The organism is Halorhodospira sp. 9622, assembly GCF_022228025.1.
GTDB lineage: Bacteria > Pseudomonadota > Gammaproteobacteria > Nitrococcales > Halorhodospiraceae > Halorhodospira > Halorhodospira halophila_A.
In genome coordinates, this window is record NZ_JAJNRE010000004.1 from 113600 (window position 1) to 170603 (window position 57004).

General features: G+C 66.8%; 49 protein-coding genes and 1 pseudogene (2 of these 50 cut by a window edge). 20 read left to right on the plus strand and 30 right to left on the minus strand.

The annotated features are described in order from the left end of the window. A protein-coding gene (locus LRG07_RS03670) for an EAL domain-containing protein (RefSeq protein ID WP_201167330.1) crosses the window boundary here: on the plus strand, positions 1-1230 show its final stretch. 1239 nt of this gene lie to the left of the window's left edge; only the last 1230 of its 2469 coding nucleotides appear in the window; the start codon falls outside the window, past its left edge; the stop codon is at positions 1228-1230. Here the strand turns inward: LRG07_RS03670 and LRG07_RS03675 are convergent. Continuing rightward, complete coding sequence (locus tag LRG07_RS03675) at positions 1225-2298, minus strand: EAL domain-containing protein (protein WP_201167333.1); 1074 nt, start codon at positions 2296-2298, stop codon at positions 1225-1227. The two genes, LRG07_RS03670 and LRG07_RS03675, sit on opposite strands and share 6 nt — an antisense overlap. A 162-nt stretch (positions 2299-2460) precedes the next feature. Between LRG07_RS03675 and LRG07_RS03680 the strand changes: the two genes are divergently transcribed. Continuing rightward, positions 2461-5061, plus strand: a complete 2601-nt coding sequence (locus LRG07_RS03680; RefSeq protein ID WP_238641818.1) for a PEP/pyruvate-binding domain-containing protein — start codon at positions 2461-2463, stop codon at positions 5059-5061. Here LRG07_RS03680 and gdhA read toward each other — a convergent pair. The 10 genes from gdhA to LRG07_RS03730 all read right to left on the minus strand — a co-directional run bounded on the left by gdhA (position 5058) and on the right by LRG07_RS03730 (position 17355). Further along, positions 5058-6407, minus strand: a complete 1350-nt coding sequence (gene gdhA, locus LRG07_RS03685; RefSeq protein WP_201167339.1) for an NADP-specific glutamate dehydrogenase — start codon at positions 6405-6407, stop codon at positions 5058-5060. The genes LRG07_RS03680 and gdhA overlap by 4 nt on opposite strands. Before the next feature lie 203 nt (positions 6408-6610). Then, the gene (locus LRG07_RS03690) at positions 6611-6754 is read right to left on the minus strand and encodes a hypothetical protein (protein ID WP_201242549.1); all 144 of its coding nucleotides are present in this window, start codon (positions 6752-6754) and stop codon (positions 6611-6613) included. A 111-nt stretch (positions 6755-6865) separates the two neighbouring features. Then, a complete protein-coding gene (locus LRG07_RS03695) occupies positions 6866-7072 on the minus strand; it encodes a hypothetical protein (protein WP_201167345.1) in 207 nt (68 codons plus the stop codon). Positions 7073-7077: 5 nt separating this feature from the next. After that, on the minus strand, positions 7078-7659 hold the full coding sequence (locus LRG07_RS03700; RefSeq protein WP_201167363.1) for an electron transport complex protein RnfA: 582 nt from the start codon (positions 7657-7659) through the stop codon (positions 7078-7080). Further along, positions 7649-8308 (minus strand): electron transport complex subunit RsxE, encoded by a 660-nt coding sequence (rsxE, locus tag LRG07_RS03705; RefSeq protein ID WP_201242552.1) that lies wholly within the window; start codon positions 8306-8308, stop codon positions 7649-7651. Before rsxE ends, LRG07_RS03700 begins: the two co-directional genes overlap by 11 nt. Beyond that, complete coding sequence (locus LRG07_RS03710) at positions 8308-8997, minus strand: FMN-binding protein (RefSeq protein WP_201167369.1); 690 nt, start codon at positions 8995-8997, stop codon at positions 8308-8310. Before LRG07_RS03710 ends, rsxE begins: the two co-directional genes overlap by 1 nt. Then, positions 8997-10013 (minus strand): RnfABCDGE type electron transport complex subunit D, encoded by a 1017-nt coding sequence (locus LRG07_RS03715; RefSeq protein ID WP_201242554.1) that lies wholly within the window; start codon positions 10011-10013, stop codon positions 8997-8999. Before LRG07_RS03715 ends, LRG07_RS03710 begins: the two co-directional genes overlap by 1 nt. Further along, entirely contained in the window at positions 10013-11359 is a 1347-nt protein-coding gene (gene rsxC / locus LRG07_RS03720) for an electron transport complex subunit RsxC (RefSeq protein WP_201167375.1), read from the minus strand. The genes LRG07_RS03715 and rsxC overlap by 1 nt, the downstream gene beginning before the upstream one ends. A 2-nt stretch (positions 11360-11361) precedes the next feature. Continuing rightward, on the minus strand, positions 11362-16332 hold the full coding sequence (locus tag LRG07_RS03725) for a 2-oxoacid:acceptor oxidoreductase family protein (RefSeq protein WP_201167377.1): 4971 nt from the start codon (positions 16330-16332) through the stop codon (positions 11362-11364). Positions 16333-16473: 141 nt separating this feature from the next. Continuing rightward, positions 16474-17355 (minus strand): RnfABCDGE type electron transport complex subunit B, encoded by an 882-nt coding sequence (locus tag LRG07_RS03730; protein WP_201167379.1) that lies wholly within the window; start codon positions 17353-17355, stop codon positions 16474-16476. A 242-nt stretch (positions 17356-17597) separates the two neighbouring features. Between LRG07_RS03730 and LRG07_RS03735 the strand changes: the two genes are divergently transcribed. From LRG07_RS03735 to LRG07_RS03750, 4 genes are read left to right on the plus strand one after another with little or no spacing between them, the layout of a single operon-like run. Further along, complete coding sequence (locus LRG07_RS03735; RefSeq protein WP_201167381.1) at positions 17598-19193, plus strand: thiamine pyrophosphate-dependent enzyme; 1596 nt, start codon at positions 17598-17600, stop codon at positions 19191-19193. Further along, the gene (locus tag LRG07_RS03740) at positions 19190-19735 is read left to right on the plus strand and encodes an indolepyruvate oxidoreductase subunit beta (protein ID WP_238641819.1); all 546 of its coding nucleotides are present in this window, start codon (positions 19190-19192) and stop codon (positions 19733-19735) included. The genes LRG07_RS03735 and LRG07_RS03740 overlap by 4 nt, the downstream gene beginning before the upstream one ends. A gap of 11 nt (positions 19736-19746) precedes the next feature. Then, positions 19747-21084, plus strand: coding sequence for a phenylacetate--CoA ligase family protein (locus LRG07_RS03745; protein ID WP_238641820.1), 1338 nt, complete (start codon positions 19747-19749; stop codon positions 21082-21084). Positions 21085-21086: 2 nt separating this feature from the next. Beyond that, positions 21087-21524 (plus strand): amino acid-binding protein, encoded by a 438-nt coding sequence (locus LRG07_RS03750; RefSeq protein WP_201167384.1) that lies wholly within the window; start codon positions 21087-21089, stop codon positions 21522-21524. Positions 21525-21544: 20 nt separating this feature from the next. Here LRG07_RS03750 and moaA read toward each other — a convergent pair whose 3' ends face one another. Together moaA and LRG07_RS03760 are read right to left on the minus strand one after the other, a co-directional pair. After that, the gene (gene moaA / locus LRG07_RS03755; RefSeq protein ID WP_201167385.1) at positions 21545-22564 is read right to left on the minus strand and encodes a GTP 3',8-cyclase MoaA; all 1020 of its coding nucleotides are present in this window, start codon (positions 22562-22564) and stop codon (positions 21545-21547) included. A 30-nt stretch (positions 22565-22594) separates the two neighbouring features. Further along, entirely contained in the window at positions 22595-23089 is a 495-nt protein-coding gene (locus tag LRG07_RS03760) for a disulfide bond formation protein B (RefSeq protein WP_238632557.1), read from the minus strand. Positions 23090-23313: 224 nt separating this feature from the next. On the opposite strand from LRG07_RS03760, the gene LRG07_RS03765 reads away from it, so the two are divergent. Both LRG07_RS03765 and LRG07_RS03770 read left to right on the plus strand, forming a co-directional pair. Further along, complete coding sequence (locus LRG07_RS03765) at positions 23314-23661, plus strand: carboxymuconolactone decarboxylase family protein (protein ID WP_201167428.1); 348 nt, start codon at positions 23314-23316, stop codon at positions 23659-23661. 117 nt (positions 23662-23778) lie between these two features. Continuing rightward, positions 23779-24435, plus strand: coding sequence for a metalloregulator ArsR/SmtB family transcription factor (locus tag LRG07_RS03770; RefSeq protein ID WP_201167441.1), 657 nt, complete (start codon positions 23779-23781; stop codon positions 24433-24435). A 6-nt stretch (positions 24436-24441) separates the two neighbouring features. Here the strand turns inward: LRG07_RS03770 and LRG07_RS03775 are convergent, their stop codons facing one another. From LRG07_RS03775 to glpK, 3 genes are read right to left on the minus strand one after another with little or no spacing between them, the layout of a single operon-like run. Next, positions 24442-24882: a hypothetical protein gene (locus LRG07_RS03775; RefSeq protein ID WP_201167444.1), complete on the minus strand. Its 441-nt coding sequence runs from the start codon at positions 24880-24882 to the stop codon at positions 24442-24444. Continuing rightward, positions 24879-26486, minus strand: a complete 1608-nt coding sequence (locus LRG07_RS03780) for a BCCT family transporter (protein WP_207189755.1) — start codon at positions 26484-26486, stop codon at positions 24879-24881. Before LRG07_RS03780 ends, LRG07_RS03775 begins: the two co-directional genes overlap by 4 nt. A 59-nt stretch (positions 26487-26545) precedes the next feature. Next, positions 26546-28042: a glycerol kinase GlpK gene (glpK, locus tag LRG07_RS03785; RefSeq protein WP_201167464.1), complete on the minus strand. Its 1497-nt coding sequence runs from the start codon at positions 28040-28042 to the stop codon at positions 26546-26548. Positions 28043-28222: 180 nt separating this feature from the next. Between glpK and LRG07_RS03790 the strand changes: the two genes are divergently transcribed. Then, the gene (locus LRG07_RS03790) at positions 28223-29860 is read left to right on the plus strand and encodes a glycerol-3-phosphate dehydrogenase/oxidase (protein WP_238641821.1); all 1638 of its coding nucleotides are present in this window, start codon (positions 28223-28225) and stop codon (positions 29858-29860) included. Here LRG07_RS03790 and LRG07_RS03795 read toward each other — a convergent pair. The 4 genes from LRG07_RS03795 to LRG07_RS03810 form a co-directional block, all read right to left on the minus strand. After that, a complete protein-coding gene (locus tag LRG07_RS03795; protein ID WP_201167469.1) occupies positions 29857-30171 on the minus strand; it encodes a hypothetical protein in 315 nt (104 codons plus the stop codon). The two genes, LRG07_RS03790 and LRG07_RS03795, sit on opposite strands and share 4 nt — an antisense overlap. A 99-nt stretch (positions 30172-30270) precedes the next feature. Beyond that, positions 30271-30951, minus strand: a complete 681-nt coding sequence (locus LRG07_RS03800; protein ID WP_201167471.1) for a PhoU domain-containing protein — start codon at positions 30949-30951, stop codon at positions 30271-30273. Positions 30952-30972: 21 nt separating this feature from the next. Beyond that, positions 30973-32175 carry a Na/Pi symporter gene (locus LRG07_RS03805; RefSeq protein ID WP_238636427.1) on the minus strand — a complete coding sequence of 401 codons (1203 nt, stop codon included), beginning with the start codon at positions 32173-32175 and terminating at the stop codon, positions 30973-30975. Positions 32176-32320: 145 nt separating this feature from the next. Next, positions 32321-32758 (minus strand): NfeD family protein, encoded by a 438-nt coding sequence (locus LRG07_RS03810; protein ID WP_201167477.1) that lies wholly within the window; start codon positions 32756-32758, stop codon positions 32321-32323. Positions 32759-32968: 210 nt separating this feature from the next. On the opposite strand from LRG07_RS03810, the gene LRG07_RS03815 reads away from it, so the two are divergent. Together LRG07_RS03815 and LRG07_RS03820 are read left to right on the plus strand one after the other, a co-directional pair. Beyond that, positions 32969-34591, plus strand: coding sequence for an alpha/beta-hydrolase family protein (locus LRG07_RS03815; RefSeq protein ID WP_238636428.1), 1623 nt, complete (start codon positions 32969-32971; stop codon positions 34589-34591). Positions 34592-34694: 103 nt separating this feature from the next. Beyond that, positions 34695-35207 (plus strand): DsbE family thiol:disulfide interchange protein, encoded by a 513-nt coding sequence (locus tag LRG07_RS03820; protein WP_238641822.1) that lies wholly within the window; start codon positions 34695-34697, stop codon positions 35205-35207. A 77-nt stretch (positions 35208-35284) separates the two neighbouring features. Here the strand turns inward: LRG07_RS03820 and trpD are convergent, their stop codons facing one another. The 4 genes from trpD to LRG07_RS03840 form a co-directional block, all read right to left on the minus strand. Then, positions 35285-36367 (minus strand): anthranilate phosphoribosyltransferase, encoded by a 1083-nt coding sequence (trpD, locus tag LRG07_RS03825; RefSeq protein ID WP_238632817.1) that lies wholly within the window; start codon positions 36365-36367, stop codon positions 35285-35287. Between the two features lie 26 nt (positions 36368-36393). Continuing rightward, the gene (locus tag LRG07_RS03830; RefSeq protein ID WP_238641823.1) at positions 36394-37386 is read right to left on the minus strand and encodes a zinc-binding dehydrogenase; all 993 of its coding nucleotides are present in this window, start codon (positions 37384-37386) and stop codon (positions 36394-36396) included. A gap of 36 nt (positions 37387-37422) precedes the next feature. Next, positions 37423-38481, minus strand: coding sequence for a UDP-3-O-(3-hydroxymyristoyl)glucosamine N-acyltransferase (gene lpxD / locus LRG07_RS03835; RefSeq protein WP_201167491.1), 1059 nt, complete (start codon positions 38479-38481; stop codon positions 37423-37425). 134 nt (positions 38482-38615) lie between these two features. After that, a complete protein-coding gene (locus LRG07_RS03840) occupies positions 38616-39908 on the minus strand; it encodes an acetyl-CoA carboxylase biotin carboxylase subunit family protein (RefSeq protein WP_238641824.1) in 1293 nt (430 codons plus the stop codon). Between the two features lie 192 nt (positions 39909-40100). Between LRG07_RS03840 and LRG07_RS03845 the strand changes: the two genes are divergently transcribed. From LRG07_RS03845 to LRG07_RS03885, 9 genes are all read left to right on the plus strand, one after another. Further along, a complete protein-coding gene (locus LRG07_RS03845; RefSeq protein ID WP_201167496.1) occupies positions 40101-40319 on the plus strand; it encodes a helix-turn-helix domain-containing protein in 219 nt (72 codons plus the stop codon). A 220-nt stretch (positions 40320-40539) separates the two neighbouring features. Next, the gene (locus LRG07_RS03850; RefSeq protein ID WP_238641825.1) at positions 40540-41688 is read left to right on the plus strand and encodes an ABC transporter substrate-binding protein; all 1149 of its coding nucleotides are present in this window, start codon (positions 40540-40542) and stop codon (positions 41686-41688) included. 4 nt (positions 41689-41692) lie between these two features. Further along, on the plus strand, positions 41693-43492 hold the full coding sequence (locus LRG07_RS03855) for an ABC transporter permease subunit (RefSeq protein WP_238641826.1): 1800 nt from the start codon (positions 41693-41695) through the stop codon (positions 43490-43492). Then, positions 43489-44661 carry an ABC transporter ATP-binding protein gene (locus LRG07_RS03860; RefSeq protein WP_238641827.1) on the plus strand — a complete coding sequence of 391 codons (1173 nt, stop codon included), beginning with the start codon at positions 43489-43491 and terminating at the stop codon, positions 44659-44661. The genes LRG07_RS03855 and LRG07_RS03860 overlap by 4 nt, the downstream gene beginning before the upstream one ends. A gap of 77 nt (positions 44662-44738) precedes the next feature. Further along, entirely contained in the window at positions 44739-45944 is a 1206-nt protein-coding gene (locus tag LRG07_RS03865) for a glycosyltransferase family 1 protein (RefSeq protein ID WP_255773113.1), read from the plus strand. Beyond that, on the plus strand, positions 45929-46459 hold the full coding sequence (locus LRG07_RS03870) for a phosphatase PAP2 family protein (RefSeq protein ID WP_201167505.1): 531 nt from the start codon (positions 45929-45931) through the stop codon (positions 46457-46459). Before LRG07_RS03865 ends, LRG07_RS03870 begins: the two co-directional genes overlap by 16 nt. Positions 46460-46498: 39 nt before the next feature. Beyond that, positions 46499-46930, plus strand: coding sequence for an arsenate reductase (thioredoxin) (gene arsC, locus LRG07_RS03875; RefSeq protein WP_238641829.1), 432 nt, complete (start codon positions 46499-46501; stop codon positions 46928-46930). 151 nt (positions 46931-47081) lie between these two features. Then, positions 47082-47591, plus strand: coding sequence for a CBS domain-containing protein (locus LRG07_RS03880; RefSeq protein ID WP_201167511.1), 510 nt, complete (start codon positions 47082-47084; stop codon positions 47589-47591). 44 nt (positions 47592-47635) lie between these two features. Beyond that, complete coding sequence (locus tag LRG07_RS03885; protein WP_201167514.1) at positions 47636-48931, plus strand: arsenic transporter; 1296 nt, start codon at positions 47636-47638, stop codon at positions 48929-48931. Between the two features lie 149 nt (positions 48932-49080). On the opposite strand, the gene phoU is transcribed toward LRG07_RS03885, so the two are convergent. The 6 genes and pseudogenes from phoU to phoR all read right to left on the minus strand — a co-directional run. Continuing rightward, positions 49081-49821, minus strand: coding sequence for a phosphate signaling complex protein PhoU (gene phoU, locus LRG07_RS03890; RefSeq protein ID WP_238635206.1), 741 nt, complete (start codon positions 49819-49821; stop codon positions 49081-49083). An 11-nt stretch (positions 49822-49832) separates the two neighbouring features. Then, positions 49833-50585 (minus strand): annotated as a pseudogene (pstB, locus tag LRG07_RS03895) (phosphate ABC transporter ATP-binding protein PstB); the annotation flags it as partial. A 116-nt stretch (positions 50586-50701) separates the two neighbouring features. Beyond that, positions 50702-52378, minus strand: a complete 1677-nt coding sequence (gene pstA, locus LRG07_RS03900) for a phosphate ABC transporter permease PstA (protein WP_238641830.1) — start codon at positions 52376-52378, stop codon at positions 50702-50704. Positions 52379-52397: 19 nt separating this feature from the next. After that, positions 52398-54731, minus strand: a complete 2334-nt coding sequence (locus LRG07_RS03905) for an ABC transporter permease subunit (protein ID WP_238635207.1) — start codon at positions 54729-54731, stop codon at positions 52398-52400. A 185-nt stretch (positions 54732-54916) separates the two neighbouring features. Beyond that, positions 54917-55882 (minus strand): phosphate ABC transporter substrate-binding protein PstS family protein, encoded by a 966-nt coding sequence (locus LRG07_RS03910; RefSeq protein WP_201167534.1) that lies wholly within the window; start codon positions 55880-55882, stop codon positions 54917-54919. A gap of 68 nt (positions 55883-55950) precedes the next feature. After that, on the minus strand, positions 55951-57004 hold the 3' portion of the coding sequence (gene phoR, locus LRG07_RS03915; RefSeq protein WP_238641831.1) for a phosphate regulon sensor histidine kinase PhoR. The gene runs 287 nt beyond the window's last position; only the last 1054 of its 1341 coding nucleotides appear in the window; the start codon falls outside the window, past its right edge; it ends in the stop codon at positions 55951-55953.

Consider the following 57004-nt stretch of genomic DNA (forward strand, 5'->3'; position numbering starts at 1 on the left):
GCCCTGGTGACCACGCAGCATCACACCGGCTGTTTCGCCGTTCTCTCCCTGGATCTCAACGATCTCAAGGCGATCAACTACAGCCTCGGCCACGCGGTGGGCGATGCCATCTTGCAGCAGCTCGCCGAGCGGCTGCGCGCCACCCTGCGCGAGGAGGACACCGTAGCCAGGCTGGGCGGCGACGAGTTCGGTGTACTGCTCCTCGGCGTCCGGGACGCTAGCGAGGTGGCAACAATCACCGAGGGATTGAGCCGGGCGTTGGATGCCCCCTTCCAGATCGCCGACCGGAGCATTCCCATCGCCGCGAGCATCGGCATCGCTGTCTATCCCGAACAGGAAGCCGGTGCGGCCGACCTCTTCCAGCAGGCGAATGCTGCCATGCATCAGGCCAAGCGCGAGGGCATCAACTACCGCTTCTTCAGCGAGGAACTCACCGAGCAGGCCCGCGAACGGGTTCAGCTGGGCAGCGAGCTGCGCCAGGCCCTCGACGAGGGCGGGTTGGAACTCCACTACCAACCCCAGATCGAGCTGAGTAGCGGTGCCTGGGTGGGGCTGGAGGCCCTGGTCCGCTGGCACCATCCGGTACAGGGCTGGATCAGCCCGGAGCGGTTCATCCCGGTGGCCGAACGCATCGGCCTGGTGACCGCGCTGGGCGCCTGGGTCCTCGAGCAGGCCTGCCGGCAGGGACGCGCCTGGCTCGACGCGGGCTTTAACTTCGGCCGCCTGGGGGTCAACTTCGCCGCCCCGGAACTCACTGCGCCCGATCTCGGCCAGCGCGTACTGGCCACGCTCGAGCGCACGCGGCTACCGGCCCGCCACTTGGAGATCGAGGTCACCGAGCGCCTGCTGGTGGATCCCGATCCGGTGGTGATCGAGCAACTGCAACAACTGCGCGATCACGGCGTCACGGTGGCGCTCGACGATTTTGGAACCGGCTACTCGGCGCTTAGCTACCTGCGGGACCTGCCGGTGGACCGGCTCAAGATTGACCGCAGCTTCGTCGACGGTCTGCCGGAAGACGAGCGCACACTGGCCATCGCCCAGGCGATCGCCGGCCTCGGCCGTAATCTCGGTTTTACCATCATCGCCGAGGGGGTCGAGACACCGGCGCAGCGTGAGGCGCTCATCGGCATCGGCTGCCCCTGGGCCCAGGGGTTCCTGTTCGCCCGGCCCGCGCCGGTCGCCGGGATCGAGGCCATGGCCCCGCACTTCCCACGGGGCGCCCTATAGCGAAGGAGGCGGAGAAGCCGGCCGCGCAAAATAGAAGCCCTGCAATAGGTCGACACCGACTTCGCGCAGCCACTCGGCCTCATCCCGCTCCTCGACCCCTTCGGCAACGGTCGTGGTGCCCAAATTGCGGGCCATGCCGACCATTGCCTCGACGATGGTCGCCTGCCCCGGGTTGCGATGCACGTGCCGGATCAACTCGCGGTCGATTTTCACGAAGTCCGGCTCAAGATCCTTGAGCAGATTCAGGGAGCCGTAGCCGGCCCCAAGGTCGTCCAGGGCGATGCGGAACCCACCCTGCCGATACTGATCCACGATGTGGCGCAGGTGACGGTGGTCGGAGATCGCTTCGGTCTCGACAACCTCGAAGACAATGCGCCGCGGGTCCAGGCCAAGTTTCTCCACGGCGCCCACGGTGGTGCGCAGGCAAAAGGCCGGGTCGTAGATGGCCGTTGGCCGGAAGTTGATGAACAGGTTGGCCTGAATCCCCTGGAGGTGGCTATCACGGATCGCCGCCACGCGCGCCAGTCGATCCAGGTGAAACTCCAGATCAGCCAACTCCGCCGCCCGGAACATCGCCCCGGGTGCGATCACCCCCCCGTCGCCGCCGACCCCGCGCATCAGGCACTCGTAGGCGAACACCCGCTGCGGATCCCGTGCATCAACGAGGGGCTGATAGTGGATCTGGATCCGCTCGCTGCGGATAACCTCCAGCAGCCACTCGTGCTCGGCGCGAGCCACCCAGGTGGAAAGCGGACGGGACTGGAACAGCGACCGGGCGTCGAACACCTCACCGTGCTCCATGAAGACAGCGGAACCGGCGGCCATCTCTGGTTCGCTCATCAGCGGCTCCAAGGCGGCGAGCAGCACCGGCAGCGCCTGCCCCGGTACCTCGACTCCCATGACCCCGGCCGCCGGGAACCGCACCCGCCACCCGGCGTCACGCAGTCGGACGTAGACCCGATCCCGCGTGTGCTGCAGCGGCGGGGCCAGGTAGAACGTCCCCGGGGCCGGACTCAGATCGGGCAGCTCCGGGCTGCCGGGGCAGATGGTGGGAACTTCAATGGTCATCGGTACGCTGCTCTCCTTGGGTGACGACTCCGTACGGTGGCGGACAGCCCCGCGCTGCTGCGGTTTTTTCACGCCTAGCCTAATGCATGGCCCCGGAGAACTCCCATAGTGGTGCCGGCGAATCTGGCACAATGCGGCTGTCTCACCACAACGGGGGTTCCCATGGAAGATCCGCGCGCTGTCTCCACGGGCATTGCCGGCCTCGACGAGATCCTCGATGGCCTGCGCCTGGGGGACAACGTCGTCTGGCGTGTCGAAGATCTCGACGACTACCGGGCATTCCTCAGGCCTTTTGTGGAGACCGCCCGCGAACAGGGGCGTGCCATCATCTACCTGCGCTACGGGCAGCACGCCCCCCTGCTCAACCCCGGCTCCGGCGTCCGGGTGGTGGAGATCGATGCCCGCGGCGGCTTCGAGGCCTTCACCAGCCGCGTCTATCAGTTGATCACGGACTACGGCCGCGGCGCCTTCTACGTCTGCGACTGCCTGACCGATCTCCTCCAGGCCTGGACCACCGATTACATGGTGGGCAACTTCTTCCGTGTCGTCTGTCCATACCTTTTCGAGCTCGACACGGTCGCCTACTTCGCCTTGTGCCCGCACAGTCACTCCCACGGCACCCTGGCGCGGATCCGCGAGACCACCCAGGTACTGATCGACGTGCGCCGGGCCGGCGATGAGGTGCATATCCAGCCCGTCAAGGTCTGGCGGCGGCACTCACCGACCATGTTCCTGCCCCATCGCCAGCGCGGCGAGCGGTTCTTGCCGGTGACCGACAGCAGCGACGCCACGCGGTTGCAGGACCGGCTGGAGCGCCAGCACCAGGAGGATCGTCAGCGCCGCCTGCTCGACTACTGGGATCGCTTGTTCCTCAGTGCCGGGGAATGCCTGGATCAACTCGCCGACGACCCCCAGAGGTGCGCGATCCTCGAGGAGCTGCTCGGGGCGTTGGTCGGGCACGACCCGCGCCTGCTGGGGCTCGCGCGGCAGTACCTCGGTCTCGACGATCTGCTGGCCGTGCGCGCGCGGATGATCGGCAGCGGGCTGATCGGCGGCAAAGCGGTGGGCATGCTGCTGGCGCGCAACATCCTGCTGGCCGAGGACGCACAACGCTGGCAGGCGGCGCTCGAACCCCACGACTCCTTCTACCTGGGTTCCGACGCTTACTACGCCTACATCGTGCACAACGGATGGTGGCCGCGGTTAATGCGCCAGCGCACCGAGGCGGGTTACTTCGAGGAGGGGCGCGAACTGCACCGGGCCATGCTCGAGGGTGAGATGCCGCCAGAGATCCGCCCGGAGCTCGAGCGCATGCTCGATCACTTCGGGCAGTACCCGATCCTCGTGCGCTCCAGCAGCCTTCTGGAAGACGGCTTCGGCAACGCGTTCGCCGGCAAGTACGAGAGCATCTTCTGCGTTAACCAGGGCAGCCCGGAGCAGCGACTCGCCGAGCTTGAGGAGGCCATCCGTCGGGTTTACGCCTCCACGCTGGCCGAGGATGCCCTGGTCTACCGTCGGCAACGGGGGCTCGATCGCCTGGAAGAGCCGATGGCTCTGCTCATGCAGCGGGTCAACGGGCGCTACCACCGCCATCTCTACCTCCCCGATGCCGCCGGGGTCGGCGTCTCACGCAACCCCTTCGTTTGGGACGCGGGGCTCGACCCAAAGGCGGGCATGCTGCGCCTGGTGATGGGCCTCGGCACACGGGCGGTGGATCGCATCGGCACGGACCACGCCTGTGTCGTCGCCCTCGATCAGCCCCACCGCCGCCCCTTCCGCGACCGGGACGACCTCTACCGGTTCTCGCAGCACGAGGTCGACTGCCTCGATGTCAACGCCAACAGCCTCGCCTCCCTACCCCTGCGGGAGCTGGTTGCCCAGGCCGAGGACCTCCCGCTGGAGCGGCTCGGTGAGCTAGACCGTGCGGCCACGCAACGGGCCCGCGAACTCGGCGACAGCAACCCGGTCTGGCGGTTGACCTTCACCCCGCTGCTGCGCAGCGAGGATTTCGTCACCCGGGCCGCAGCCATGCTGCGGACGCTGGAGTCTGCCTACTGCCACCCCGTGGACGTGGAGTTCACCGTGCATCTGGATGAGGCCGGCACCGCCTCCTTCAATCTGGTCCAGTGCCGCCCTCTGCCCACGCGTGGCGAGGGCTCGTTGGCGCCACTGCCCGAGTCGGTCCCCGAAGAGCGACTGTTCATGCAGAGTGAGGGCCACTTCATGGGCGGCAATCTGGATCTGCACCCGGGGCACATCCTCCGGGTCCACAGCAGCCGCTACGCTGCCCTGAGTCGTGAGGCGAAGCATCAGGTGGCCACACTCATCGGCGTGCTCACCCGCCGCTTGGCCGAGGAGGAACCCGGCGCACCCATCGTGCTCATCGGACCGGGCCGTTGGGGGACCAGCAGCCCAGAGCTGGGTGTGCCAGTCGGCTTCGCGGACATCAGCCGCGTGGCGGTCCTCGCCGAGGTCGCGGAGATGGGATCGGAGGTGGTGCCCGATCTCTCCTTCGGGTCCCACTTCTTCCAGGATCTGATCGAATCGGGGATCGCGTACGTGGCGCTGTTCCCGGGAAGGCCCGGCAACACCTACCGGCCGCAATGGCTCGACGGCGGCCCGGCACAGCCTGCCGAGACGCCCCGCGGCCAGGGCGCCCCCGACGACGTATCGGCGGCGGTCGAGCACTTCCGCGTTCCGCCCGGAAGACTGCGCCTCGCCGCCGACCTCGTCGAGCAGCGCCTCCTGGCCTACCAGCCCTAGATCAGCCCCATCGCTACCATGGCATTGCTGACCTTGATGAAGCCGGTGATGTTGGCACCGGTGACGTAGTCCCCGGGGACACCGAACTCATCGGCGGTTTCGTAGCAGTTGCGGTGGATGTCGACCATGATCTCGTGCAACCGCTCCTCGGTGTGCTCGAAGGTCCAGGAGTCGCGGCTGGCGTTCTGCTGCATCTCCAGGGCGCTGGTGGCCACGCCGCCGGCGTTGGCCGCCTTGCCGGGACCGTAGGCGATCCGGGCCTCCTGGAACATGCGGACCGCCTCGGGCGTACAGGGCATGTTGGCCCCCTCGGCCAGCGCGGTGCAGCCTTTGTTCAGAAGCTCCCGCGCGTCCTTGCCGCTGATCTCGTTCTGCGTTGCGCAGGGCAGCGCCACGTCACAGGGGACGGTCCAGATGTTGCCATCCTCGACGTACCGGGCCTTCGGCCGCTCGTCGGCATAGACGGAAATGCGCCGCCGCTCCACTTCCTTGATACGCTTGATGCGCTCGAGGTCGATGCCGTCTTCGTCGACGACGATACCACTCGAATCGGAGCAGGCGATGACCTTGCCGCCCAGCTTGCGGATCTTGTCCATGGCGTAGATAGCCACGTTGCCCGAGCCGGAGACCACGCAGGTCTTGCCCTCAAGATCCTCTCCACGGGCCTTGAGCATCTCCTGCAGGAAGTAAACGGTGCCGTAACCCGTCGCCTCCTTGCGGGCGCGGCTACCGCCCCAGGTCAACCCCTTGCCGGTGAAGACACCGGATTCGTAGCGGTTGGTGATCCGCTTGTACTGGCCGAAGAGGTACCCCACCTCGCGCTGACCGACGCCGATGTCACCGGCGGGCACATCGGTGTACTCGCCGAGGTAGCGGTAGAGTTCGGTCATCAAGCTCTGGCAGAACCGCATGATCTCGTCGTCCGAGCGGCCCTTCGGATCGAAGTCGCTACCCCCCTTGCCGCCGCCGATGGGCATGCCAGTAATGGCGTTCTTGAACACCTGCTCGAAGCCAAGGAACTTGATGATGCCCAGGTACACCGAGGGGTGGAAGCGCATGCCGCCCTTGTAGGGGCCCATGGCGCTGTTGAACTCCACCCGGAAGGCGCGGTTGATGTGGATCTCCCCGTTGTCGTCTTGCCAGGGAACCCGGAAGATGATCTGACGCTCCGGCTCGCAGATCCGCTGGATGATCTTGTGGTCCGCGAACTCCGGGTACTTGCTCATGACCGGGCCGAGGGTCTCGAGCACCTCGTGCACCGCCTGGTGAAACTCGCTCTCGCCGGGGTTGCGGCGAACAACATCCTGATAGATCGGTTCCAGCTTCTCGTCGAGCCGTGCGGTCATCTTCTTCTCCGTTTTTCAGTGCCCCGGAGACCCATGCGGCCCCCGACAGGACGATATCTCTTCTCCGGCGGGCGCCCGGACGGATCCGGCACCCACCGACAGGATCTCAGGCGCGGGAAGTCTGCACTAAAAACGGACCCGTGTGCACCATCCCGGTGCCACGGCGATCATCTCTGTGCGGCATACGGTCGCCGGTGAACGGCTCAGACGCCGCGGATCGCCCCTGCCATCCGCTCGATGCCAGCGAGGGTAAAGACCAGGATGATCAGGATGATCAGCACTGCCACCGACCAGGTCAGCACACGCCCCCAGAACGTGCCCTCAAGGATCTCTCGCAAGCGGCCCATAACGATACCCCAATCTCTCGCGACCACGGTCTCGGCCTCATCGAGAGTTTGATGCAGCGTGCTCCTGCTCGTTCCACGCTGCGACATCAAGCCGTGGGCAGCTTTGCCACGTCAGTTGTTGCCGCCCGACGGCCCCTTGCCGCACATGTCCGCGATCGCGCAGACCCCGCACCCCCCGTGACCGGCCCCTTCCCCCTCCGGCGTGGTAGGCCCGAGTTCCGGGTGCCGGCGCGCGAAACGGCGCGCCGCACCCTGGACACCGACCCAGCCGACAACCAGCGCAAAGATGACGAGGAACGCCGCAACGTAGGTGCCCATATCGGCTACCCCCCGAGTCCAGCGAAGCCCATGAACGCCAGCGACAGGACCCCGGCCAGCATCAGGCTCATCGCCGCGCCGCGCGCCACGGAGGGTACGTCGGCCAGATCGACCTGCTCGCGCAGGCCCGCCATCAGTACGATCGCCAGGATGAACCCGGCGCCGGCGCCCAGGCTGTAGGTCACCGACTGCAGGAAATCGTACTCGTAGCTGGTCTGGAACAGCGCCACGCCCAGGATCGCGCAGTTCGTGGTAATCAGCGGTAGGAAGATGCCCAGTGCCCGGTAGAGGGGCGGGCTGAACTTCTTCACCACCATCTCCACCAGCTGCACCGCCGAGGCGATGACGGCGATGTAGGCGATCAGGCTCAGGAACTCGAGCTCGAAGTAGCCCAGCACGATGTTGATGCCGTAGGCGGCCAGCGACGCGATGAGCATGACGAAGGCACTCGCCACGCCCATGGGAAAGGCCGTGCCCAGCTTGCCCGACACCCCGAGGATGGGGCAGATGCCGAGGAACAGGGCGAGCACGAAGTTATTGATGATCGCCGCATTGAGGAAGATGTAGCTCAGGGAATCAGCGTCCATCGGCGGTCGCCTCCTTACCGGCAGCGGCGCGCTTGTTCTGCCGCTCCTTGATCCAGGCAAAGAGCAGCAGCCAGCCGGCGAGCACGAAGAACCCGCCCGGCGGCAGCAGCATGATCACCCAGGGCTCGAAACTGTCGGCGAAGACCTGAATACCCAGGATCTCCCCCGCCCCGAGGAGCTCACGCACGGTCCCGAGGCAGAGCAGTGCCAGCGTGAAACCGGCCCCGACGCCGAGGGCGTCAATCAGCGTCTTACCCAGCGGCTTGCGCGACGCGAACGCCTCGGCCCGGCCGAGGATCATGCAGTTGGCCACGATTAGCTGAATGAACGCCCCGAGGGCGTTGTAGATATCCAGGCTGATCGCCTGAATCGCGTAGTCGACCACCGTGACGAAGCTCGCGATGATCACGATATAGGAGGCGATGCGCACCTCCTTGGGGATGAAATCGCGCAGAATGGAGACCAGCCCGGTGGAGCAGACCAACACGAAGGTCGTAGCCAGCCCCATCGCCAGCGCGTTCTCGGTGGTGTTGGTCACGGCCAGCACCGGGCACATCCCTAGGAGCATCACGAAAACGGGGTTCTCCCGCCAGATGCCGCTGAGGAAGGTATCCATGGTGATCGGTTCTTGCTCACGCTTGGCAGCCATCACTCATTCCTTTCCAGCTCGGACCAGTGCCCCTGGAGCTGCGGCAGTCGCTCGTCCGCGCTCCGGTGCAGCATGTCTCCGATGGCTTCGGCGGAGACGGTGGCCCCAGTGATCCCGTCAATATCGCCGGGATCCTCGCGCTCTCCCGGGTCTACGGTGCGGATGCCGTGCTTCAGTCCGGTACCGTCCTCATTCAGTGAGGCGTCCAACCCTTCGATACTGCCCAGGAAGTCCGGATCGGTCTCGATCCGGTCCCCCAGACCCGGCGTCTCCTGGCTCTCCAGGACGGACATGCCGACAATGCACGCGCAGGACGGGTCGTAGCCGTAGAGGATGCGGATCACATCCGCATACCCTCGCCCCGAGGCCTCCAGCGCCACTCCGGCCAGGGCGCCGTCCTCGGTATAGCCGGCGTGGATGATCGGGCCTCGCTCCTGGGCGTCCTCCTTCGGCACCGGGCCCTCGTCGGTCAGCACGAAATCCCGGCGTTGCGTAGCCCCGGGGATGACGTCGAAGACCGCCTGCTGCAGCGCCCGTTCGTGGTTCTCGGCGATGATCGGCCGGGTCCACTCGACCACGCTGACCACCAGCAGCCCGGCGAACAGCGCGATCACCCCCAGCGTCCCGATCAAACGCAGGCTGGAGGTCGGCGTCGGCGCCACCTGCTGGGACTGGGCTGCTTCGCTCATTACCCCCTCCTCTTGCGCAGGCCATACATCCGCGGCTGGGCAATGCGCTCGATCAGCGGCACCGCCGCATTACCGAGCAGGATCGCGTACATCACACCCTCGGGAAGACCACCGAAAAAGCGGATAATGACCGTCAGGAAGCCGATCAGGATGCCGTAGATCCAGATTCCGGCCGGCGTTACCGGCGACGAGGACATATCGCTGGCCATGAAGAAGGCGCCCAGCATCAGGGCCCCGGAGGCCAGCACGAAGAGCGGATCCGGGTAGGCGGCGGGATCCAGGGCGTAAAACACGCCGGCCGTGGCCGCGGCACTGCCCAGCACCGAGACCGGCACGCGCCAGTTCACCGCGCCACGCAGCACAAGGAAAAGGCCGCAGACGAGGACCAACAGCGCCGAGGTCTCCCCGGCCGAGCCGGCGATGGTCCCGAGCATGAGGTCCCACGTTTCGGTGGCGATCTGCCCCTCGAACTTCCACTCGGCCAGCGGGGTCGCCGTTGTGTACGCGTCCACCGAATCCGGCGTCATGAACGGCAGGGCCAGCGTCGACGGCAGAAACTCCGTGAAACGATCAGCCAGGCCGGCCTGCGTCCAAGTGGAAGACGCCTCGGGGAAGGCCGCGGCGGCGAAGGCACGGCCAAGCAGCGCCGGGTTGAACGGGTTGTAGCCCAACCCCCCGAACAGCGCCTTGCCCAGGGCGATGGCCACGAAAGCCGATACCGCCGCCATCCACAGCGGGAAGGCCGGCGGCAGCGTCAGGGCCAGCAACAGCCCGGTAATGACCGCACTGTAGTCCCCGATCGTACTCGCACGACCCGATAGCTGATTGAACAGCTGCTCGGTCAGGACCGCCGTGACGGTGGTCACCACTAGCAGTGCGGCGACACTGATGCCGAACTGGTAGACCGAGAAGGCACACACCGGCAGCAGAGCCAGGACCACCGAGCGCATGATGCGCTCGACCGTGTCCGGCTCCTTGATGTGGGGCGATGTCTTGATCTCGATACGCGGGCGCATTAAGAGGCTCGCTCCCGATTCAGCGATTTGGCAATCCGGAAGTACTGCACCAGTGGGATGTTCGAGGGGCAGACGTAACTGCAACAGCCGCACTCGAAGCAGTCATTGAGATGGAAGCGCTCTTCCATGGCCTCGTACTGCCGCTTGGCTGCAAGCCGCCCGAGCTCAGCCGGGTTGAGCCCCACCGGACACACCTCCACACAGCGACCGCAGCGGATGCACGGCTGCGTCGGCGGGCGATCGGTCTCATCGCCGACCCCCTCGGGCAGCACCAGCACCCCCGAGATCCCCTTCGTGACCGGCACATCCAGGAACGCCACCGTGTTCCCCATCATCGGCCCACCGAGGATGATTCGGCTCGGATCATCTCCCTCGAAGCCGACCTCCTCGAGCAGGTAGCGCAGCGGCGTGCCGACAGGGACCCGATAGTTGCCGGGGCGTTCCACGCCGGGACCGGCCACGGTGATGACGCGCTCGATCAGCCCCTCCCCGCGCGGGAGCAGGTACCCGAGCTGCGCCATGGTGCCGATGTTGTTGACCACGGCCCCGATCTCGTAGGGCAGGCCACCCGAGGGCACCTCCCGGTCAAGCAGGGCCTTGATCAACATCTTCTCCGAGCCCTGGGGGTACTTGGACTTGAGCTGCACCACCCGGATGGCGTCTTCTTCGGCGACCGCCTGCTGCAGCGCGGCGACGGCATCGGGCTTGTTGTCCTCGACGCCGATCACCGCCTCCGGAGCACCCACCGCCCGCATCGCCAAGCGCACGCCGGCGATGATGGACTCGGTGGCTTCGATCATCAGCCGGTGGTCGGTACTGAGAAAGGGCTCGCATTCGCAGCCGTTGACCACCAGCGTGTCGATGGCGTAGCCCTCCGGCACCGAAAGCTTCAGGTGGGTAGGAAACGACGCCCCCCCCTGCCCGACGATCCCGGCGTCCTGAATGGCCTCGATGAGCTCCTGACGCGAGAGGGCATCGAGATCCCGCTCCCGGCTCCAGCGCACCACCTGACTATCGCCCGGAGCCGTGCGCAGGAGAATCGCCTCGGTCTTGGGACCGCGGGCGGTGGGCATGAGCTCGACCCCCTCCACGGTACCGGTCACCGGGGCGTGGATCGGAACCGAGGGCCAGCCATCCGCCTCGGCGATCGGCTCACCGCGGCTCACCTCCTGCCCACGGGTCACCAGCGACCGCGCCGGACGCCCGAAGTGCTGCGTCAGCGGCAGCACCATGCGCGGGGCAAACGACAGACGCCGAATGGGCTGCTTGCGGGTCTGATCCTTGCGCCCCGGGGGCTCAATCCCCCGGGGGAAGGTCAGTCCACCCAGAAAGGACAGCACGCTCATGGTCAGTTGAACTTCTCTGCCCGCTTGATGAGCTTGTCCAGGCCCGGCTCGTTCGGGTCGAACGGGGTGCCCGGGTGGATCGCGAACGAGGCGCACTTCTCCGCCGCGCGGACGATGTCCTTGAACGACGCCCCCTTCGGATCCTTCACAACGACCTGCTTGTTGTCGTCGTACTCAAAAACGCCGGGGGCGATGTCGATGCAGTCATCGCACGCGGTGCACTCGTTGCTCTCCACCCACACCGGATCGTGGGCTGCGGTGGGCGCGGCATCGGCAGCGCCCCCGTCATCGGCCCCCTGACCCTGCGCGCCCGCGGAGGACACCGCCGACTCGGGGGCGGCGAGCGCGCCGGCCAGCTGGCCGGAATCCTCGCCGCTGGCCATGGAGACCAGGGCCGCGCTGATCCGTTGCGCCATCTCCTGACGCGTCCGGGCAGCCACGGCCTGCTCATCGACCTCTTCACGATCCAGTCCGAGCAGACCCTTGAGCTGATGCCAGAAGTCACGTCGCTCCTCGGTCGAGCGGACCAGCTCCTCGGAGACGATGACCCGGACCAGTCGGTTCTGCTTGTCCACGGCCCAGATGTACGGGAACAGGCCCTCGCGATCCTCTTCGTCGAGCTCCAGCAGCTCCACCAGCGGGATCATGTCGTCGTTCCACTTCTCCGGCGGCACCTGCTTGAAGTGCTTGCGGAAGCGACCCTCGGTCAGCGCGAAGTCGGCAAAGGTCATGGGTAGTTCCATGCTCTGCTCCGCGCCCTCCTCGTCGAGGTAGTTGAGGGTGTACGTCGGCCAGTCCTGCTCGACCTCAGGGTTACCCTCGAGATCACTGCACTCGCGGAACGTGGTGCCGCGATCCGGGTTGTAGCGGAACAGCGGGTAGGCCCGGCCGTCCACTGCCATACGCGACTGCATGAAGGCCACATCGTCCCCCACTCCGTGCTCCGGCGGGCAGACGGCGTAGACGTTGAACACCGCTGGACGCCGGGTGTTGAGACCCTCGATGAAGCTCTCAAGCAGGTGCGTGACGTTGGCGATGGTCCCCTGCGCGACATAACTGGTGCGGTGGGCCATGCCGATGAGGCTGATCTCCTTGCGGATCTCGTTCTTGCCCTTCCAGGCCTTGCCGTAGGGCGCCATGTCCGAGACCTGGCTGATGAACCCAGAGGTGCAGGCCTGGCCACCGGTGTTGGAGTAGACCTGGGTATCGAGCACCAGCACCTTCACCGGCTTCCCGGACATCATGGCCCGCGACAGGTTCTGGAAGCCGATGTCGTACATGGCGCCGTCGCCGCCCAGGCTGACCACCGGCGGGCACAGGGCGTACTCCTCGTCGGTGAAGTTCTCCCAGTTGAACTGGGCGAAGAACGCGTCGTGCTCGGCCGGATCGTACTTGCCGGCGAGTTCGAGTTCGGCCATGCGGATGGCCTTGAAGCCATCGGCCATCTTCGACATGTGCCCCTCGAAGATGCCCACTGCCATTGACGGGCTGTCCTGGAACAGGTGGCTGGTCCACGGGAACGGATAGGGGTTGTAGGGATACGTGCTCCCCCAGACCGAGGTGCAGCCTGTGGCGTTGATCACGCCCATGTGGGTACGGCCGCGGCCGGTCGGCCCCTCGGTGTAGCGCCAGCGCAGATCCTTGAGCCGGGCCAGCACGTCGGTAGCCCACTTCAGCCAGTCGGGATCCACAGTCTGGCTGCCCCGCCCCTCATCCAGCGTGCCGGACAAGCGCGAGAGCGTCAGGTCACGGTCCGAGTGTGCCTGGATGGCCTCGTGGACCGCGTGGACGTCGGAGATATCCATGCCCTCGGCCAGCTTGAGGCGGATGTGCTGCTCCAGCCGGGCGATCAGGTCGTCAATCTTCTTGACGTGCTCCTTGACCCGGGGCTGCATCAGCGCCGAGACCGTGGAGGTGAACAGGTGCACCGCGGTCTTCTCGCCGCAGCCCAGGCATGCGCCGTCGCCGGCGTTCAACGACTCGTAGTTGGTCTTATCGAGCAGCAGCGTCTCCAGGGCGCCGATGCCCTCATCCAGGTCGTCGATGCGGATGTAGTCCTTGCTGGTGCTCGGCAGATCAAGCCAGAAGTCCCAATTGCGCCGCATTCGGTCGACGTCGTCCTGGGTCTGTGTCACCGCCTCGAGGGCACCCTCGTCACAGATGCGGACGCACTCCATGCACCCCTTGCAGGTATACGGATTGACCGCCAGGGAGAACAGACCGCCACTGCCGGGGCTGCGCTTCTCCTGCGCGGAGAAGAACGGCTTGGTGACGGCGAACTGGAAGTCGCCGATCTGCTCGCGCAGCGATGCCAGCTCCCGCTCCAGACGCTCCTTATCGCCGCCATCGAGCGTGCTATCGGCCAGCAGGCGCTGGATGGAGTCGTCGAGTTCAGCGTGGAAGTCGGCCTCCTCGCCGGCCTCGAGCAGCGCACTGCGCAGCCGCTTCTCAAGATCGCGCACGGCGCGCCGCAGATGGCGTGTCGGCTGGGTCTTCTCGATACGACGCACGCCGGTGTCGAAGATCTCGCCGATGCTGTTGACCAGCCCGGGCAGTGCGGTGTCCGGACAGACCGCGTAGCAGTCCCCGCAGGCCGTGCACTTGGCCGGATCCCAGGCGGGGTACTCGAAGCGTACCTGGGTCATGTCCCGGTAGATCGCCGTGGACGCCGGGATCAGCGACTGCGCCATGAAGGGATCGGCCAGGTTGTCACTGCCCTGCCCGGCGACATAGAAGCTGCCGGTCTGCTCCCAGAAACGGTGGATATCCGAACGCGCATCCTCGGACTTGGGCAGACGCTTGAGCATCACCGGCATCTCCGGCATGGCCCGCTGCTCGCCCGAAGCCGGCGCCACGGCACCGCTGAGGGTCTTGTCGGTGATCTCCACCAGTTCATCGAAGCCGCGGCGGACCACCCGCAGGTTGTCCTCCACCACGCGGCGCCCCTTGCTGCCGAACTTCTGCTCGAGCTGCTCCTCGATAGCGCGGAAAAGTGAGTCACGTGTCAGGCCGCGGCGCTGCATAAGCGGCGACGACGCGAAAAACGCGCCCTGGAAGGCAATGCCCTGCATGCGGAACTGCAGATCGGCATCCGAGGCCTCGTCCCGGGCAATCTTGAACGCATCGAGATAGTAGACGTGGATATCGTTCTCGACGATGTAGCGCTGGGCCTCCGCCGGGAAGCTCTCCCAGACGGCTGCCGGCGAGTCCAGGTTCGACTGGATAACGAACGTCCCGCCCTTGGCCAGGCCGGCCAGCGGGTTGGAGTGATCGAAGACGTTCGGGTCCGGCGACAGGACAACCTCGACCTCCTTGAGCTCGCTGCTGACCCGGATTGGCTCCGGCGCAGCAGCCAGGTAATAGGTGGTCGGCTGCCCCTTCTTCTCGGAGCCGTACTTCGGGTTCGCCTTGATGTGGAAGTCGAGCAGGTCGAAGAGCGTCATGGCCAGGTTCTTGCCGGTGGTCATGGCGCCCCAACCGCCAACCGAGTGCAGCCGCGCGGTGATCGCCTCATCGGGCATCAGGCTCGGGTTCTCGGAACCGCGCAGTGCCATCTTCTCGATACCCGGGTAGGCCTCCTGCACCTTCTGCTGATGCACCTCCTGGGTGGGCGTCGCCGGGTTGGGCCGGATGAAGTCCACCGACAGGTAAAAGAACGTCTGCTGCGGCCCGTCGCCGAGCATGTTCTCCACGGCGGCGATCAGCCCCTCGGGCTGCAGGTCGCGCGAGCCCAAGCCGTAGGCACCGGAATAGATCCGCGGCATGTCCCCGCCGCCGAAGGACGGATAATCCGGGTACGGTTTGCCTTCCCCGGCGATGCGGTTCTCCAGGCACTTGGTCAGTGCCGCCCGGGTTTCGCGGGCCAGGGGCAGATCCTCGGCCAACGGCTGATCCGTGCGCTCGAGCACGGCGACGCCCTTGCGCCCCTTGAGCAGCTGGGCCAGGTCGGCGCCAGGGAAGGGACGGAACATGGTCAGATTGACCACGCCCACCGGGATGCCGCGCGTATCCCGCAGGTAATCGGCCACCGCCTCGGCAGTGGCCACCATGCTGCCCTGACCGACAATGACGTACTCGGCGTCGTCCATCCGGTAACCGGAGACCCGGTTGTAGCGCCGGCCGGTCAGCTGGGAGAACTCCTCCATGCAGGCGTCGGCGATCTCGGGCAGGTGGGCGTAGAAGTACGGCCGCTGGGCCGCCACCTGCTGCATGTAGGCGTCCTGGTTCTGCACCGAACCGGAGAGCATCGGGTTGTCGACATCCCAAATGGCGGGGATACGGCGGCGCTGCTCGCCATAGAGCATCCGCTGCGCCGGGGTCGGACAGTCGATGATATCGTCGGCACTGCCCAGGTACTCCTGGATCAGCTCCCGCTCGGGGATGCGCAGCGACTCGATCAGGTGAGTGGTCAGGAAGCCGTCCTGACCGACGATACCCGGGTTGAGCGCTAGCTCGGCGATCTTGTGGGAGATGATGTTCAGGTCCGCCGCCTCCTGGGCGTTCTTGGCGAAGACCTGGAAGAAGCCGGTGTCGTCGACACAGTGGTAGTCGTCGTGGCCGGCATGGACGTTGAGCGCGCCCTTGGTGATGGCGCGGCAGCCCATGTTGAGGATGTACGGCAGTCGCTTGCCGGCAGCGGCATAGAGCGATTCGTGCATGAACGCCACGCCCTGCGCCGACGAGAAATTAATCGCCCGCAGGCCGGTCATCGACAGCCCGGCGGTCATCGCCGCAGCGGCGTGCTCGGACTCCGGCTCGATGAAGATCAGCGAGCGACCGGAGACATTGATATGACCCTTGGAGACCTCCTCGGCCCACATCTCACCCATGTCCGTGGACGGAGTGATCGGGTAGGCGCCGGCGGCGTCCGAGGATTCGCGCTCGCACTGGATGACGGCACTGTTGCCGTCCATCGCCCCGCGAATCCCCTGATACTTCATCAGGTCCTGCGACGTAGTGCGCTTGAAAAGCATATCGCCTCCCCTAGCTTGCCCGGTCCGTCCGGACCGGTGCTCATTTCGAAATCTGTGTACCTGTAACCGCCAGACGCCACACCGCGGCGCCGGCCCGCGCGCATGCCGGCCGGCCAGCCATGCGGGCTGTAGCGCTGTGCCTCAGACGCGAGGCAGGGGTTCCATGCGCGGTAGAGGTTCTTTGCGGGTGATCTTCCGTGCGCCCGCACCCCGTCGGGGCTCACCGTCTTCCAACCAGACAATGGCGCCCGTTGGACAACGTTCGATCGCCACTGGTGAGGCCAGGTCGTTCTTGCTGTAGTCGATCACCGCCAGGTTATTTTCCATGCGGATCAGACCTTCCGGCGCGTCGGCTGCACAGCGCCCGCAGGCAGTGCAGACGACCTCACAGTGGGATTCGGCCTCGTCCTGCGGATCCTGGTTGCGGCAATTGATCCACAGGCGGTGGCTTTCGGGTTGCAGGCTGAAGAGGTCTTTTGGACAGATTTCGACGCAATCACCGCAGCCGGTGCATTTTTCGGCATCCACGATCGGCAGGCCATACCGGTTGAGCTCAATGGCGTCGAAACCGCACTCGTCCTCGCAGTCACCAAGGCCGAGACAGCCCCAGACACAGCCCTTGCCACCGCCGGCGACCAGCGCCGCCGCTCGACAGGACTTGAGCCCCTCGTAGCGCGCCCGGGTAGCCGCCACGTGGGTGCCGCCAGCGCAGGCCAGTCGGGCGATTAGCCGCTCCTGGTCGCCTACGCTGACACCGAGCAGGTCAGCGATCTGCTGATTCAACTCGGGGGAGTTGACTGTACACCGGGAAGGCTGGGTGTCGCCGTTGATCAGGGCTTCGGCAAACGGGCGACAGCCCGCGACCCCGCAGGCCCCGCAGTTCGCCCGAGGCAGCAGGTCCTCGATCTCGTCGATTCGCGGATCCTCGTAGACGTAGAGCCGCCGATTGGCCACGGCGAGCATCGCGGCCAGGAGGATACCCAGGCTCGCCATCACGCCGCCCGCCAGGGCGATCTGTGTCATTGCCGAAGTCACTCGCTGCGTCCCTTCCCGATGGTGTTAACGGTATTGTGCAGTGAACAATAGCGAGTGGAAATTACCCTCATAGAGGTCGACAGGTCAAATCCCGATGGGTTTTCCGGTGCCCGCGACCACCCGCTCGCGCGCGCGCGCTCCCATCATGTTGATCCCCCACCCCTTGCTCTCTATGCTCTACCGGCCTGAAATCGCAGTCCGGACAACGAGTCAGTCCCCAGGAGCAGTGCATGCCCGATCAATTCCTCACAGGCAATGAAGCCGTCGCCCAAGCCGCACTCGACGGCGCCGTGTCGCTGGGTACCGGCTATCCGGGAACCCCCTCGACCGAGATCCTCGAGCGCCTCGACCACCTCGGAGGGCGTGCCCAGTGGGCTCCCAACGAGAAGGTGGCCCTTGAGGTCGGCCTCGGCGTGGCCTACGGCAACGCCCGGGCCCTGGTGACTATGAAGCACGTCGGCCTCAACGTGGCCGCTGACGCGTTGTTCTCCGCCACCTACACCGGTGTAGCCGAGGGCCTGGTCATCGCCGTCGCCGACGACCCGGGAATGCACTCCAGCCAGAACGAGCAGGACACCCGCCGCTATGCCGAAGCCTCCGGGGCACCGATGCTCGAGCCCGGCGACAGCCAGGAGGCGTACGACTATACGCTCAAGGCCCTGGAACTCTCCGCTCGCTTCCAGTTGCCGGTGATCCTGCGTTTGACCACACGGATCTGCCACTCCAAGGGGCGGGTCCGCACCCGCACCGAACGGGCGCAGGTGCCCGCGCCGCGGTACGAGCGGGACATCCCCGGTCGGGTCATGATCCCTGGCTACGCGCGTCCGGCCCACGTCCGGCTGCGCGAACGCCTGGCCAACCTTGCGCGCTCCGAGGTGTCGGCGGAGCTGCTCGTCGAGGAGGGCGAGGATACGAGCCTGGGGATCATCGCCGACGGCGTGGCTGCAGCCCATGCCCGGGAGGCCGCCCCCGGAGCTCGCCTGCTCAAGCCGGGGCTGACCCACCCGCTACCCATCGAGGCCATGCGCGCCTTCGCCGCCAAGGTGGACCGTTGCGTAGTGATCGAAGAGGGGGATCCGTACCTCTACACCGCCGCTCGGGCAGCGGACATCCCGGTGGAGGGCAAGCCGGAGCGCTTCCGTTTCGGTGAGCTCAACGCCGACCGGGTCCGCCGCATCCTCGCCGGCGACGAGAGCCCGGAGCCCGAACCGGAGGAACCGGGCAAGCCGCCGCGGCTCTGTGCCGACTGCTCCCATAGACAGGTGTTCCAGACCCTGTCCCGGCACGAGTGCATCGTTGCCGGAGACATCGGCTGCTACACCCTCGGCGTCATGCCTCCCTTCGAGGCGATGGACACCTGCGTATGCATGGGCGCGAGCGTCGGCGTCGGGCTCGGCCTGCGCCATGCCCTCCCCGCCGACCAGGCACGACGGGTGGTGAGCGTCATCGGCGACAGCACCTTCGTGCATACCGGCCTCCCCGGGCTGGCCGAGATGGCCTATAACCCGCCGGCCACCGGCCACGTGCTGCTCATACTCGACAACGACACCACAGCCATGACCGGGCTCCAGGAGCACCCGGGCACAGGCCGACAGATCGACCACCACCCGGCCACCAGCAAGCTCAACTACGAGGCCGTCGCCCTGGCGATGGGCATCACCCGGGTGCACACGGTGGATCCGGTCGAGGCTCAGGACGAGTTCGAGCGACTGCTCACCGACGCCTTGGCCAGCGACGAACTCACCCTGATCGTGGCCAGGCGCCCCTGCCCGCTGGCCAGCCGGCGCCTGGCCGCACTTCAGGCCGAGCAGGAGTCGTCGTCATGAGCGACGAGCACGGCGTAACCAACATCGTCATTGCCGGACTCGGCGGCCAGGGGATCGTCACGGGCTCGGACATCCTGGCCGAGGCCGCCTTCAGCGCCGGCCACGACGTAAAGAAGAGCGAGATCCACGGCATGAGTCAACGAGGCGGGTCGGTCAGCAGCGACATCCGCTTCGGGCCCCGGGTCCACAGCCCGATGGTGCCGCACGCCGAGGCCGACTTCCTGATCATCTCGGAATCGTCCCAGGTCCTGCCCAACCGCCATCGGCTGGCCCCTCACGGGCGCCTGATCACGCCCGACGCCGTCCCGCAGCTCTTCCAGGACGAGGCATCGCAGCACGCCGCCCGCATGGTCAATGTCGCACTGCTCGGCGTGCTCAGTGCCCACCTCGACATCGACGAGACGCACTGGATCGACGCCATCCGCGGTCAGCTGCCCGATAAGCTCCACGAGATGAACCTGCGCGTATTCCGCCAGGCGCGGGGCATCGAGGCCCTGTTCGGCACTCTAACCAGCCATTCACGCCCCCGACCCACTCTGTGACGAGGGAGACCATGCACGACCGAGCCGCACCGACTCCGGATCAGCCGACCTTCAACCCGCGCAGCGCCCCCGATTACCTCCCGGAGCAGCAGCTGCGCGAGCTCCAGCTCACTCGTCTCCAGGGCATGGTCACGCGGGCCTACGAGCGCGTACCACTGTTCCGCGAGCGTTGCGAGCAGCGGGGGGTGCAACCCTCCGACCTGCGTCAGCTGGCCGACATCCAGCATCTGCCGTTCACCGTCAAGAACGACCTGCGCGATACCTACCCCTTCGGCCTGTTTGCTAGCCCGCGTGAGGAGATCGTCCGCCTGCACGCCTCCAGCGGAACCACTGGCAAGCCGATCGTGGTGGCGTACACCCGGGACGATCTGGACGTCTGGTCCGAGGTCATGAGCCGGACCTTCGCCGCTTGTGGCGTCCATGCCGGCGACATGGTGCAGAACGCCTTCGGTTACGGGCTGTTCACCGGGGGGCTTGGCGCGCACTACGGCGCCGAGGAACTGGGGGCCACGGTCATCCCCATCTCCGGGGGCAACACCGAGCGGCAGATGATGGTGATGCGCGATTTCGGGGTCACCGCGCTGTGCGCCACCCCCAGCTATTTCCTTCATCTGCTGGAACGCGCCCGCGAGGCAGACATCGATTGGCCGAACCTGCCCCTGCGTGTGGGGATCTTCGGCGCCGAGCCGTGGACCGAGGCAATGCGCCAGCGCATCGAGCAGGAGAGCGGTATTCGTGCGTACGACATCTACGGCCTTTCCGAGATCATCGGCCCCGGCGTGGGCAGCGAGTGCTGCGCTCAGGACGGCCTGCACATCTTCGAGGATCACTTCTACCCGGAGATCATCGACCCCGAGTCCGGCACCCCGCTGCCCGACGGCGAGGAAGGCGAGCTGGTGCTCACCACCCTGAGCAAGCAGGCCATGCCGATGATCCGTTACCGGACCCGGGACCTGACCACCATCATCCCCGAGCCGTGCAGCTGCGGCCGGACCATAAGGCGCATCCAACGCATCGGCCGGCGCAGCGACGATATGTTCATCATCCGCGGTATCAATGTCTTTCCGGCCCAAGTCGAGACCGCGCTGCTGCAGGTTGAAGGGACCCTGCCCCACTACCAGATCACCCTGAGCCGCCAGGGGAGCCTCGACCAGATGGAGGTCGCCGTCGAGGTCACCGAGGCGGTGCTGAGTGATACCGTCGGGGGGATGGAGGCGCTGCAAAGGCAGATCGCCGACGCCCTCGAGCACATCATCGGGCTGCGCGTCGGTGTCCGCCTCGCCGAGCCTCAGAGTCTCCCACGCAGCGAGGGCAAGGCGAAGCGGGTTTTCGATAACCGCGAGGGGTGACCATGAAATTCAAGCAGTTATCACTCTTCCTTGAGAACCAACCTGCACACCTCAAGCAACCGTGCCGAATCCTCGCGGAGGCAGGCATCAACATCCGCACCCTCTCCCTGGCCGACGCGGACCAGTTCGGCATCCTGCGCCTGATCGTCGCCGACTGGGAGCGCGCCAAGCGCGTGCTTGAGGAGGCCGGCTGCGCCGTTCGCGTCGATGAGGTGGTGGGGCTGGAAGTGGCCGATGAGTGCGGCGGTATGGCTTACGTCCTGGAGGTCCTCGAACAGGGCGGCCATAACGTGCTCTACACCTACGCCTTCACCTTTGGCGAACCGGGCCGGGCCGTACTATTCATGCGCTTTGAGGATCCGGACGCCGCGATTGCCACGCTGCAGGCCGGACAGATCCATGTCCTCGATCCGGTGCGCTGGCTCACCCGCGCGGACTGACCCGATCCCCGGGGAACGGCTCAGCCGCCGGTGGCGCTCATGAACCGCACCACCCGCGGCTGGCTGACTCCGGGTGCCGCGAACCCGTGCCGGGCCGGTTTGCGTGCCAGGGCGTCGCGAACCCCCGCGCGCAGACGCTCCCGAACGGTTACGGCATCGTCGCCGGCGCGCAGGATCCCGCGCAGATCGACGGCACCCTCGTCGCCCAGGCAGGGCAAAAGCAGCCCCTCCACGGTCACCCGAACCCGATTGCAGGCCGGGCAGAAACATCCCGAGTGGGGCGAGATGAAGCCGACCCGGGTAGCGCTCCCGGACACCTGCAACTCCCGCGAGGGGCCGGCGGCCGGCCGCGGCTCGGCATCCTCCAGGTCGTAGCGACGCTCGATCAGCGACCGCACCTCGGCCGAGCCCATGAAGGCCTCGCCCCGGACATGACGTTGGGCGTCGCCGAACGGCATCTCTTCGATGAAGCTGATGTCCATCCCCCGCGCCAGCGCAAAATCAACCAGCGATAGGATCTCGTCGTCGTTGCGGCCGCGCATCGCAACGGTGTTTAGGCGGATACGCTTGAAACCAGCCCCCCGTGCCGACTCGATGCCCTCGAGAACTTGGTCCAGCCGTCCGGTCCGGGTCAATTGCCGGAAGCGATCGGCGTCGAGCGTATCCAGACTGATATTCAGGCGCTGCACGCCGGCCGCCCGCAGCTCCCTCGCGTAGCGCGCCAGCTGCGTGGCATTGGTCGTCATCACCAGTTCCTCGAGCCCGTCGATGGCTCCGAGACGCCGCGCGAGCCCCAGCACCCCCCGCCGCAGCAGGGGCTCCCCTCCAGTGATTCGGACCTTCCGCACGCCCAGACCGACGACGGCCACCGCCACCTGCTCTAGCTCCTCTAGGGAGAGGATCTCGGAGCGCGGGACGAAACGCACCTCTCCACCCATGCAGTAGAGACAGCGCAGATCGCAGCGGTCGGTGACCGACAGGCGCAGATAGTCGATCCGGCGCCCGTGGGCATCAACCAGCGGCTGAGAATCGGACGACATGGCAGCCCTCACTGACCGGCGTCCACCCCCTTAGCGCAACCGGAAAACGGCGTACAGCGATGCCGCACCGAGGACCGTAAACCCGAAGAAGCTAGCAAACGGAAGCGGAACCCCAAACAGCGCGGCCGCTTCGGCACAGTCCGTGTTGCCGGTCACCAGCTCGACGAGGAACTCCCGCCAGGGCAGCATCTGCAGCATGACTTCCGGGCTCATCCCGCAATCGACCACCTCCGGATTCCACATGACATAGAGGTGGCGGCCAGCGGCGGCTAGACCCCCGGCGGTTACCGCAGCCAACGCTCCGCCCAGGCTCCACCGCCACCAGCCCCGGCGCGGCCAGAACACCACGCCGAGCAACGCCACGAGCATGAGGGCGGCCAGAATGCCGCGTTGCGTCCAGCACAGCGAGCACGGCTCCAGCCCCCCCCAATGCTCCGCCCCGGCAACAATCCCCCCTGCCGCCGCTGCCACCACGGCCACCAGCCCCAAAAGGGCTCGGCCCCGCTGTCCACGTGTCTCGCTCATTACCGGTACACCAATTCCTTCACGCGTCGGACTGGGTGCAGCGATGATAGCAGCCCTGAGACGGGACCAGCTGCTCATCCCGACCACCTGCCCCGTCCTTGGCCCCCTCGCCGCCTCTACCCGTCGGGGCTACCCCGACACACTATCGATGCAGTTCTATCGATCCATGTAGAATCGCGCCGTAACCTTGCCGTTTCCACGACCGCAACCAAGAGGATCCACCCATGTACAAGGATTGGGCCAGCACCGCCGACGAACTCTCCGCGCTGTTCAAGGAGGTCCGCAAGGGCCAGCCAGATGTTGCCAAGGGGTTCTCGGCCATCGCCCAGGCCGCGACCGCCGACGGGGCGCTCTCGCCCAAGACCAAGGAATTGATCGCGGTCGCGATCAGTGTGGCGACCCGTTGTGACGGTTGTATCGCCTTCCACACTAAGGCCGCGGCCAAGCATGGCGCCACCCGCGACGAGATCCTCGAGATGATCGGTGTCTCGGTCTACATGGGCGGCGGTCCCTCGATGACCTACGGGGCCCAGGCCCTAGAGGCCTTCGACCAGTTCGCCGCGGATCGTTAGTGCGGTAAAAAGTCCACTCCAAAAGGGAGCGCTTGATAAGCATCAAAACCACGCCGTACGGTAGGGAAGACCACTTGCTCCCTACCGTACGGCACACCGGAGTGCAGCCTGGAATCCATGGAACAGCAAATCCCCAAACGTCGCGTGCTCGAGCAGTTCGCGGTCATCGCCAAGGCGGTGGGACACGAATACCGCCTGGAACTGCTCGAGCTAGTTGCGCAGCGGGAACGCAGCGTCGAGGCCCTGACGCAGTTGACCCAGCTGCCCGTGGGCAGCGTCTCGCAACATCTGCAGCAGCTCCGGCGCGCCGGCCTGGTGACCGCCCGCAAAGAGGGTAAGTACGTCTACTACGCGCTCGCCGACGAGGAGGTTTTGACCCTGATGTCGACCCTGCGCCGGGTGGCCGAGCGCAACATAGCCGAAGTCAATCAGCTGATTGCGCAGTACTTCGAGGACCACCAGGACCTGGACACGCTCTCGTCGGCGGAGCTCCTTGAGCGCCTGCAGCGTAACGAAGTCACTTTGATCGACGTCCGCCCGCCCGAGGAGTACGCCTCCGGACACTTGCCGGGCGCCATCAACGTACCCCTGGATGAACTCGAGGCCCGGCTCCAAGACTTGCCCGCCGAGCAACAGGTGGTCGCCTACTGCCGGGGACCGTTCTGCGCCCTGGCTCGCGACGCCGTGCGTCGACTGCGCCGCCAAGGCGTTGACGCAACCCGGCTCAACCAAGGCTTCCCGGAGTGGAAGGCCGAGGGGCTCCCGGTTCAATAAGAGTTTTTACCAGTTCAACCACTTGCGGCACTCGCCCTCGGCGTCGGCCGCCACCGTCTCGGCATCCACCTGCTCCGGGCGCCATTCGCGTACCTGCCCCTGACACTCCAGGTGCAGGACCGGATACTGCGGCCGCGCCGTGTCCCCGTGCAGCGCAGGGAACGCAAAGGACGGCTTGTGATAGAGGCGGCCCTCCACGGTGTAGACGCAGCTTCCCTCCGAGTCGGTTGCGACCATCAATCTGGCCCAGTGCTCGTTGTGCTCGACAAGGGCGGCAAACCCCTCGGCGATCAGGGTGTCGCGGGCCCGCCACAAGCCGGGCAGCACCGCCTCCCGGAAGCTTTGCTCAAGTTGTTGCTCGGCGTCACGGAGCTGTGCTTGCGCCGCCTCGGCATCGGCCATCTGGGGTTCGCCGCTTTTGAGGAGCTTTCTCAGCCAGCGTCTCATTGACGTTTCGTCCTTGTCTGCGGAGTGTCCGAGCTGCCCCGCGGCGGCCATCCACGGCGCCGCCGCCGGCGCTCATCCAGATAGCGGAACAGCCGTTCTAGCTTCGGCTCGGGGATGGGGCTGATCATGTCCGACTGCTGCGCATCGGCACGGAACGCCGCCCACAGCCCCCAGGCCATGAGCAGAAGGATCAGTGACAACGGCAGCGCCGCCGCAATGGTGACTGTTTGCAAGGCCTGCAGCCCGCCGGCGATCAACAGCACCGCGGCCACGGCACCGGTCATGGTGCTCCAGAAGATCTTCTGCAGCAGCGGCGGATTGGGGTTGCCGCCGGAGGCCAGGACATTCATGACCAGCGCCCCCGAGTCTGCCGACGTCACGAAATAGCCCACCACCACGGCGGTAGCCAGTGGAACCGTAATCGCCGCCAGGGGCAGCGCCTCGAGCATGGCGTAGAGCGCCTGCGGCACGCTCTCCTGTACCACTGCCGCGATGCCGGCGCCGGCCTGATCCAGATGCAGTGCACCCGCGCCGAAGGCGGTCAGCCAGACGAAGGTGAACAGCGTCGGTACCAACAACACGCCGAGGATGAACTCCCCCACCGTCCGCCCGCGGGAGACCCGGGCGATGAACATGCCCACGAACGGACACCACGAGATCCACCACCCCCAGTAGAACAGCGTCCAGTCGGCCTGCCAGTCGGGGCTCCGAAAGGCGTCGGTGCGGAAGGTCAGCTCCACGAGGCCGTCCACATAGTGGCCGAGGGATTCAAAAAAGCCGGCCAGGACCAGCCGGGTCGGCCCGGCGATCAGCACGAACAACATCAGCGCCGCACCGAGGAACAGATTGGCGCGTGAGAGAAGACGGATCCCGTTGTTCAATCCGCTGACCACGGAGATGGTCGCCGCCCCCATGATGGCGATGATCAGCCCGATCTGGTGCGTCAGTGACTCCTCCAGCAGCCCGACCCGTGCCAATCCGGAGTTGACCTGCATAACCCCCAACCCCAGGGATGTCGCCACTCCGAGCACGGTCCCCACCACCGCCATGGTGTCGACCAGATCGCCAATGACGCCGTGTATACGCTGTCCGAGCAGCGGGTAGAGCGCCGAGCGAAGAGACAACGGCAAGTCGTGGCGGTAGGAGAAAAACGCCAGCGAGAGCGCGACGATGATGTAGATCGCCCAAGGGTGCAAACCCCAGTGGAAGAAAGTGATCTGCAGCGCCTCGAGGGCCGCATCCGGCGTACCCGGCTCGGCCCGGGGCGGATCGGCGAAGTGCATCAGCGGTTCGGCAACGCTGTAGAACAGCAGGCCGATGCCCATACCCGCCGAGAAGAGCATGGCGAACCACGACAGGTAGCTGTACTCCGGATAGGAGTCGGGCGGCCCCAGACGCAGCCTGCGGAAATCAGGACGCAGCAGCACCACCAAAACGAAACCGAGTAGGAACGCAACGACACCGGTGTAGACCCAACCCAGCTCGACGGCAATGAACGTCTGCAGCCGGGCGATCCCATCACCCATCGCCTCGGTCCAGACGGCGGCGGCCACCACCAGGGTCACCACCAGGGCTGCTGCCGGCAGAAAGACCCTAGGATACATATACCCACCCAAGGGACGCGGATCGACCACCCCGACGGACGCGCGAGGGGGCGGTCATGCTACGTTCGCTCCCAGTCCATGCTCCGGCGCACAGCCTTTTGCCAACCGCTGTAGAGTCGATCACGTTCCTCCTCCGCCATCGACGGTTCGAAGACCCGCTCCAAGGCGACCTGGCGGGCCACGCTCCCCTGATCCCAGACGCCCGCGTTAATACCCGCCAGGTAAGCGGCTCCGAGGGCGGTGGTTTCGGTGATCTCGGGCCGCTCCACCCGCACCCCCAGCACATCGGCCTGGAACTGCATCAGCACGTTGTTGGCCACGGCCCCGCCGTCGACTCGGAGCGCCTTGAGCGGCAGCCCGGAGTCACGCCCCATGGCATCGATCACGTCCCGGGTCTGATAGGCCAGCGCATCCAGGGTCGCGCGGGTGACATGCTCCTTCCGCGTCCCCCGCGTCAGCCCGAAGATCGCGCCCCGGGCGTACATGTCCCAGTACGGGGCACCGAGCCCAGCGAAAGCCGGTACGACGTAGACCCCACCGGCGTCTGGCACCTTGCCGGCGAAGTACTCCGAATCCTCCGCCGAGTCGATCAGCTTCAGCTCGTCGCGCAGCCACTGGATGGCGGCGCCGGCGATGAAGATCGCCCCCTCGAGGGCGTACTCCACCCGACCGTCAATGCCCCAGGCGATGGTGGTGAGCAGGCCCGACTCCGAGACCGCGGGTTGCTCACCGGTATGCATCAGCAGGAAACAGCCGGTGCCGTAAGTGTTCTTGGCCATGCCCGGCTCGAAGCAGGCCTGCCCGAACAGTGCCGCCTGCTGATCTCCGGCGATGCCGGCAATGGGGATCTGTGCTCCGCCGAGCATATCCGGGTCCGTGGTCCCGAAATGCCCACAGGAGGGGCGCACCTCCGGCAGCAGCGTCCGCGGGATCGCCAGCGCCTCAAGCAGTTCGTCGTCCCAGGCCAGGCGATGGATGTCGTAGAGCATGGTGCGCGAGGCGTTGCTGTAGTCGGTGACGTGGCATGCCCCGCGGGTCAGATTCCAGACCAGCCAGGTATCCATGGTGCCGAACAGCAGCTCACCCTGCTCGGCTCGTTCGCGTGCTCCCGCGACATTGTCGAGCAACCAGCGGATCTTGGTGCCCGAGAAGTAGGCATCGATCACCAGGCCGGTGGTGTCACGCACTTTCCGCTCCAGATCGCGCTCCTTGAGCGACTCGCACAGGGCGGCCGTGCGTCGGTCCTGCCAGACGATCGCATTGTGAATCGGGCGCCCCGTGTGACGATCCCAGATCACGGTGGTCTCGCGCTGGTTGGTGATCCCGATGGCGTGGAGTTCGGCCGGCTTGACCCCATGCACCTCGAGAACTTCCCGCACCACCCCCATCTGCGCGCCCCAGATCTCCATGGCGTCGTGTTCCACCCAGCCCGGGTGCGGGTAATACTGCGTCAGCTCCTTCTGCGCGACGCCCACGATCTGCGCCCGCTGATCAAAGAGAATCGCACGGCAGCTGGTGGTGCCCTGATCCAGGGCCAGGATGTAGCGCTGCTGCATGGTTCGACTCCTTCGCTGCGTCCCCCGGCCTGCTTTCAGCGCGGGCCGCTGCCCCGATCATCTCTGCCCGGCCGACGATTGCAAAGAGGCTCGCGAGACTTTGCCGCTGCTGTGCGCTTTCTTGCTAGGGTTCACGCTGGTGGCACCAGATTCCCACGCTGCAACCGAGGAGCCAGCCCGATGAGTGGACGGATCCCCGCGGAGCTCGAACACCCCTACGACCTGATCGTCATTGGCGCCGGGATCAATGGCGCCGGCATCGCTCGGGACGCAGCGCTGCGCGGACTCCGGGTACTGGTCCTGGAACAGGACGATATCGGCGGTGCCACCTCCGCCTGGAACAGCCGCCTGGTCCACGGCGGGCTGCGCTACCTCGAACACGGCGAGGTCGGGCTGGTCCGGGAGTCTCTGCGCGATCGCGAGATCCTGCTGCGCACCGCCCCCCACCTGGTCACGCCCCTGCCCCTGCTCATCCCTCTCTACGCCGGCCAGCGGCGGGGCCCCGGAATGGTGCGCCTGGGCATGCTCGCCTACGACTTCCTCTCCATGGACAAAAGCCTGCCTTGCCACCGCATGTACGACCGCGCCACAGTCCGTGCCGCCGAACCAGGCCTGGCCGAGCAGGGCCTACTCGGCGCCGCGCGCTATTACGACGCCCAAGTCGCTTACCCGGAGCGGCTGACCCTGGAGAATCTCCTCTGCGCCCGTGCCCACGGAGCCACGGTCTATACCCACGCCCGGGCGCGGCGGGTGCAACGGGAAGCGGCCACGGGTCGTGTCACCGGGGTCGAGATCGAGGACCAGCTCACCGGCGAAACCGCCAGGGCGCGAAGCGCATCGGTGATCAATGTCGCCGGCCCGTGGGTCGACCACCTCCTTGAGGCCACCGCACCCGAGTTCCCGCGGCGCATCGGCGGCACCAAGGGCACGCACATCGTCGCCCCCCCCTTCCCCGGTGCTCCGGGCCACGCGCTCTATGCCGAGGCCCGAGAGGATGGGCGCCCCTACTTCACACTGCCCTGGAACGGGCTCTATCTGATCGGTACCACCGATACCCGCTACGATGCAGACCCCGGGACCGCAGCCCCCACCGAGGACGAAATCCGCTACCTCCTCGATGAGACCAACCGGCTCCTGCCGGATGCAGGGCTCGAGCGCAGCCAGGTACTGTACGCCTACAGCGGTGTGCGCCCCCTACCCCACGTCGCCGCCGGAGAAACAGGGGCAATCACCCGGCGCCACCTGATCGTCGACCACGAGGATCAGGCACCAGGGCTGTGGTCGGTGATTGGCGGCAAACTCACCACGTACCGCCACCTGGCCGAGGAAGCAGTGGAGCGGATCGGCCGGTCCCGCGGCTGGCAGCTGCCCCCGTGCCCGACGCGCCGGCGGCCTCTCCCGGGAGCTGCGACCCCGGACCTGGAGACGTTTCGGCGCCGCCTAGCGGCAGCCCATGGGCTAACCCCGGTGCTGGCCCAACGCCTGGCGGCGCTCTACGGCGTCAAGGCCGAGCAGATCGCTGCACGCATGAGCGCGGACCCTCGACTGCAGGAGGTGTTCAGCCCGCAGACTGGGGCCGTCGCCGCGGAGCTGATCCACGCTTTCGAGACGGAGATGTCCGAGACGCTCACCGACGCCCTGATGCGTCGCACGATGGTCGGTCTGGGACCGGCGGCGGGGCTGGATGCGGTGGATAGCGCGGCGTGTATCGCCGGAGCGCACCTCGGGTGGGACCGTGACCGTGTGGCAGCAGAGGCGGAAGGATTCCGCACCTACATCGGCCGGTTCTGCCCGCAGACGACCGCCTCGGCACCCTAGCGGATCGGCCGGGCCTGCTCGGCGGCGGCCCGCTGCTGGGCCCGGCGAGCCCGGACGCGCAGCACGGTCCAGATGATGGAGACGGCAGCAGCCGGCAGGGCAAGCCAGCGCAGCAGCTCGTAGAGCGGTAGATGGTCCGTCACGCTCCACCCCGGTGCATAGAGGCGCACGGCCACCGATGCACTGAGGATCGTGAAGGTCAGAACCGTGGCGGCGTAGTAAGGCTCGCGCCGGCGCAGCCCGGCCGCGCCGAAGGCGGCAACGTGGGCCAGGAAGATCAGCAGCAGTAGGGTCAGACCGTGGTCGGCCATGGCAGCGCGTCCCTTCTCGCTGAACCGGACGGAACGGTCCCCATCATAGCGGCCTCAGCCGGTCCCGGCCACGGCCGGGAAGGCGGTACAGGGGGGATATCAGTCGCCCCCGGTTCCCGGCTCGAAGTCCAGCTCGGCCAGCTCGCCGAGCACCGCACTGGCGATGTTGGTCAGGTGCGCGGCCACACGCTTGTAGTGGCGAGCGAGCAGCGAATACGCCACCGCCTCGTGGAATTCGATCTCGCCCTCGTCCTCGAACAGCTCCTCGATGAGCTGATCGCAGCGGCGCTGGATGTCCCGCGCCTGCTCGCGGCGCTCACGGGCGGCCTCCTGCTGGTCCGGATCCCGGCACGCCGAGGCCAACGTGCGAAAAATCCCGCCTAACTCCCCTTCGATCTCCTCCAGGGGCTGGTGGTACTTCGCAACGTGGAAGCCCCGTGTGTAGAAGCGCCCGATTTCAAAGACGTTCTTGCAGTAGTCGCCGATGCGCTCCGCATCCCTGGAGACACTCAGTAGCGCCAGACAAACGGGGACATCGTAGCCGGGGTTCACCGTCAGGTGGCGGAGGAGCTTGCGGCGGACCGAGCGCTCGCGGGCGTTGATCCGCCGATCCCGCTCGTAGATCGCGTCCTCGGCCTTTTCCGCCGGTACCCGACTGTGCAGCACCTCGTTGGCCCGCTCGAACATCCACGCCCCGTCCTGGAGCATGGCTTCCAGCTCCGCAAAGGCACGGTCGACGGCCGTCTCTCGGGCAAAGGCACTGAGGATTTCGCGGAACATCGCCATCTCCGGTGGGAGCGTTTAACGGTGAATGAGCAACACCTCGGTGACTGCCAGCCCGACAAGCGGCAGCACCAAGAATACCAAGAACAGGAACAGGAACGCGTACGGCATGCTGCGCCCGGCCAGGCGGCCGTACCAGCTGGCCATGCGGATCGGTATATAGCGTAACGGATACCAGATCGCCGTGCCCAACAGATTGAACAGCACGTGCACGAAGGCCACGGTCAGCGCCGCCGAGACGGGGTTGGCCGTAGCAGCCAGGACACTGGTCGCGGTGGTCCCGAGATTCGAGCCCATCATGAACGGCAGGACCCGCCGCATGGGCACCACACCGGCGCCGGCCAGGGGAACCATCAGACTCGTGGTAATCGTGCTGGACTGGACCATTACCGTGGAGATCGCCCCGATCCCGTAGGAGCGCGGATCCGTGCGGAAGAAATAGCTACGGAACAGACCGTCCATGTGCCGCAGCAGGGCCCCGCGGAGATTCTTCACCATGAGCACCAGGGCGAAGAACATGAGCACCAGGCCGCCGGCAGCCACCAGCAGGCCCTCCGTGCCCCCGGTCGACGCCAGCGCGCTCCCGCCCGACTCGAACACGGCCACGATCGGCGCGGTCACCACCCCCACCGGGCTGTCCGGTCGCGCCACTTCCGGCAGACCGACCAACTCGGCAAGCCAGGCAGCGGTCTGGGTGATCACGCCCCGGCCACTCTCGGCGAGAGCCGAGGTCACCCACTCCAGCGGGAAGAGCACGGCAACCGTGAGGATGTTGAAGAAGTCGTGGAGCAGCGCCGCAGTGAACGAGCGCCGGAAGGTCCGGCGGATGCGCATATTCGCCAGCGCCACGAGGAGGGCGGTGACCGAGGTGCCGATGTTCGCGCCCATGATGGCGAACACCGCCGTGCCCAGGGTCATCTCGCCGGTCGCCACCAAGGTGACGATCAGCGCCGTCGTGAACGATGAACTCTGCACGATGGCCGTGACCAGCACGGCACCGAGTAGCGCGATGAACGGGTTCTCGCCATATTCGAAGGCGCGGACGAGGAAGTCGCTGGCCTCGCCGAAAGTCCCCAGCCCGCTGCCGATGACGTTCAGCGCGGCCAGGAAGAGGTACAGACAGAGCCCGGCATAGACCCCGCGCAGCCAGGCCGGCACCTCACGATGCCGGACGACTGCCGGGTCCACCCCGGCAGCGGAGGCTGATTTGCCTTGTGCCATCAGCTGGTCGCCCCTGTGTCCAGAACGGTCACCCGGCACGCACCGCGAAGCCCCGCGGCCGGGCGAACCGTAAGCTGCCCACCCGGCTCATGACAGTCAAGTTACAGTTTCATTGCAGCCAATAGGCCGAGCGCCCTGCCCAGGGTCACCCCGAGGGGCGCACCCAGGCGGTGATCCCCACCATCCGCTCGATACGCACCCGATCGCCCGGACGCAGCTCCTGCCCGTCGGCCCCGCGCGCGGGGAAGACCTCGTCATCGACCAGCACTCCGATCCCCTGCCCCCGCCGAACCAGGACACCGCATCGTCCTGCATAGGCATCGGCCGGGGCGACCATCCGGTGGGCGTAGGCCCCGGCAAAACGCTGCGCAAGGCGGTAACCGGTCGGCAGGAGGATCAGTGTGGTGACCAGATAGATCAGCAGCTGGTGAGAGACGGCCATGTCCGCCTTCACTGACGTCACCACCGCCAGAACGAAGGCGGCCACGGCCAGATCCACCAGGAACAGGTGACCACCGAAGAGAGCCGCTGTCACGAGTAGCAGGATGCCGCCGGCCAGCCAGATCCAGGATGGGTCGAACATGCACACCTCCAGCTCGCGGCCACTTTCAGTCTAATCCACAAAAACTGTGGAAGGCCCTGTGGAAAACCCTGCCCCGCCCCGATCCCGTGCGGACCTGCGGCAGGTGGCGATTTTTTCGCCGGCTAGCCGCACCCACCCCGGGGTACGCTATCCTGAGCGGCCGAAACCGGACGCCGGCTCTATTCCCTGGCTCATCAACGAAGGTCTTTGATGCGACTGATCGGCCCCTTATCCACTGTCGGCCTGCTGCTCGGCACCCTGTTCTTTGCCTTCTCGCTGACCCCGAGCCTGGTCCCCCGCCCCTTCGCCTTCCAGGGCGCCATCTCCGGCCTGTCCCTGACCGCGGGATACGCCATTGGTGCCGGGATGAGCGGGCTGTGGCACTACCTGCAACTCCCCGAGCTGCGCGGGCGGCTCGAGCGCATGGTGCGCTGGCTGGCCGTGGCCGGTTGCGCCCTGGTCGCGGTCACCTTCATGTGGCGCGCGGCCGGCTGGCAGGATGCGGTGCGCGCACAGATGGAGCTGGAACCGGCCGGCGGGCTGCCACCGATCGGTGCCGCGCTGGTTGCCTTGCTGGTCTTTGCCGCCGCCCTGCTCCTGGCCCGGCTCTTCCGTGGGACCTTCCGCTTCCTGTCCCAGCGCCTGCAGCGTTACATCCCCCGCCGGGTGTCGCAACTGGCCGGGGTCGTGGTCGCCGTGGGCCTGTTCTGGGCGGTGATCGACGGCGTGCTGTTCACCATGGCCCTGCGCGCTGCCGACAGCTCCTACCAGCAGGTCGACGCCCTCATCGAGGCGGATCAGGAGCGTCCGAGTGAATCCGAACGCGCAGGCAGCCCGGACTCGTTCGTCGACTGGAAGGATCTCGGCCGTCAGGGCCGCAGCTTCGTCTCCTCGGGCCCCACGGCGACGGAGCTCGAGTCGTTTATCGATAAGCCGACCCCCACGCCCATCCGCATCTATATCGGCCTGAACGCCGCTGAGACGCCCGAGGAGCGCGCCCGCCTTGCCCTTCAGGAGCTTCACCGCACTGACGCCTTCGAGCGTTCGGTGCTGGTCCTCGCCACACCCACCGGAACCGGCTGGATCGACCCGGCGGCCGCCGACCCGGTGGAGTACCTCCACCGCGGGGACATTGCCACGGTCACCGCGCAGTACTCCTACCTGCCCAGCCCGCTGGCCCTGATGGTGGAGGGGGGATACGGGGCGGAGATGGCCCGGGCCCTGTTCGAGGCCGTCTACGGACACTGGCGGACGCTGCCGGAGGATGATCGCCCGGCGCTCTATCTCCACGGACTAAGCCTGGGTGCCCTCAACTCCGATCGCGCCTTCGACGTCTTCGATATCATCCAGGACCCCTTCGACGGCGCCCTCTGGAGCGGTCCCCCGTTTCGCAGCGAGACCTGGCGAACCGTCACCGAGCGCCGCGATGAGGGATCGCCGGCCTGGCTGCCGGAGTTCCGTGATGGTGAGGTGGTCCGCTTCATGAATCAGGAGACCCGGCTCGATGCCGCCGGCGAGGAATGGGGACCATTCCGGATTGCCTTCCTGCAATACGCCAGCGATCCGATCACCTTCTTCAGCCCAAGCATCCTTTACCGGGAACCCGACTGGATGAGTGAGCCCCGCGGGCCGGACGTCTCTTCGGAGCTGCGCTGGTACCCGGTGGTGACCATGCTTCAACTAGCCGCGGACATGGCCGCCGGCGGCGCCCCAGCCGGCTACGGACACACCTACGCATTGGAGGACTACATCGACGCCTGGGTTGATCTCACCGAGCCGGAGAGCTGGGACAGCGACGATCTGGATCAGCTACGCCAGCATCTGGGCGGCTGAAGGCAGCGCCCGGGGAACCCCGCGGTGGCGTTCCGGTCCACTTGCCAGGCAAGGGTGGATCGCCTTTTAATGAATATTTTTGAATGCCTTAGAGAGGTTACCTATGCTCAAGCGCATCCTCATCCCGCTGGCCATCGCCCTGCCGGTACTGGGTCTACTCTACGTCGGCCTGGGCATGGACTCCGAGGAGCTGCCCTCGCCCCTGGTCGGCGAACAGGCACCGCCTTTCGAGCTGGAAGACCTCCACGATGGGGACGAGAAGATCACCCATGAGGATTTCGTCGGCGACGTGGCTGTCGTCCACGTGTGGGGATCCACCTGCCCGGTCTGCCACGAGGACTTCCCCCACCTTGAGCGCCTCTCGGAGCACGGGGTCAAGGTCTACGCCTTTAACTACCGCGACGACCGCGCGCAGGCCCTGCAGTATCTCCGGGTGCGCGGTGATCCCTATGATCGCATCGCCCACGACCCCGAGGGCGAGGCAGGTATGGAGTGGGGCGTCTACGCCACCCCGGAGACCTACGTACTGGATGAGGACGGCACCATCACCTACAAGGAGATCGGGCCGCTCGATGAGGAGGTGGTGGAAGAGGAGATCCTCTCGCTGGTTGATTGAACCGCAGCGCTGGGGCCCCCCCCCCGGGGGGGCCGCGGGGGGGGGGGGGCGGCCCCCCCCCCCCGCCACCCACCCACTTACGCCACCGCCCCGACCCCTCCCTGGACGCGACGCAGCGCGTCGAGCTTCTTGAGTGCGCCCCCGGTGGCCAGTGCCTCCTTGGCCTGTTCCGTGGCCCGTGCCGGGCTTGGGGCCCGGTCGGCGAGCCAGAGCAACGCGGCCGCATTCATGGCGAAGAAATCGGCCTCCGGCGTATCGTAGCGGCCTTCAAGGGTCGCCAGGATGCGCTGCGCGTTATCCTCGGCGCGATTACTGCTGGCGATCTGTGCCAGCGGCCGCGTCGGTAGCCCGAAATCCGCCGGGGTCACCTCGAACGTGTCGATCCGCCCAGCCTTGAGCTGCACGAGCCGCGTCGGGCCGCAGGGCGAGACTTCATCCATGCCGAACCGCGGATCCTCGCCTTCGGCTCGACCGAATGGGGCCAGCGCCGCCTGCATACCGATCTCGCGCAGGATCGCCACCAGCTGATCGCACACCCCGGGCGAATAGGCCCCGATCACGATATGACTGGTACGGGCACAAGGCATGGCCAGCGGGCCGACAATGTTGAACGCCGACGTAAAGCGCATGCGCTGGATCAGCCGCGCCCATCCAGACCGCAGGAACGCCTCGCCGGGCAAATAGCCAATGCCGTGGGCCTCCAGGCAGGCCTCGGCCCGCGCCATCGGGGCCTCCAGGTCTACGCCGAGGCGCTCTAGGACGTCGGATGCGCCGGATACCCCGGTGACCAGTCGCGCCCCCTTCTTGGCCACCGGTAATCCACAGGCGGCGGCGATCAGGGCCGCAGGGGTCGATGCGTTGACCGTCTTCAGGGAGTCGGAGCCAGTGCCGACGATGTCGCCCACAGGGCCGTCCACCCGCGGGTGAATCTTCACCGTATCGTGGGCATCGAGGGCATCCCAGGCCCCGGAAAACTCCTCGGTAGTGGGTCCCCGGGCCTGATGGGCCGCCAAGAAGGCGCCCTGCTGGAGCTCGGGCTGCTCGTTCAGGATGACCTGCCGATAAGCGTCCGCAGCCTCTTCCCGGGACAGCTCCTCCCCACGGGCCACCCGGCTGATTATCTTTCCGAAGCCCCGCAGTGCTTCTTCTTCACTGGACATAACTGATTCCCTGTAGCGGTTGCCTTTCAAGCCTGGTAACCGGCCCCCTCCGGGCGCACGACAAAACGCAGAACACCCCCCTGCCCCACTCGACGCAGGGCGTCCGGGCTCTCCTCCAGGGATATCACCGCCTCGATCAGCGCCCCGGCCGCCATCCGGTACCCGGCCAACAGGTCCACCGCCTCCGTTACTGAGGCGTGCGTGCACCCGAAAGCCCCCACCAGATGCAGCTGCCGATAGTGCACCTCGTTCAGGCGCGAAAGATCGTTCCTACCGGCCTCCTGCCGCAGGCCGCTGAAAACGACGTATCGCCCCCCGGAGCGCAACCGCTGAAGCCCCGCACACACGGCGTGGCTCGACGAAGTGGCGTTGATGGCCACGTCCCAGCCATACCCGGGCTCCTCCCGCGTGACCACCACGCCGCTCAGGGACTGGAAGCGACTGCTCAGTGCGGCTTTCTCCGCATCGACCTCCACAACCAGCGGTTGGGCGCCCCGCGCTCGGGCCGCCAGCGCCAGCAGCAGCCCTACTGGCCCGCCACCGTGGATCAGCACCCGCTCCCCCGCCTCGACCCCGGCCTGGTTCAGCGCGTTGACGCCGCAGCCCAGCGGCTCGGCCAGACAGACCACGGCATCCGGCACCTCCCCTGGTACCGGCACCAGGCTGCTACGCGGAACGCGCACCCGCTGCGCAATGCCCCCATCACGATGGAACCCGAGAACCGCCACTGCCCGGCAGAGGTTCTCGGCGCCAGACCGGCAGGCCTGACAGCGGCCACAGCTCGCCCCGGGCCAGACCGCATAGCGACGCCCATCCTCGCCGCGGACACACAGCTCATGCCCGAGGACACGGGGCAACACCAGATCTCGATGTCCGGACTGCCACATGCGTGCATCCGTCCGACAGATCGCGGCAGCGAGGACGTGCAGCACGACCTCCTCCGCCGTATCCGCCGGCAGCGCCTGTTCGACGATCCGCGCCTGCCCCGGCGCCTCGAGTCGCAGTGCCCGCACCGGCATCAAGCCACTGCACGCCAACATCGACGCCGGCACCGGTCAGTCATCGCTGCCCCCGCCCTCCTCGGCGGCCCCACCGCGATGCCCCTCCAGTGCCTGGACACGACGGAAGAGGCTGTCGAGCTGCGTAAAACGAACCGTGTTGCGTCGCCACTGCCGGACCGGTTGCGCCGGCAGCGGCGAGGCGTAGGCGCCGGGCTCCCGAATCGATCCGGTGACCCCGGTCATCCCCATCAGAGAGACGCCGTCGGCGATGCGGATGTTGTCGGTGATCGCGACCAGCCCGCCAATCATGCAATCCCGTCCGATGATGGTGCTGCCCGCAACGACTGCGGCGCCAGCGATGACGGTACGGGCACCCACGCGGCAGTTGTGGGCGATGTGGACGTGGTCATCGAGCTTGACCCCGGCCTCGATGACCGTGTCCTCAAGCGCCCCGCGGTCCACCGTGGCATTGGCACCGATCTCAACGTCATCGCCGATTTCGACCGCGCCGATCTGCGGAACCTTGCGCCACCCCTTGCCATCGGGCAGAGGGGCATAACCGAAGCCATCGGCACCGATCACCGCTCCGGCATGGATACGCACCCGTTCACCGGTGCGACACCCGCCACCGAGCACCGCATTGGGACCGAGCCAGCCGCCCGCCCCCAGCCGGGCCGCGGCTCCGACGAAGGCTCCCGGAGCCACTGTACTGCCCGCGCCGAGCATCGCCCCGGCCTCGACCACCGCGTTGGGACCGACACTGACCCCGTCTTCCAGCACAGCCTCCGACGAGACCACGGCACCGGACTGGACCCCCGTCGGCGCCGGCGCCTCGGGATGTAGAAGCTCCACCGCGTCGATGAAGGCCAGGTAGGGGTCGCCCACCACCAGCGCGGTGACCGGGCACTCGCTCTCGTATTCGGCGCGCACCAGCACGGCCGCCGCGGCGCAGCGGCGCAGGTCGCTCAAGTGGCGCTGGCTGGTGCAGAAGGCTACGGCATCATCCCCGGCCCCGAGCAGCGTGGCGGCACGGCGGACCGGGCGGTCCCCGTCACCGGCCACCCGAGCGCCGACCCGCGCGGCGAGTTCCTGGATGGTCATGGCGCTGGTCATGCTTCCTCCTGGCGGCGGTGTTCGCGGAGCCGGCCCCGACCGGGCCCATCCCGGATCCCCGCACGCGCCCCGGCCCCCCACTGTAGCCGAGGGATCGTAACCGAACGGGTTGCCCGGCCTCCAGCCGGCTCCGATCAGATCCGCCAGAAGGGCGGATAGCCAACGGCGTCCTGCGGGTTGCGGTAGATGCGCAAGCGAATCTCGCGTTCCCGCGCGATGATCTCCATCGAGCTGTCACCGGTGATCCACAGCTGCTGGAGCATCACGCCTGCGGCGGACAGTTCCGCCTCTCGGATGACCTCGTCGCGTTGGCGCACATGACGGATCAGGACGCCCTGCTCGGCCTCCAGTGCATCCACGTAATCGTAATCGAGGATATCCCCCACCCGGCCCGGCTCCCGGGCGGTGATCAGCACGATGAGCGTGAATCGGTGCGGCGCCCCCGCGCGCCACTGATCCCAAGGCGTGGGACGAGCCGGCCGCTGGCCAGCGGCGAGGAGTAGATTGTCCGCATAGAGCGAACTACCGAAGGAGTAGCGGTAGTTGTAGTGGTAACTGTGAGCCGCTCGCGGGTTGATCTCGGTCAGGTGCAGCGAGCCGTCTGGCATCACCCAGAACTCCAGATTGAAGAACTGGTTGCGGTACCCGAGAGCGGCCAGTCGCTGCATGTAGGCGGAGACCCACGCCTCGATGGTGTCGGCCATGTCCCGGCTGATCGATACCGGCGGCGTCAGGTAGCCGAGCGCCTGATGGTTGGAGAAGTAGATCTCCTCGGTCAGGCCGTAGTGGACAACCTGGCCATCGGCGGTGACATAGCCCTCGTAGCAGTATTCCGTGGCGCGGCTCATATCCACCAGATGCTCGGCCACGAAGGGGGGTGCCAGCGCCGGCACCTGCTGCGGTGCCACCCCCTCGAGGTAGGCCGCACACTGCCGCGCCAGCGCCCGCTGCAGCTCCCGGTCCTGCCGGTAATCGGCCAGCACCCGGCGCAACTCCTCCAGGTTGGCGATACGGAAGATCCCCCGGCCGAGCGACAGCGAGGTGTTCTTCAGCATGAAGGGCCACTCGTGCGCCGGGATTCGTGCGGCGATCTGTTCATCGCTCTCCTGAAGCGGGTCGACCGGGGCGTAGAAGAAGGCATCCCGCTCCAGGGTCCGCATCAGGTACTTGTTCATGCAGTAGAAGAAAGCCACCCGCGAAGGGACTGGGTTGCCCAGGCGCTCATTGATGAGCAGATGGTGGAAGGCGTCCTTCTGCGCGAACCCGGCGACAGCCACGACCCCCTGCTCCCGGCAGAACCGCGCCGTGGAGCTGATTTCACCCTCGCTCCAGTGCTCAGGGTGGAGACGCACCACCTCATGTTCCTGCTCCAGCTCCGCCAGCGCCGGCTCCATGTAGGGCTGAGGATTGATAACGCCGAACTTCATATCGGTTTCCCCCTGCAACCAAGATCGCCAGCACGGTTTCGCGCGCCTCGCTGAGGATAGCGGACCGGGCTCGCCCGGAACCGCCCGTCATGCAAATGTCACGCGAACGGCATCGCCACGTCACGGCAGACTGCCAGGCTGCCGTCTAATCTGAATAGATCGACACGAAACGCACTCAAAGGAGATTCGACAATGGCCCGCAAGAGCCCCACGGAGCTTTACCACACCGCGCTGCGCATGTACCGGCACGGCTGGACGATCGAGCAGATCGCCGACGAGCTGGCGATCCACCCGCAATCGCTGCGAACGTGGCTGACGGCCCCGGTGTATCCGGCTGCCCGCCGTAAGCACCCGACCCATGGCTACCCCGCAGAGCCCCGCCAAGTCAAACCCCAGCGGGCAGCACTCTGATCTGACCCGCGCAGGGCGGACGATACGGCTGTCCGCCGCTCACCCCTCTCCTCACAGCACCCCCTGCCCCTAGCGCCGGCATACGCCGCGCGCCGTCTGTGCCCGCGTGCAAACAGCCCGCAACCGCAACGTCTTCCCACCGTTATCCGGCCGTAACCGAACCGCAACAAGCGGCTCCCATACTGCCGCACTGTTCCCACCGCAACTGAACAGGTGCGCCATGAGTCGACCCCAAACCTCCCGGCACGATGCCGCCCGCATCGGCCTTCCCAGCCCGGGCACGCGCAGCGCCGTGCTCGCCCTCATCGCCGGAGGTATCCTGATGACGGCGGGCTGCTCCGGCGACGAGGACGTCCCGACCGGCGCGATCGATGCCGATGACGTGGACGCCGGTCAGGTCGAGCTGCGCGACGACGTGCTCACCGTCTACCTCCACGACCACGGCGATGCCATCGCCGAGCGGTTTACCGACGACACCGGGATCCCGGTCCAGATCGTGGACATGAGCGGCGGCGAGATCCTCGCCCGCATCGAGGCGGAGCGCGCCAACCCGCAGTGGGACGTGGTCTACGTCCAGGGCCACGGCAGCGTGAACCGCCTCTACCAGGAGGGACAGCTCCTCGACGATGGCTGGCAGCCGGACAACGCGGCTCGCTACAACGACCTGGGCCGCCAGATCTACGACCAGGACCCGGATGCGGCGTGGTGGCCGGTCACCGTCAACGCCCCGGCGCTCCTGGTCTACAACCCGAACTGCGCCGACACGGAGCGGGTCGAGGAACTCGGCTGGGATGCCCTGCGCGACCCGGCCTTCGAGGGCAAGGTCGGCATGCCCGACCCGGCCATCTCGGGCCCGGCCTACCCCTACGTGTCCTGGTTCTTCGAGGAGAGCATGGACGACGGCTACGGCTTCTGGGAGGACGTTTTCGACAACGGGGTCCGCATGTACCGCTCCAACAGCCCGGTGGCCGAAGCCCTGGCGGCCGGGGACATCTGCGTCGCCGGCCTTGAGGAGCCGAACACCTACGGCGAGGTGGAGAAGGACGCCGACATCGAGATCGTCTACCCCGCGGAGGGCACCCCCGGGGCCGCCCGCGCCACCGGGATCAGCGCTGACACCACCGTGGCCGATGACGCCCGGGCCTTCATCGAGTGGATGCTTGAGGCGGACACCCAGACCTATCTCACCCAGATCGAGCACCGCAACAAGTACTTCGTGCCGCTGGTCGAAGGTGCCGATCCCAACGAGCTGCTGCCGCCCAACGAGTTTCTCGATCGCGTGACCCCGTACGAGTTCACGGACTACGAGTGGGCCGGCGAGGTCGAGAACGAGATCAAGCAGTGGTTCGCCGACCAATCGGGGTCGTGAGCCGGTGCAGGCAGCTCGACTCACCCAGGTAGCAACCAGCGCCATCGTCCGGCAGGCGGCCCGCAGCGGGGCCGCACTGACCGGGCGGTGGCGCCGCCTCTCCGGACCCGGCGACCGATCGGTGGCGTGGGCCGTGACAGCCGCCCTGATCGTTTTGGTCGGACTGCCGCTGGCCGCCATGCTGGCCCACCTGGCCTTCCCGCAGCTGTACCTGGGCAGCCTGCAGCTGGGCACTTTCGATCTGTTCAGCGACCTGTGGGAACGCAGCCTCTGGCGCAACGCGGTGCGTAACTCGCTGCTACTCGGCCTGGGGACGATGGTCCTCGGCGCGGCCATTGGCGTCGGACTCGCCTGGATGCGGCACCACTGGCGCTTCCCGGGATCGGGGTTGATCGACTTCTCCGCCTGGTTCGTCCTGGTGATGCCGTCGTTCATCATCGCCCAGGGCTGGGTGCTCTTCGCACGCAGCGGCGGCACCGCCTCGCTGCTCGGCATCCCCTGGGCCGGGGACGTCATCTTCTCGTTGCCGGGGCTGATCCTGGTGATGAGCCTGGCCAACTTCCCGCTGGCCTATCTGGCCTTCAGCGCCGCGCTGCAGTGGGACGTCAGCCGGTACGAGCACGCCGCCCGGCTCTCCGGCGCGCGGCCGTGGACGGTTTTCCGCGCCATCCGGCTACCACTGCTCCTCCCGGCCCTGCTGGCCGCTGGCATCCTCGTCTTCGTGGATACCATCGGTGACTTCGGGCTGCCAGCCGCCTTCATCTCGGTGTTCCGTTTTCCGCTCATTCCCTACGTCATCCGCACCGAGATCCAGACCGTACCCGTGTCTTTTGAGGGGGCCGCCGTGCTGGCCGCGGTCCTGGTCTCGATGGTTGCCGTGGCGATCGCCATCCAGATCCGTGTGCTGCGCGGCGGCGGCCGGGATTTCCTCACCGCGGCGGCAACGCCGCGGCAGCGCCCCAGGCCCCGGTTCTGGCCGCTCCTCTCGGCGATCACCTTCGCGTTCCTCGGCCTGGCGGTCTTCGCCCCGCTGGGAACCAGCCTCTCCGTCTCGTTCATGGAGCGCTACGGGGCCGGCCTGAGCTGGGACAATCTCACCCTGGCCAACTACCAGGCCGTGCTATCCAGCGGCTCGGCCTTGCTGCCGGCGCTCAAGAACAGCTTCGGGATCGCCTTCGCCGCTGCCGCCATCGCCCTGGTCATTGGCTTCCTGGCGGCGTATCTGCTGGCCTACAGTGGGCACCGGCTGCGGCGCTTTATCGATGTGGCCTCGACCGTCACCCTAGCAGTTCCCGGCATTGTTCTGGCCGTGGGCTACATCTTCTGGTGGAACCAGCGCTGGCTGGCCGACATCGGCATCCAGGTCTACGGCAGCGGCTGGGCGATTGCCCTGTGCTCGGCAGCGGCCTCGGTGCCCATCGCCGTGCGGGTTTTGCTCGGCGCCATGTCCCAGACGCCGGGATCGTTCCTGTCGAGCGCCGCACTCCAGGGAGCCGGCCTGTGGACGCGCATCCGCGCCATCCTCCTGCCGCTGACTCTCTCCGGCCTGCTCTCCGCCGGCCTCGCTGTATTCGCCACCAGTGTCTTCGACCTGGCCATCACCACCATGCTACAGCCGCCGGGCTTCCCGACCATCCCGGTGATCATCGACGAGCATTTCCGCACGGTGCAGTACGAATGGGCGACCGCCGCTACGGTCGTGGTCTGCCTGATCACCGCAGCGGTCATCGTCACGGTCCGTTTCAGCGCCCGACGGCTGTTCCGTAGCTACTTCGAAACCACGACGGAGACATCACGATCATGACCACGACGAAACCCGCCAACCGGGCACAGGCCGCCGGCGTGGAGGTGGACGCCGTCAGCCGCCACTTCGACGGGGTCCCGGCGCTGGGACAGGCCTCCCTGAACATCCACCCCGGCGAGGTAATCGCCATCCTCGGCCCTTCCGGTTGCGGGAAGTCCACGCTGCTTCGCCTGATCGCCGGGCTCGACACGCCCAGCGCGGGGGCCATCCGCATCGGCGGCCGGTGCGTATCCCGGCCCGGCGCCGTCGTTCCGCCCGAGCAGCGCCCCGTGAACATGGTCTTCCAGGACTTCGCCCTGTGGCCGCACATGACCGTGGAGCGCATTGTCCGCTTCGGTATGCGTCATCGCGGTGTGCCCAAGGCCGTGTGGGCTTCGCGCACGGCGGAGCTGCTCGGCATGCTCGGCCTGGACGGGATGGCACAGCGCTACCCGCGCCAGCTCTCCGGCGGGCAGCAACAGCGGGTGGCCATCGCACGCGCGCTGGCCACGGACCCGCAGGTGCTTCTGTTCGATGAGCCCCTGTCCAACCTCGATGCCCAGCTGCGGATCCAGATGCGCATCGAGCTCGCCGAGCTGCTGCAGCGGCTCGAGACCACTGCCATCTACGTCACCCACGATATCCACGAGGCGGTCGCTCTGGGGCACCGGCTGGTGGTCATGCGCGGCGGTCAGGTCGAGCAGGTGGGCTCGGCGAAGGAGGTCTTCCAGTCGCCGTCGAACGCCTGGATTGCCGGCCTGGTGGGCTACAACAACCAGCTGCAGGCCGAGATCGTCGGCCACGATGGCGAAGGCCGCCTCAGCGTCCGCAGCGGCGGCACGCACATGACGGTTCGCGGCCATGCCCAGGGTGAGCCCCGCGGCACTGGAGCCACGGTCCGCATCCGTCCGGAAGCCATCCGTCCGCTGCGCGCGGACGAGCCAGCACGCGCCGACGAGCAGCTGGTCACGGCCACCGTGGAGCAGTGCTGTTTCGAGGGTTACCACTGGCGGGTGGTATGCCGCCTCGGCGATGAGCCGCTGACGTTCTTTTCCCGCCATCCGCTGGACGCCGCCGGCCCCGTGCAGCTGGCCATCGATACCGAAGGGACCTGCGCCTACAGCGACGAGCCAACCGCTGCCAACTCCGCCCCGGAAGGCGCCGCAGACTGCCAGCTGCGGACAGCCTGACGCCGGCGGATCACTGTCATCCCCGGCTCACGCAGCCATCACGACCCTGCAACATGGCCCCCGCAGACTCGGGGGCCATGAGCAAAAAGATCTTACCCCCGCCCGCCCCGTTGCAACGCGTGAGCATCGTGTCCGAAACCTACGCCCCGGAAGCCAACGGGGTGGCCACGACGCTCTCGCACCTGGTCGCCGGTTTGAGACAGGACACGACCCGGGTTGACCTGATCGTGCCCCACCACCCGGCGCGTCCACGCGGCCAGGAGACCAACCTCTACCCGGTCTGCGGCGTTTCGATACCGGGCTACCGGGAGGTCCGTTGCGGCCTCGTCCGCCCCCGCCTCCTCGAAGAGCTCTGGCGCAGCCAAAGACCGGACGCCGTCTATATCGCCACGGAAGGGCCCCTGGGCTGGTCGGCGCAGCGGGCGGCGGCCCGCCTGCGCCTACCCACCGTCAGCGGCTTCCACACGCGCTTCGATACCTACGCCAGCCACTACGGGCTCGGCCCGCTGAACGGGGCCGTCCAGCGCTACCTGTGCCGATTCCACAATCGAACCGACCGGACACTGGTTCCTGAAACCCGCTTGGCCGAGGCACTGACCGAGCGGGGCTACCGGAACGTCGAGACCCTCGGCCGGGGGGTCGACACCCACCGCTTCCACCCGGACCGGCGCTCGGCCACGTTGCGCGCTGGCTGGGGAGCCGATGACCGTGCCCCGGTTCTGCTCTATGTCGGGCGTCTGGCCGCGGAGAAGAACCTAGGCCTGGCCGTCGAGGCGTTCCGCCATATCCAGCACGTACAGCCGGCGGCAAGACTGGTACTTGTCGGCGACGGCCCGATGCGCGCGGAACTCCAGCGTCAGCACCCGGATCTGATCTTCGCCGGTGTGCGCCGCGGCGCGGACCTCGCCCGCTATTACGCCTCGGCGGATCTGTTCCTCTTCCCCAGCCTGAGCGAGACCTTCGGCAACGTGACGCTCGAGGCACTGGCCAGCGGGGTGCCAGTCATCGCCTTCGACTACGCCGCCGCCCATCGCCACGTCGAGGACGCCGTCAGTGGCCGCCTTGTTGCCCGGGACGACCCCGGCGGCTGGATCGAGGCCGCCGTCGGATCCGCGCTCCTCGCTCCGGAAACCCGCCAGCGCTGGCAAAAGGCCGCCCGCGCCGGAGTTGAATCCCTGAGTTGGCAACACGTCGCTCGGCGTTTCGGCCACATCCTGGCCGAGGCCGTGCGGGGACACGATGGCCTGAACCGAGGAGGGGTCACGCTATGCAGCAAGCCCTGATCCGCTTTCAGCAGTGGGAGCTGCTTCTCTGCCTGGCGCTGCGCCGGGTCCAGCAACGGCAGTTGTCGCGCCGGGTGTTCGTCGCGGCGAGTCGTCTGGGCGACGGTGGGCTCTGGTACGGCCTCATGGCCGGTATCCTCCTGATCGAGGGGATCAACGGAGCGACTGCGGTGCTGCACATGGCCGCAGCGGGCCTGGTCGGCACCCTGCTCTACACGCTCATCAAGCGCGGCACGCGTCGGCTCCGGCCGTACGAGGCAGACCCCTCCCTGACCCCGGGGACACCGGCCCTCGACCGCTACAGCTTCCCCTCCGGGCATACCTTGCATGCGGTCGGATTCACGCTGCTGGCTAGCGCCTACTACCCGGCCCTTGCCGTATGGCTGATCCCGGTCGCCGGGCTCATCGCCGCCTCGCGGGTGGTCCTGGGGCTCCACTACCCGACGGACGTCCTCGCCGGTGCCCTGATCGGCGCCCTGATCGCCCATGGCAGCCTGTGGCTGTTCGTGGTTTAGACTCGGGAGCTACCGCGCCCCCATCCATGGAGGACGCCCATGACCAACACGCGCACCCTGCTCTTCCTCTGCACCGGCAACTCCTGCCGGTCCCAGATGGCCGAAGGTTACGCCCGAACGATGGCGGACGAAAGCTGGCGGGTGCTGTCCGCCGGCATCGAAGCGCACGGCCAAAATCCCCGCGCGATCGCCGTCATGCGCGAGGACGGGGTTGATATAGCCAACCAACATTCGACCGTCTTGACCGAGAATATGCTGAACCAGGCCGATATGCTGGTCACGGTATGCGGACACGCCGACGAGCACTGCCCCGTGGTGCCCGGCCGGGTTGTTAAACACCACTGGCCGCTGCCGGACCCGGCCCGCGCCGAGGGCACCGACGAGGAGATCCTCAATGCCTTCCGTGCCGTTCGGGACGACATCAAGCAGCGTGTCCGCGCGCTCCTCACCGATCCGATCTCCACGACCTAGGAGAATCCACGCGGCAACCAGTCTGGCGGGCACCCGGTCTGTCGGAGTCCCGTAAAGCGCGTTTATATACGGTTGACCGGATATACGGACAAACGTACTCTTGCCGGATAACCGGAGAGATGGGCCGCGTCGATCCGCAGGAGGGCAGGCGATGAAGATCGAACGGATCATGACCCGGGAGCCGACCACGGTCCCCCCGGAAACCCCGGTTCACGAGGTGGCGAATGCGATGCTCGCGCAATGCCTGAACAGCATCGCTGTGGTCGACGCGCAGGGAACCCTGATCGGCATCGTCTCCACCGGCGATCTCACGCACAGGATGGCGGATCTGCGGGTCCCGCAGCGTGAGTCCTGGTGGGTCGAGTCCCTCTACCGCTCCCCCCTGCGCGGCGCCGCTGCCGACGAGCCGGATCGGGTGGAAGGACGCACGGCGCAGCAGGTCATGACCCGCAAGCTAGTGACCGTCACCCCGCAGGATGACACGAGCGTGGCGGCCCGTATGCTCCTCGAGCACCGCATCCATGCAGTGCCAGTCGTCAACCGCGAGGGACGTCTGCTCGGGATGGTCACGCGCTTCGATCTGATGCGCTGCCTGACGCAGCACCCGGAGTGCTGTAACCCCATGAAAGGGGATCTGCCCAGCGACGACTCATCCCCGTGACCCCAACCACCCCAACACCCTCCTGACCCCGAAGACCGGAAGCCATGCTATTAGCCGCCATCGCGATCTTCGTCATCACCATCGCTCTGGTCATCTGGCAGCCCAAGGGACTGGGCATCGGCTGGAGCGCGACCGCCGGTGCCCTGGTGGCGCTGGTCACCGGCGTGGTCGAGCTAAGCGATGTCCCCGTGGTGGTGGATATCGTCTGGAACGCCACCCTGACCTTCGTGTTCATCATCATCATCTCGCTGCTGCTGGACGAGGCCGGATTCTTCGAATGGGCGGCGTTACACGTGGCGCGCTGGGGCAAGGGCAGCGGCCTGCGCCTCTACGCCTTTATCATCTTCCTGGGCGCAGCAGTGGCGGCGATCTTCGCCAACGACGGCGCTGCACTCATGCTGACCCCGATCGTCCTTGAGATGCTCTTGGCGCTCGGCTTTTCGGCCGGTGCGGCGTTCGCCTTCGTCATCGCGGCGGGGTTCATCGCCGATACCGCCTCGCTGCCGCTGGTCATCTCCAACCTGGTGAACATCGTCTCGGCGGACTTCTTCGATATCGGCTTCAACCAGTATGCGATGGTCATGGTGCCGGTGACGGTGGTCTCGGTGCTCGCCTCACTGGCCGTGCTCACGCTCTTCTTCCGCAAGCAGATCCCGCGGGTCTACTCCGCGGCAGGCCTGCGCGAGCCGCGTCAGGCAATCAAGGATCCGGCCGTGTTCAGGGCCGGCTGGGGCGTACTGGCCCTGCTGCTTCTAGCCTTTCTGGTGATCGAGCCGATGGGCGTGCCCATCTCCGCGATTGTCGGCGCCGGTGCGGCCATCCTGCTGGCCGTTGCCGCCCGGGGCCACGCCATTGCCACTCGACAGGTGCTGAAGAACGCGCCGTGGCAGATCGTGATCTTCTCGGTAGGGATGTACCTGGTCGTCTACGGGCTACGCAACCAGGGGCTGACCGCCGAGATCGCCGGCGCGCTCGATGTCATCGCCGCCCAGGGCGTGGTCGTGGCGACGCTCGGCACCGGCTTCATCGCCGCGTTCCTCGCCTCGGTGATGAACAACATGCCCGGTGTCATGGTGGTGGCACTCTCCATCGATGAGTCCGGCGCCAGCGGGTTGGTCAAGGAAGCCATGATCTACGCCAACGTCATCGGCTCGGACCTGGGGCCGAAGATCACCCCGATCGGCAGTCTGGCCACGCTGCTCTGGCTACACGTACTGGCCCGCAAAGGGGTGCACATCACCTGGGCGAAATACTTCGCCATCGGCATCGTCATCACCCCGCCGGTGCTGTTCGTCACGCTCCTCGCCCTCGCCGGCTGGCTTCAGGTGCTCCACGGCTAGGCCCTCACCGGCGAAAACGGGGCTCAAGCGGCTTTACTGCGCCAACCAAGCCGGGGCTATTCAAGCCGACGCGCCGCGCCCCTGGCCCGCACAGCCGGGCCCGGGGGCGCCAAGCGGGGGTACCGGGTGGTTGGTTGCGCGCCGTAGCCCTAATGCCGGTCTCCGGTGGCCTCCTGAGCCATCTGCTCGAAGCTCGTGTGGCGCACGTTCTTGCCGCGGACGAAGTAGACCACGTACTCGCAGATATTGCGGGCGCGATCCCCGATGCGTTCCAGCGAGCGGGCGGTCCAGACCACGTCCATGACCCGCGGCACGGTCTCCGGACTGCGCATCATCTGATCCATCAGACGGTGGACAATCACCTCGTACTGACTATCCGCCTGGATGTCCTGCTGCGCCACGCGCACGGCCTGCTCGACATCCATGCGGGCGAAGGCATCCAGTGAACCGCGCAGCATCCCCTGCACATGCTCGCCCATCTCGCCGAGCTCCTCGATCGGACCGTTCTGCCGGTCCAGCTCGAGGAAGTGCAGCGCCATCCGCCCGATCCGCTCCGCCTCGTCGCCGATGCGCTCCAGATCCGTGATGGTCTTGATCACCGCCATGACCAGGCGCAGATCCGAGGCGGTGGGCTGTCGGCGGACCAGGATCTGCGTGCAGTCCTCGTCCAGGGCCACCTCCAGGGCGTTGATCTGGTAGTCACTGGTTACCACCTTCTCCGCCAGTTCCGTCCGCGACTCGGCCATCGCCGCCACGGCATCGGCCAGTTGCTGCTCCACCAGGCCGCCCATGCTCAGAACGCGGTCGTGGATCGCCTCCAGTTCGGCGTTGAACCGCTGGGAGATGTGCTCCTGGAAGAAGCTCTTTTCGGTGGGGTTCTCGTCGGTCATCGGCGGTCTCCTCAGCCGTAACGGCCGGTGATGTAATCCTCGGTCTGCTTCTTGCCGGGATTGGTGAAGAGCGTATCGGTATCGTTGTGCTCAATGAGCTCACCGAGGTAGAGGAACGCCGTGAAATCCGACACCCGCGCGGCCTGCTGCATGTTGTGGGTGACGATGGCGATGGTGTAGCGCTCCTTGAGTTCGAACATCAACTCCTCGATCTTGAGCGTAGCCAACGGATCGAGGGCTGATGCCGGTTCGTCGAGCAGCAGCACCTCCGGCTCCACGGCGATGGCCCGGGCAATGACGAGCCGCTGCTGCTGCCCACCGGAGAGGCCGAAGGCGTTCTCGTGGAGCCGGTCCTTGACCTCGTCCCAGAGTGCGGCCCGGCGCAACGACTTCTCGACAACCTCATCGAGGGTACGGCGATTGCGCACGCCCTGAAGACGCAGACCGTAGGCCACATTCTCGTAGATCGACTTCGGGAAGGGGTTCGGCTTCTGGAAGACCATGCCGACCCGGCGGCGCAGCTCGGGCACATCCATGCGCCGGGCGTGGATCTCCTCGCCGTCGAGGGTGATGCGCCCTTCGATCCGGCAGTTGTCGATCAGGTCATTCATCCGGTTGAAACACCGCAGAAGCGTCGACTTCCCGCAACCTGAAGGCCCGATGAAGGCGGTGATCTGGCCTCGGGGGATCTCCAGGTCGACCCCTTTGAGCACCTGCTCCTCCCCGTACCAGAGGCTGAGCTCATGGGTCTGAAGACAGATATCGCTGCCCAACCGTTTTCTCGCCGCCGAGCCATCCCGCTGGCGGTCCTGCAGCGCCTCGCTGCTGAAACCGTGGGTGGGTGCGGACGGGGAATTGGTGGCGTTCATAGCTCCCTCTCTTAATCGCTCTCGGCCTTGTACTTCTCGCGCAGGAAGTTGCGGATCGAGATGGCCGTCAGGTTGAGCACAATGATGACCAGCACCAGGATCAGCGCCGTGGCGTAGACCAGCGGCCGCCCGGCCTCGACGTTGGGGCTCTGGAAGCCGACGTCGAAGATGTGAAAGCCCAGGTGCATGAAACTGCGCTCCAGGTGGATGTACGGGAAACTCCCATCCACCGGCAGCTGCGGGGCCAGCTTGACCACGCCGACAAGCATCAGCGGCGCTACCTCGCCGGCCGCACGGGCCACGGCCAGGATCAGCCCGGTGATCATCGCCGGCGTCGCCAACGGGATCACCACCCGCCAGAGCATCTCCGCCTTAGTCGCCCCCAGGGCCAACGCCCCTTGCCGGATCGACCCGGGGATGCGCGAGAGACCCTCCTCGGTGGAGACGATCACCACCGGCAGGGTCAGCAGCGCCAGGGTCAGCGAGGCCCAGAGCACGCCGCCCTTGCCGAAGGTTGGCGCCGGTAGGCGCTCCTCGAAGAAGAGCTGGTCCACTCCACCCCCGACGAAGTAGACGAAGAAGCCGAGGCCGAAGACGCCGAAGACGATGGACGGGACGCCGGCGAGGTTGTTCACCGAGATGCGGATCATCCGCGTCAGCGGCCCCTGTCGGGCGTACTCACGCAGGTAGATCGCCGCGAGCACGCCGAAGGGTGTGACAAAGACGGCCATGACGATGGTCATCAGCACCGTGCCGAAGATCGCCGGCAGGATGCCGCCCTCGGTGTTGGCCTCCCGCGGATAGCCGCTGACGAAGTCCCAGAAGTCGCCGACGTAGAAGCGGGCCTTGTCCCAGACGCTCATGGCGTTCGGTCGCCATGGCTTGACCACGTCGCCCATGGCGATGACCACCTCTTCACCCGCGGCGGTCCCCATCCCCACGGCGTAGCGTCCGACCTCCTCAAGCAGCTCGTTGCGCCGCTGCTCGAGCTCCGCGTACTCCCCCTCCCAGCGGTCCCGTTCGGCCTCCAGGGCCTCGAGCTGCTCGGTGCGCTCCTCCTCGCTCAGGGTTAGGTCGGCCTCGATTTGGCGCTCGGTCAGGCGGATCTCCTCGATCTCGGCGTTAACCGCGCCGATCTCCACGCGCTCGATGCGCTGGATCTCCTGGATCCGCGAGCGATTCTCCTCGTAGAGCTCCAGGAAACGGTCCCAGGTCGCGTCGCCCTCGTCGCTGACCGTCTCGACCTTCTCCCCGTCGATGCGCACGTCGCGCAGGTAGCCGATGAAATCCCCCCACTGCCGGCGCTCGATGACCACCGCATCCTTGGGGTGACTCCACTCCGACATGTTGACGTCGGCGTACCAAACAAAGTCCCGGCCATCGACGTCCCGGTTGCCGCGCTTGATCCGGTAGCGGGTGATCAGCGCATCGTCGTCGTCCACCTCGAAGCCGCGCTCGCGGGCCGCCGGCGCGGTCAGGGTCTCCGCGGCGTCGACCTCGCCGAGAACCTGCTCGGCGTCACGCCCGGGCTCTTGGTATTCGAAGGCCACGACATTGCTGGGCCAGAAGTGCTGCAGGCCGTTGTAGGCAATATGGCCGATGAGCCCCGCCACCATGACCAGTGATACGGCCACGGCCCCGGCGTTGAGCCAAATCCAGGGTGTTCCCTTGTTGAACCAGTCGCGCATCGTTGCGGCATCCTCCGTATCAGAGCGCGCTGTACTTCTTGCGCAGGCGGTGGCGCACGATCTCCGCCACGGTGTTGACCGCGAAGGTCAGGACGAAGAGCACTAAGGCGGCAAGGAATAGGATCCGGTAGTGGCTGCTCCCCTGCGCGGTCTCCTTCATCTCCACAGCGATGTTGGCCGAGAGCGTGCGCATGCCCTCGAAGAGGTTGAAATTGGTGACTGGCGAGTTGCCGGTGGCCATGACCACGATCATGGTCTCGCCGACGGCCCGGCCGAAGCCGATCATCACCGCCGAGAAGATGCCGGGGCTGGCCGTCAGCAGGACCACGGTGGCCACTGCCTGCCAGGGCGTCGCGCCGAGCGCCAAGGCCCCCTGCGAGAGGTGGCGCGGCACGTTGAACACCGCATCCTCGGAGATGGAGAAGATCGTCGGGATCACCGCGAAGCCCATGGCGATCCCCACAACCAAGGCGTTGCGCTGGTCGTAGTCGATCCCCTGATTGGTGAGCCACTGGCGCATATCACCGCCGAAGAAAGCGAGCTCCATGTAGGGACTGGCGGTGACGCCGAGCCACCCGACCCCGATCACCACCGGGATCAGCAGTGCGGCCTCCCAGCCCGGCGGCACCCGGCTGCGGATGCCCTCGGGGAAGACCCGGGTCCACAGCCAAGCGGCCATCACCATGGCGATGGGCAGGGCGATCAGGATGGAGAAGACTGCCGGGAGATTCCGCTCGAAAAACGGCGCAGCCCAGAGCCCCGCGAGGAAGCCGAGGATGACCGTTGGCAGCGCCTCCATGATCTCGATGGCGGGCTTGGTCATCTGCCGCATGCGTGCGGACATGAAGTAGGCCGAGTAGATCGCCCCGAGGATCGCGATGGGTGTCGCAAAGAGCATGGCGTAGAACGCCGCCTTCAACGTGCCGATGGTCAGCGGTACCAGCGAGAACTTGGGCTCGAACTCGTCGGTAGCGGAAGATGACTGCCAGACGTAGGCGGGCGCATCGCGACCCTCGTACCAGACCCTCTGCCACAGGGCCTTGAACGAAACCTCCGGGTGCGGGTTGTCGACGTCCAGGTAGTTGAACCGCTCATTGGCACCGACGGCCATCAGCGCGTTCTGTCGCGGCGCCATCGACAGCGCGGCCACTGAGGGGCCGCCCTCCAGCGCCAGCTGCGTCAACGTGCGCGACGAGGTGGCGTAGTGCAGCTGCAGCGTGCCGTCGGCGGCGCCGGTAGCGAAGCCTTTACGGGCGTGCTCCGGTGCGATGCCAGTCACCGCCGCCGGGTGGCCATCGAAGGTACGGATGCGCGTGAGCTGCCGATCCCCCGCCTCGTCCCGGGTCACCATGTATTGCGACACCGATCCGTCGGAGCCACCGGCGATCATCGACGCGGCCCCGAGCAGGAACTGAAGCTGCGTGACCTCGGCATCGTCCCCCTCGATTGCGCGCACTGTGCCGACCAGACGCGGGCGGTTCAGGTTTGAGACATCGAAGTAGTGCAACCGCCCCTTGGCATCGCCAACGAAGAGGTTACGCATGGTGGTGTCGAGGAGGATCCGTGTGACCTCGATCCCCGACTCCGGCCAAGGCAGGTCGTAGACCTCGCGCTCAACGGTCGCCTCACCGGTGATGAAGTCCGTCTCCTCCTCGAAGAGTACCAGGCGCAGGGCCTCCTGCTCGTTGCTGGCACCCACCACGGCGGAGCCACGGCGCCCCCGCTGGACCCCGATGGCGTCGAGCGGATGGCCATCCTCGGCCCAGATCGCCAGGGGTTCGCCCTCGCCCTCCGGATAGGTGATCGACGGGGTGACCTGGCGCTCGCCGTCCGGGTAGCTGACGTCGTAGTCGTGACGGGCGAAGATCGCCGTGCCGTCATCGAGGCCGTAGCCCACCAGCCGATGGCGGGCTTCGGCCGTGTCGAAACTGCGGATCTGTGCCCCGGACGGCTTGTTCAGCTGCCCCTGCTCGATCAGCTCGCCACTGCGGGGATTGAAAAAGGCGTAGCCGGCCCGGTCGGTAAAGCGCACCCCGACCTCGCGGTAACGCTCCATGGCAACGTGGACCGTCTCGCCAAGTTCCGGTCCGCCGGGGGCGGCGTAGCTGGCGGCGGGCCGGATCTCCGGCTCGCCAAAGATGGGCATGGTCTCGGAGAAGAGGTAGACGAACATCAGCGCCAGCGCGCCGATGACCCCCACGCCGAAGGTGGCCACGCTGCCACGACTGATCCAGTCCTTGGCCCCGCGCCAGCGGCGCAGGCGGCGCCGACGGGCCGCGTCCGGCAGGCCCCGGGACGGACCCTTGCCACTGCCTCGGCCCGGTTCGGTGAGCCCTGTCGTCTGATCGCTCATGATCTTTGATCGCACCCTGCGAGAAATGAACGCTGACGCAGCCTAAGGGGGGCGGATGACGGTTTCGTGACGAAACGATGAACACCCGCTGAACCCCCTAAACAGAACGGGCCGGCGTAGGGCCGGCCCGCGTAGCGCTCAACGATGGATCCGGGGCGTATGGGCCCCGGCCAGTGGGTTGCCCCTTACAGACCGAGACGCTCGCGCTCGCGCTCGGCGGCCTGTGCGGGCATGGGGATGAAGCCGTCGCGGCGGACCACGTCCTGGCCTTCCTCGGAGAGGACCAGCTTCAGGAACTCCCGCTCGATGGGCGGCAGTTCGCCGTTGGGGTCCTTGTTCACGTAGACGTAGAGGAACCGCGACAGCGGGTAGTCGCCGCTGACCGCATTCTCGGCGTTGGGCTCGTAGAGGTTGTCCTCGTCGTCGCCCAGGGCGATCGCCTTCACACCGGAGGTCTGGTAGCCGATCCCGGAGTAGCCGATGCCGTTGAGCGATTCGGACACACCCTGGACCACCGAGGCGGAGCCCGGCTGCTCGTTGATGGCGTCCTTGAAGTCGCCGTCGCACAGGGCGTGCTCGCGGAAGAAGCCGTAGGTGCCGGAGACGGCGTTGCGGCTATAGAGGGTGATGTCCCGATTCTGCCAGGGGCCGTCCAGCCCCACGTCGCCCCAGCGCGTGACATCGCTGCCACCACAGCGCTGCGTGGCCGAGAACATCCCGTCCACCTGCTCCATGGTCAGCCCGTCGATCGGATTGTCGCGGTTGACGAAGACCGCGATGGTGTCGATGGCCACCCGCACCTTGGTGGGCTCGTAACCGTGGGCATCCTCAAAGCTCTCGATCTCCGAGGAGCGCATGTCCCGGCTCATCGGGCCGAAGTTCGCAGTCCCCTCGGTCAGCGCCACCGGCGCCGTCCCCGAGCCGGCCCCCTCGATCTCCACCGAGACGTTGGGGTAAAAATCCTGGAACTCCTCCGCCCATAGCGTCATCAGGTTGTTGAGGGTATCCGAGCCCTGACTGCCCAGGTTGCCGGAAATGCCCGAAACCCGCTCGTAATTCGGCAGGTCGTCATCCACCTCGGCAGCACCCAGCGGCCCGCCGGCCACCAGGGCCATGCTGGCCATGCCCAGGAAACAACCTCTCTTCCACATGATCTCTGCTCCACTCAGCTTGTTCGGGAAGCCTGACTCCAGGCACGAAAGAGTCTGCGCCGCTTCCCTTACCGGCTCGTGAAGGCAGGGTGACGATTCGATGAAACGCCGTCGCGCTCCAAAGTCCGCGCCGGGAAGACCAACGTGAAGGTGGATCCCTGGTCGGGCTCGCTGCGCACGTTCAGCCAACCACCGTGGCGATGCATCACGTGCTTAACGATGGCCAGCCCCAGCCCGGTACCCCCGGTGGCGTTGGAGCGGGCCTTGTCCACCCGATAGAAACGCTCGGTGATCCGCGGCAGGTGCTCGCGCGGGATGCCGATGCCGCTGTCCGCGACCTCGCACCGGGCCGTGTGCGCATCGGCCTGCCAGCGCACGCGGATGGCACCACCGCCCGGTGTGTAGCGCACGGCGTTAGAGACCAGGTTCGCAACCGCGCTGCGCAACTCTCCGTACGATCCACGCACGAACAGGCCCGGCTCCGCCTCAAGCTCTATCCGATGATTCTGGTCTCCAGAGAGCGTCCGCGCCTCGGCACAGACCTCCTCGAGCAGGGCCTGCATATCCACCGGATCCTCTTCCTCAGCCAGCGACCCGGTCTCCAGTCGGGACAGGGTTAGCAGATCCTGGACCAGTCGCTGCATCCGCGCGGATTGCTCCTGCAGCAGCCGAATCGATCCCGCCCAACCCGGTTGCTCCGGGGCCAGCTCCTCACCCATCTCCTCGGCAACGCCGTAGATCACGGTCAAGGGGGTCTTGAGCTCGTGGGACACATTGGCCACGAAGTCCCGCCGGATCGTCTCGAGCCGCTGCGTGCGGCTGATATCGCGGGCGATGAGCAACCGCTGATTGCGGCCGTAGGGGACCAGACGAAGCTCCAGTGTGATCCGCGGGTCGACCGGCGACGGCATGGTCAGCGGCGCGCTTTGTTTGGTGGCGGTATCCAGGAAGGCCCTGAACTCCGGTTGCCGGAGCAGGTTGCTGATACGCTGCCCCTCGTCGCCCGGCCAGGTCAGGCCGAGGAGCTCGCGTGCCGCATTGTTCCACCAGAGCAGACGATCATCGGCGTAGAGCACCATGGTGGCATCGGGCATCGCCTTGGCGGATTCCCGGTACTCGCGG

What these genes read in the sequence shown, in the direction of transcription:
- LRG07_RS03675 (WP_201167333.1), bottom strand. Translation starts at nt 2,298, where the DNA reads ATGACCATTGAAGTTCCCACCATCTGCCCCGGCAGCCCGGAGCTGCCC.
- LRG07_RS03680 (WP_238641818.1), top strand. Translation starts at nt 2,461, where the DNA reads ATGGAAGATCCGCGCGCTGTCTCCACGGGCATTGCCGGCCTCGACGAG.
- gdhA (WP_201167339.1), bottom strand. Translation starts at nt 6,407, where the DNA reads ATGACCGCACGGCTCGACGAGAAGCTGGAACCGATCTATCAGGATGTT.
- LRG07_RS03690 (WP_201242549.1), bottom strand. Translation starts at nt 6,754, where the DNA reads ATGGGCCGCTTGCGAGAGATCCTTGAGGGCACGTTCTGGGGGCGTGTG.
- LRG07_RS03695 (WP_201167345.1), bottom strand. Translation starts at nt 7,072, where the DNA reads ATGGGCACCTACGTTGCGGCGTTCCTCGTCATCTTTGCGCTGGTTGTC.
- LRG07_RS03700 (WP_201167363.1), bottom strand. Translation starts at nt 7,659, where the DNA reads ATGGACGCTGATTCCCTGAGCTACATCTTCCTCAATGCGGCGATCATC.
- rsxE (WP_201242552.1), bottom strand. Translation starts at nt 8,308, where the DNA reads ATGGCTGCCAAGCGTGAGCAAGAACCGATCACCATGGATACCTTCCTC.
- LRG07_RS03710 (WP_201167369.1), bottom strand. Translation starts at nt 8,997, where the DNA reads ATGAGCGAAGCAGCCCAGTCCCAGCAGGTGGCGCCGACGCCGACCTCC.
- LRG07_RS03715 (WP_201242554.1), bottom strand. Translation starts at nt 10,013, where the DNA reads ATGCGCCCGCGTATCGAGATCAAGACATCGCCCCACATCAAGGAGCCG.
- rsxC (WP_201167375.1), bottom strand. Translation starts at nt 11,359, where the DNA reads ATGAGCGTGCTGTCCTTTCTGGGTGGACTGACCTTCCCCCGGGGGATT.
- LRG07_RS03725 (WP_201167377.1), bottom strand. Translation starts at nt 16,332, where the DNA reads ATGCTTTTCAAGCGCACTACGTCGCAGGACCTGATGAAGTATCAGGGG.
- LRG07_RS03730 (WP_201167379.1), bottom strand. Translation starts at nt 17,355, where the DNA reads ATGACACAGATCGCCCTGGCGGGCGGCGTGATGGCGAGCCTGGGTATC.
- LRG07_RS03735 (WP_201167381.1), top strand. Translation starts at nt 17,598, where the DNA reads ATGCCCGATCAATTCCTCACAGGCAATGAAGCCGTCGCCCAAGCCGCA.
- LRG07_RS03740 (WP_238641819.1), top strand. Translation starts at nt 19,190, where the DNA reads ATGAGCGACGAGCACGGCGTAACCAACATCGTCATTGCCGGACTCGGC.
- LRG07_RS03745 (WP_238641820.1), top strand. Translation starts at nt 19,747, where the DNA reads ATGCACGACCGAGCCGCACCGACTCCGGATCAGCCGACCTTCAACCCG.
- LRG07_RS03750 (WP_201167384.1), top strand. Translation starts at nt 21,087, where the DNA reads ATGAAATTCAAGCAGTTATCACTCTTCCTTGAGAACCAACCTGCACAC.
- moaA (WP_201167385.1), bottom strand. Translation starts at nt 22,564, where the DNA reads ATGTCGTCCGATTCTCAGCCGCTGGTTGATGCCCACGGGCGCCGGATC.
- LRG07_RS03760 (WP_238632557.1), bottom strand. Translation starts at nt 23,089, where the DNA reads ATGAGCGAGACACGTGGACAGCGGGGCCGAGCCCTTTTGGGGCTGGTG.
- LRG07_RS03765 (WP_201167428.1), top strand. Translation starts at nt 23,314, where the DNA reads ATGTACAAGGATTGGGCCAGCACCGCCGACGAACTCTCCGCGCTGTTC.
- LRG07_RS03770 (WP_201167441.1), top strand. Translation starts at nt 23,779, where the DNA reads ATGGAACAGCAAATCCCCAAACGTCGCGTGCTCGAGCAGTTCGCGGTC.
- LRG07_RS03775 (WP_201167444.1), bottom strand. Translation starts at nt 24,882, where the DNA reads ATGAGACGCTGGCTGAGAAAGCTCCTCAAAAGCGGCGAACCCCAGATG.
- LRG07_RS03780 (WP_207189755.1), bottom strand. Translation starts at nt 26,486, where the DNA reads ATGTATCCTAGGGTCTTTCTGCCGGCAGCAGCCCTGGTGGTGACCCTG.
- glpK (WP_201167464.1), bottom strand. Translation starts at nt 28,042, where the DNA reads ATGCAGCAGCGCTACATCCTGGCCCTGGATCAGGGCACCACCAGCTGC.
- LRG07_RS03790 (WP_238641821.1), top strand. Translation starts at nt 28,223, where the DNA reads ATGAGTGGACGGATCCCCGCGGAGCTCGAACACCCCTACGACCTGATC.
- LRG07_RS03795 (WP_201167469.1), bottom strand. Translation starts at nt 30,171, where the DNA reads ATGGCCGACCACGGTCTGACCCTACTGCTGCTGATCTTCCTGGCCCAC.
- LRG07_RS03800 (WP_201167471.1), bottom strand. Translation starts at nt 30,951, where the DNA reads ATGTTCCGCGAAATCCTCAGTGCCTTTGCCCGAGAGACGGCCGTCGAC.
- LRG07_RS03805 (WP_238636427.1), bottom strand. Translation starts at nt 32,175, where the DNA reads ATGGCACAAGGCAAATCAGCCTCCGCTGCCGGGGTGGACCCGGCAGTC.
- LRG07_RS03810 (WP_201167477.1), bottom strand. Translation starts at nt 32,758, where the DNA reads ATGTTCGACCCATCCTGGATCTGGCTGGCCGGCGGCATCCTGCTACTC.
- LRG07_RS03815 (WP_238636428.1), top strand. Translation starts at nt 32,969, where the DNA reads ATGCGACTGATCGGCCCCTTATCCACTGTCGGCCTGCTGCTCGGCACC.
- LRG07_RS03820 (WP_238641822.1), top strand. Translation starts at nt 34,695, where the DNA reads ATGCTCAAGCGCATCCTCATCCCGCTGGCCATCGCCCTGCCGGTACTG.
- trpD (WP_238632817.1), bottom strand. Translation starts at nt 36,367, where the DNA reads ATGTCCAGTGAAGAAGAAGCACTGCGGGGCTTCGGAAAGATAATCAGC.
- LRG07_RS03830 (WP_238641823.1), bottom strand. Translation starts at nt 37,386, where the DNA reads ATGCCGGTGCGGGCACTGCGACTCGAGGCGCCGGGGCAGGCGCGGATC.
- lpxD (WP_201167491.1), bottom strand. Translation starts at nt 38,481, where the DNA reads ATGACCAGCGCCATGACCATCCAGGAACTCGCCGCGCGGGTCGGCGCT.
- LRG07_RS03840 (WP_238641824.1), bottom strand. Translation starts at nt 39,908, where the DNA reads ATGAAGTTCGGCGTTATCAATCCTCAGCCCTACATGGAGCCGGCGCTG.
- LRG07_RS03845 (WP_201167496.1), top strand. Translation starts at nt 40,101, where the DNA reads ATGGCCCGCAAGAGCCCCACGGAGCTTTACCACACCGCGCTGCGCATG.
- LRG07_RS03850 (WP_238641825.1), top strand. Translation starts at nt 40,540, where the DNA reads ATGAGTCGACCCCAAACCTCCCGGCACGATGCCGCCCGCATCGGCCTT.
- LRG07_RS03860 (WP_238641827.1), top strand. Translation starts at nt 43,489, where the DNA reads ATGACCACGACGAAACCCGCCAACCGGGCACAGGCCGCCGGCGTGGAG.
- LRG07_RS03865 (WP_255773113.1), top strand. Translation starts at nt 44,739, where the DNA reads ATGAGCAAAAAGATCTTACCCCCGCCCGCCCCGTTGCAACGCGTGAGC.
- LRG07_RS03870 (WP_201167505.1), top strand. Translation starts at nt 45,929, where the DNA reads ATGCAGCAAGCCCTGATCCGCTTTCAGCAGTGGGAGCTGCTTCTCTGC.
- arsC (WP_238641829.1), top strand. Translation starts at nt 46,499, where the DNA reads ATGACCAACACGCGCACCCTGCTCTTCCTCTGCACCGGCAACTCCTGC.
- LRG07_RS03880 (WP_201167511.1), top strand. Translation starts at nt 47,082, where the DNA reads ATGAAGATCGAACGGATCATGACCCGGGAGCCGACCACGGTCCCCCCG.
- LRG07_RS03885 (WP_201167514.1), top strand. Translation starts at nt 47,636, where the DNA reads ATGCTATTAGCCGCCATCGCGATCTTCGTCATCACCATCGCTCTGGTC.
- phoU (WP_238635206.1), bottom strand. Translation starts at nt 49,821, where the DNA reads ATGACCGACGAGAACCCCACCGAAAAGAGCTTCTTCCAGGAGCACATC.
- pstA (WP_238641830.1), bottom strand. Translation starts at nt 52,378, where the DNA reads ATGCGCGACTGGTTCAACAAGGGAACACCCTGGATTTGGCTCAACGCC.
- LRG07_RS03905 (WP_238635207.1), bottom strand. Translation starts at nt 54,731, where the DNA reads ATGAGCGATCAGACGACAGGGCTCACCGAACCGGGCCGAGGCAGTGGC.
- LRG07_RS03910 (WP_201167534.1), bottom strand. Translation starts at nt 55,882, where the DNA reads ATGTGGAAGAGAGGTTGTTTCCTGGGCATGGCCAGCATGGCCCTGGTG.